Genomic DNA, 57,325 nt, shown 5'->3' on the forward strand with positions numbered 1-57,325 from the left:
TTTAAATGAGAATAGGCTTATTAAACGAGCGTATTGTGCTGCTTAAAAACAGTGTTGAAATTGATGAGGTTGGTAACCATAAGATTAAGTGGAGTAAATATTACGAGTGTTACGCGACGGTAAGTGCTGAAAGCCCAATGGAGCAGACTTCGGCAGGAAACGTGTGGGATGAGTCAAAAATAGATTTTACTATCCGCTATTCGAAAGAAACAGCCGTAGTCTCATCTATTGGTTACAGGATTATTTTCCGTGATACGGTTTATGAGATTTTAGGTGTTGACCACATGAATTATAAGAAGAAAAGCCTGAAACTTCACTGTAAGAGGTGTAAAAAGTGAGCAAAGTAAGTATTGGCAGCCTCTCTAAAGAAGTTATTAGAGAGCTTAAAACTTACGCGAAAGTTACAACCGGGAAAGTAAAAGAAGCAGTAAAAAACGCTGGTAAAACAGCAAAAGAAGAAATTAACATGACAGCTCCTAAACGAACTGGAGCGTATGCGAAAAGTTGGGCTGTTAAAACATTAAACGAAACAGGCAGCAGACTAGTTCTCGTAGTGCATTCTAGAAACAAGTATCAGCTTACACACTTGTTAGAGTACGGTCATGCTAAACGAGGCGGAGGACGCGTGGAAGCTAGAGCACACATTGCTAAGGCTGAAAGTAAAGCAGTACGAAGTTTTGAAAAAGAAATAGAGGAGGCGGTTAAAAATGGGTAATCTTTTAAACATTATGAGGGAGATAGGTTTTCCTTTCGCCTATCACCATTTTGCTGAAGGAGAATCACCTAATCCACCTTTTCTCCTGTTTCTTACGCCTGCGAGCAGTAATTTCGCGGCAGACGGGAAAACGTATTTTAAAGCAAACGAAATTCATATTGAACTATACGCAGACTATAAGAACCCCGTACTGGAAGAACAAGTTGAGGCCGTGCTTGATAGGCACGGCATTTTTTATAACAAAACAGAAGCGTTCATAGAGTCGGAACAGCTTTATGAAACACTCTACATTTTTGAAATGGAGGTAACAATAAATGGGAAACAAGGTTAAATACAATCTGAAAAACGTGTACGCGGCAAAACTTAAAAAAGATTCGAGTGGTTTCTCCTACGATGAGCCTAAGCCGATTCCGGGGGCGGTGAGTATAAGCCTTGAGGCTGAGGGTGAATCCTCACCGTTTTACGCTGACGGGATTGTTTACTTCAGGTCGACTGCTAACAACGGTTACAGTGGCGACTTGGAAATTGCTCTTATACCTGAATGGTTTAGGACGCAAATACTACGAGAAGAACTAGATAAAAACGGTGTGCTGGTTGAAAACGCGAAGATTAGTGAAACAGAAAAATTCGCGCTCCTGTTTGAGTTTGATGGTGACGTGAACGCGATCAGACACGTTTTATATAACTGTTCAGCAACACGACCGTCTATCGAGTCAGAAACTAAGGAAGACACTATAGAACCGGGTACGGAAACTTTATCGCTTACGGCTGATCCTAGAGAAGATGGTTTGGTGAAATCTAGGAGTGGTGACACTACTTCAAAAGAAACCTATGAGAAATGGTATAAGAGCGTGTACGTTCCGCAAGTTAACACGGAAAACAAATAAGTTTTAAAGGAGTAAACGTGTTAGAAAAAACAGTAAAAGTAAATGGTAAAGACGTGAAGTTTCGTTCTTCAGCCACTATTCCAAGACTGTATCGTATTAAATTCAAGCGTGATATTTTCAAAGACCTGTCAAAATTAGAGCAGTCTTTCAAAATCAACGAGGGTGTTTTTGAAATAGCAGATCTTGAAATTTTTGAAAACGTAGCCTATATCATGGCTTATCACGCGGATAATAGTATTCCAGCAAGTATTGATGAGTGGCTTGACGAGTTTGAAATGTTTTCTATCTACGAGATTCTTCCTGAAATTCTAGAACTTTGGGGAGCAAACTTGGAAACTGAAGTAAAATCTAAAAAAAATTTAAAACAACAACACGGCAAATGACAACCGCGTTGTTTCTTCTTAGATGCACAGAAATCGGGATTAGTATTTGCGAACTGGATCTTTTAACCATCGGCATGGTTTTAGACATGTGGACGGAGAAAGCAAACGATAGTGTGAAATACGATAAGCTCGCAAGCCAAACAGAATTTGATAGGTTCTAAACGAGAACCAAACGTTCTTATACCTGACGTTAAAATATCTATTTTTTCACGCGTAAATTAAGAGAAAAAGGGAGGTGAAGTTATGGCAAACAGGATTAAAGGTATTACAGTTGAAATTGGTGGGGATACTACAGGCTTAGATAAGTCTTTACAACAGGTGAATTCGACTATTCGCTCAACCGAGCAGTCGCTTCGTGATGTTAATAGGCTTTTGAAACTTGATCCGACAAGCACGCAGCTTTTAAGCCAAAAGCAGGCTTTTTTGCAGAAAGAAATCCAAGAAACGTCTAATAAGCTTAACGTTTTGAAACAGGCGGATAAGCAGGCTAAAGTACAGTTGGAAAACGGGGAGCTTGGTAAAGACAAGTATGATGCGTTGCAGCGTGAGATTGTTGAAACAGAAAATAATCTTGATAGTTTAAAAGAAAAATTAAAACAGGTAGGTAGTGTTAGTTTAACCAAGCTTAGTAGCCAGTTTGATAGTACGAGCAAAAAGATAAAGAAACTAGGAGATGGTATGTCATCTCTTGGTCAAAGTTTAAGCACGAAAGTTACGCTGCCGATTGCTGCTATTGGTACTGCTGGTTTTACTGCTGCAGCAGACTTACAGGATGCTATGGGGGCTACAGAGCAGATTTACGGTAAGTCTGCTAACAAGATGCTTAAATGGTCAGGAAGTTTGAAATCCTATTATGGTATTGCTCAAGGTCAAGCTTTAGAGTATGCGAATACTATGGGCGCGATGTTGAAAAATATTGGTGGGAAAAGTGATGCTGAAGCAGCCGAGATGAGTCAGAAGCTGGTTGCTCTTGCAGGCGACTTGTCCGCTATGTTTGGTGGAACAACCGAGTCTGCTGTTCTTGCTTTAACAGGCGCGCTTAAAGGTAATAATGCGATGCTTGACAATTATGGTATGGGTGTTAACGAGGCGACTATTAAAGCTAAAGCTCTTGCCATGGGTTTGCATGATGGTAGAGGCGCGATGAGCTTGCAAGCGAAACAGGCTGCTACTTTGGCTCTTATTATGGAGCAGACTGCTGACGCTCAAGGGCAGGCTGGGCGTGAAGCTGCGGGCGCTTCGGGTTCTATGAAGATTCTAAAAACAGAGTTGCAGAATATTGCTGCGACTATTGGTAATGTTTTACTTCCCGTCATAACACCATTAATGCAGAAAATATCAGCATGGCTTTCTAAATTTAAACAGCTTTCTCCAGAAAGCCAAAAACTTATAGTTACACTTGGGCTGATTGCTGCGGCAGTCGGCCCTTTTTTAGTAGTTCTTGGAACGTGTATTTCTAAAATAGGTGTTGCTATACAAGGGTTTTCTAAACTAGCTTTGTTTATAGGTAAAATGTTCGCAAGTTTTACTTCCGGCTCTAGTATTCTTGAAGGGTTAGGCGCTGTTTTAGGTGGAGTATCTGCGCCAATACTCGCGGTTGTTGCGGTTATTGGTGTTCTGGTAGCAGCTTTTGTAACCTTATGGAACACTAACGAAGAGTTTAGAAACAGTGTTATTGCTGTTTGGGAGAAAATCAAGGAAACTTTCACCGGTTTTGTTAATGGTGTTAAAGAAAAACTGTCAAGACTTGGTATTGATTTTACGAGTATTGTTGAAGGGCTTAAAACAGTGTGGAATGGTTTGTGTGCTATTCTAGCTCCACTGTTTGAAGGCGCTTTAAATTTAAGTTTTACTAGTTTCAAAACCGTTCTTGATTTAATCACAGGCGTTTTAGACGTTTTTATAGGATTGTTTACCGGTAACTGGTCTCAGCTTTGCAATGGTGTAAAAGAAATTTTTACTGCTGTTTGGAACGCGGTTAAAAACACGTTCATAACAGTATTGAACACGTTAAAAAACGTTTTTAACGTGTTTTTGTCTTTCTTTGGCACTAGTTGGAACAAACTGTGGTCGAGTGTGAAAAACTTTTTCATGAACGTTTGGAATAGTATCGTATCGTTTTTCACTAACGTTTTAAACGGTATTAAAAACACTGCAACAAGTGTTTGGAATGGTATTAAAACCGCGATCATGAGCGTGGTAAACGGTATTAAAACAAGCATTTCAACAGTGTTTAATTCAGTAGCAAACATGGTTAAGTCTGTGTTTAACGGTATTAAAAACACGGTTGTGTCAATTTGGAATGGTATTAAAAACGCGATCATTACTCCGATAGAAGCGGCGAAAAACAAGGTTAAAGCAGTAATCGACGCTATAACAGGGTTTTTCTCCGGCATAAAACTTAGTCTTCCTCATATTAAACTGCCTCATTTTAGTATTAAAGGACAATTCTCTCTTACGCCACCGTCTGTACCGTATCTTGCTATCGACTGGTATAAGAAAGCAATGAACAAGCCAATGCTGTTAAACGGGGCGACTATTTTCGGTGAGAAAAACGGGCGTATGCTTGGCGGCGGAGAGAAAGGACCGGAAGTGATTATGGGGCTTGATACTTTGCAGAATATGAGCGCGGGAGCGAACACGCAAATGCTTAATGTTATGAACCAGATTCTAACGATTATGGACGCGTATTTCCCACAGTTTTCCAACCAGAGTATTGTGCTCGACACTGGCGAACTAGTGGGTGGTATCGCGCACAGGATGGACAGTGAGCTTTTTAAGCTTCAAACAAGAAAAACAAGGGGGTGGTAAAAGTGTATGGGATGCTAATAAACGGGTTGCATAGTTTTAACGATCTAGGGCTTGTTGCTACAAGCCGTCCACGCATTCAACTTCCAGAACCTAAATTAGAGTATTTGCAAATACCAGGCAGGCAGGAAAGTATTGATATTAGTGAAAGTCTTGCCGGTGAAGTGTTATACGAGATGCGTGAAGGCTGTTTCGAATTCATTGTTGCAAACAAAAACAAGTGGAGTGAAACATGCCATAGGGTTAAAACGTTAATCCACGGCAAGAGTGTGAAACTGTCTCTTGATGATGAACCATTGTTCTACTATCAGGGTCGAATGTGGGTTAGTGATTTTAAATCGGATAAAAACTATTCAACTCTCACACTCAACTATAAGCTGCAACCATATAAGTATAGTGTAGATGATTCGGATGGGGTTCACACAATATGGGGTATGCAAGTAGATGATAAGCGTGAAATAACACTCGCTCACGATTTTGACATGACACTGATTCCAGAATTTAACAACCTGTCGTCTAACAGTATGCTACTGGATTCTAATGGTAAAAACTATGAGATTAAAACAGGTTTTAACCGTTTCCCACAGCTTCGTTCAAAAATAAACATGAGTTTAACATTCGTTGGAAACGGGATGGTAAATATTTCCTATAAAAGGGGGTGGTTGTGAGTGTACAGGATCATGCTTGATAATAATACGATTTACTATCCAAATGATGACAAAGCGGTACTTGATGATATTACGTTAAACTTGGAGCTTAACACTGCAGGAACGTTAACGTTTACTTGCCCGAGTCAAAACCCTTGCTATGAGCTTATTAAAAACCGGAAATCAATAGTAAGCGTGTGGCGTGACGATGAGGAGATTTTCTTCGGCGAGGTTAGAGAACAAGTAAAAGACTTGTATGGTAGTAAGAAAGTAACTTGCGTAGGGTTGTTAACTTACTTAGCGGATAGTATTCAACCTCAGAAAGAATATCATGATCAGAGTTCCTACCAGCTTTTAGAAAAACTTTTACAAGCTCATAACAGTCAGGTAGATGATTATAAGAAAATAAGAATTGGTTTCGTCACAGTATCTGACTCGAATGATTCACTCTACAGGTTTACTAATTTTGAAACCACGCTTGAAGCGATTATGGGAAAAATGGTTGAAAAGCTTGGCGGATATTTGCGTCTTAGAAAAGAAGACGGGAAACTTTACTTAGACTACCTACGTTTAGAAGAAATAGGTAAAGCTACAAGCCAGCATATTAGTTTCGGCTTGAACCTGCTTGAATACGCGGAAAACCTTTCAGCAGAGGATGTTACTACAGCGGTTATTCCTCTCGGCAAAGAGTTGGAAAACGAGAATAGTGAAAACGAGGTTCTTAAAAAGCATGTTGATATTACTTCAATAAACAATGGGAAAAACTATATAGTATCTCGTGAAGCGCAAAAAACATTCGGCTGGGTTTGTAAAGTTGTTAATTTCAATAATGTGACAGTTCCAACTAATCTTATGCGCAAAGCTACTAAATGGTTACAGGATAACCAGTTTGAGCATGTAGAAATAAGCCTTAGCGCGGTTGACTTATCCGAGTTAGGTTTACATTATGCGACGATTAAGTGTGGGGATAGGGTTCGTTGTCTCGCTCCACAATTTGGCATGGACCGAGTGTTTCCTGTAGTAAAACAGACTATACCGATTCAAAAACCAGGCGAAATGAGAATCGTGCTTGCGAGCAGGATTTCTAAAGGGTATGTGCAAAACGTGTCGCATGCTGTTCAAACGTTAAAAGAAGAAACGGTTGAAGCTAGAAAAATTGATAACGAGCGTGTTAAAGCTGCGATCGATAATATTAAAGCGCAAATGGGTAATTCTCAAAGCGGCTATAAGATAAGCGAATACGATAGTAAAGGCATGTGGGTTCGTGACCTTTACATGGATACGCCTGATAAAAACACTGCTACGAAAGTGTTACAGGTTAACATGAATGGTATTGCTGGAAGCCATAACGGTTTTTCAGGGCCTTACAATACTGCGATGACTCTTGACGGCATGGTGTATGGTGACAGGATTATCGGGCATTCGATTGACGCGGAAAAACTTTCAGTTTCTTACACTTCCCAGGTAGAAAAGCAGATTAGTAAAGCAAAAAACGAGGCTATAAAAGACACTGGTAGGAGGCTTGAAAACTATTACACGATAAGTGAAATCAACACGAAACTGAATGTTACAGACGGTAAGATTGAGGCTGGTGTTGAAAGCGTTAACCATAGTCTTAAACAGAAAAACGGTAACTATTACGGCTCGTATACTCCAAGCCAGTTTAACGCTCCTATGAGCTTGTGGCTGACTGATAGTGAAAAAATGCAGCATGTTGGTGATTTTTTCTACGACACGTCAACCGGATACGCTTACAGGCTTATTGTTAAGCAGGAAAGTTTAGCCGTAAAATTTAATGAGAAGTCGCATACGGAATCAGCTTTTGACGATTTTGTAGACATTTTTTACAAGTATGAGGATAAAATTTACGCTATACCGGGTTTAACTGGTGAAAAAATTTCTGGCGCAACAGTGTTTATTCCATCAAGTGAGTTTTGGCTACATTTTAGAACTAACTGGTCTCCGTTTGACAATTATGGTTTTAAGATTGATAGCATTAAAAAAGAGTATTCAGGAGAAATTTCAGGATACGTGTCTAAACTGCCTGAAGATATTAACATTATTGAGGTTGAAGGTGAAAATTATCCTGAGTCTGAACACCCGTATAAAGGTGGAACAAGCAAACTATGGCATTACGTTTCCGCTGACAGTATAAGTAGTTTTAGAACGTTCGCTTGGATCAGAGTTAAAGATAAAGACATTGAGGCTGCTAAATCCACGGCTGATAAGGCTATTTCTAAACTAACCATAGTAGAAGATTCCATATCTTCAATGGTTAAAAAAGGTGATTTTGGTAGTTTCATGCAGCAAAACTATAACAGTTTCCTTCTCGGGTTTAACCATTCGAGTAAATACGTGCAAATAACACCCGGGCAGATAGAACTTTACGATGGTGAAGTTGATGAGGATCATAAAAGAGCTGTTTTTGATAAAAATGGGAACAACTTCTACCGTAACGGCGTGTATATTGGCTATGTTGGAACCGGCGAGTGGGAAGAAGATAATTCTCACAAGGGTCTAGTTTTTCATCTTACTAGCGACGGAAAGTATATGGCTTTCGCGCAGCGTAAATCAGCTGATGAAGAAACATACGCTACTATGCTGTGTTTTTCACGTTCGCAAAGCATTTATAAAGAGTATGGTATTCACGCTGGATGCAACTTTTACATGCATGGTAACAAGATTATAGATCCTGTTTGGGAAGACGGTGCAGGAGTAGACGCGGATATTAACTATGTGCAGATTATTGAAATGAACCAGGATGGGAAAGCTTCAAAATGGGGTTCTAACGCTCACATGGTGTTTAAAAACGGGATACTCATGAAAGTTAAATACTATTAAAAAGCGCGGGTGGAAGCGTTAAGTGAAAGTAGAGGAGAATTTGTTATGGAGAAACTAATTATTCACACAAACAAAATAGTGGCTAATAAAGGCACGCGCTTAAAAGACGTGACAGAAAGTATTACGACACCTGTAGTTGATAATACGAAAATTTTATGCGAAATCAGCCACAAGCTGGATATTATTCTAAAAAAGATTGGAGGAGAGTAGTGGTGAAACCGACGATTAGCTACGCGGTAGCTGTGCAAAAATATAAGGCTGAGTTAAACGAAAAAATAGTCGAGTTGAATAAGCAAATACCAATACCTACTTACATGATAGAAGGCATTGTTGCAAGCGTATTATCTGATATGCGTTCGGCAGTGATTGCGGAAAACTCGATGGAATATGAAGTGTATGTGAAACAGTTAGAAGACTATTTTAATTCTAGAGAACGCGAACTTAACGACGAGATTTTGAAAATAAAAGCCGAAAAAACTGAAAAAGATGAAACGGCTGGGAAAGTGTAAAAGGTGGAATGGTTGAGGAAGGTGAAAAAGATGGTAAGGAGTAGTCATGTGTTGAAAAATAATATCAGTTGAAATACTGAAATGCTGAAATGCTGGGCAGGTGTGGGTTAAACCATGCCTGCCATTTTTATTACTTTTTACTTTTTGTTTTTATAAGAGTACTGGCAAATGTTAGGAAAACTTGTAAGGAGAATTATGAGAGGATTTTGGAATATTGCTCAACTGGCTTTCACACTGGTAGGCGGCTGGCTGGGATACTTTTTAGGCGGGTGCGACGGGCTGATCCTCGCGCTCGTTTTATTTGTGGTAACGGATTATATTACAGGCGTGATGTGTGCGGTCACGGATAAGAAACTGTCTAGCAGCATTGGTTTTAAGGGCATTTTTAGAAAGGTGCTCATTTTTATGCTTGTTGGTATAGCAAACATTATAGATTTTCATGTTTTGAAGCAAGGAAGCGTGATTAGAACCGCGGTAATTTTCTTCTACCTATCTAACGAAGGATTATCTTTAACCGAAAACGCGGCTCACCTGGGGCTTCCCGTGCCTGAGAAATTAAAAAACGTTTTAGAACAATTACACGACAAGAACAGGAAGGACAATACTCATGAGTAAAAAAGGAATAGACGTATCAGAGTGGCAGGGTGACATTGATTTCAACGCGGTGAAAGCATCCGGTGTTGAGTTTGTGATCATTCGAGCAGGATACGGTATCGGATGCAAAGACAAGTGGTTTGAACAGAACTATCGTAAAGCAAAAACATGCGGTCTTGATGTTGGAGCCTACTGGTATTCGTACGCAAACTCTGGTTTTGAGGCGGCTGAGGAGGCTCAAAGCTGTGTGAACATGCTTTCAGGTAAGAGTTTTGAGTATCCTGTTTACTTTGATTTGGAAGAGAAAAGCCAGCTTAACCGTGGGCGAGTTTTCTGCGATTCGCTGATTACCGGTTTTTGCAGCAAACTGGAAGCTTGCGGGTATTATGCAGGCTTTTACACTTCGCTTTCAACCGCTAATAATCTTGTGTCATCTCATGTTAGAGACCGTTACGCTTTGTGGATCGCACAGTGGAACACGCACTGCAGTTATCAAGGCTCGTATGGTCTTTGGCAATACTCGTCAAGTGGCAGTGTGCCTGGAGTAGCCGGCAGAGTTGACATGGATTATGCTTACGTGGATTATCCGAGCATTATTAAAAACGTTGGATTAAACGGGTGTAAAAACGGCGGCTCTCATCAAGCTGCGCGCACCTCGAGTATTGATGATGTGGTGCGAGAAGTTATTAACGGCGCTTGGGGTAACGGCAGCACGCGTAAACAGCGTTTAACTTCTGCCGGATACGATTATGCGAGTGTGCAAAATAAGGTTAATGAGCTGCTTGGTGTTAAAGCCTGTAGAAAGTCGGTTGATGAGCTTGCGCGTGAAGTAATCCGAGGTGCGTGGGGTAACGGTAGCACGCGTAAACAGCGTTTAACTTCTGCTGGATACGATTATGATACGGTACAAAAACGAGTAAACGAACTCTTGTAAAACAGTTTGAAACATGTAAAGCCCGAGGCTTGTTCCTACATTGGAGCAATCCTCGGGCTTTTTTTATTTTTTTTTTAAGGTTAAATTGTCAAGTCAAGAGGTTAAAAAACACTGTTTTTTCTTTGCCTGTGATGTAAGGAGGCACAGGCAAATGAATGTGGAAGAAAAAAGTAAGATTGGAAAACTAAGAAACATGGGGTTTGGCTATACGAAAATAGCTAAACAGTTAAATCTTTCAGTTGATACGGTTAAAAGCTACTGTAAGCGCAACAATCTTGGCGGCGTAAATGTTGGCAATAGTGTTCAATTATGTGATTTATGCGCTAAGCCTGTTAAACAGAATGCTGGTCGTAAAGTTAAACGTTTCTGCTCTGACGCGTGTAGAAACACGTGGTGGAGTAAGCATACACAGTTGGTAAAAAGACAGGCAAACTATGAGTGTGCTTGTCTTAACTGCAAAAATTCTTTTATCTCTTACGGTAATAAAACTCGAAAATACTGCTGCCACGCCTGCTATATAGAGCATCGTTTTGGAGGTGAGCATCATGCAAATAAGTAATGATGCTCACGGGCTAAAGGATGTTAAAGCTAGAGATTGGACGAAAGAGAGTATGCAGGCGGATTTTCGTTTTGAAATAGCCGAAAAACTTACCGCTTCACTCTTTAAAAAAGGGCTTATCAGCGAGCAAGAAAAAGAAAAAATAAGCCGTCTTAACAGGGAAAAATTTCACCCGTTTTACAAGGAATTATTGGGTTAAAAGCTTGATAAATACTGCTTTTAGAGTGATGAATAGTATTAGCTGAAAGTGAGGGGAAATAGTGAAAGAAATAATAAAAATAGACTCTACAATACGAAAAACTGGTTTTGAGAAAAAGACGCGGGTTGCAGCGTATGCGAGAGTTTCTAGTGATAGTGATGAGCAGCTTCTCAGTCTAGAAGTGCAAAAGGAGCATTACGAAAACTATATTAAGTCTAATCCCTGCTGGGAGTATGCGGGGCTTTACTTTGACGAGGGTATTAGCGGCACGAAAATCGGTAAGCGTGAAAGTCTTAAACAACTGCTTAAAGACTGTCAGAGCGGTCAGATAGACAGGATTGTTACAAAGTCTATTAGTAGGCTTGCAAGAAACACGGTTGACTGTCTTGAAATAGTTAGAAAACTTACCGGTCTCGGTATTTATTTGTATTTTGAGAAAGAAAACATTGATACCGAGCATATGAGTTCGGAGCTCATGCTTTCTATCCTGAGTTCCATTGCGCAAAGCGAGTCAAGATCCATCTCGGAAAACAGCATGTGGTCAATTCAAAAAAGGTTCGAAAACGGAAGCTTCGTCATTTCCTGCCCTGCGTATGGGTATAAAAACGAGAATAAGAAAATGATTATAGTTCCCGAGCAAGCCAGGGTAGTAAAAGAAATTTTCAACATGGCTCTTTCCGGCATGGGTGGAGAAGCAATAGCACGAGTATTGACCGATAAAAAGATTCCAACTAAAAAGGGCGGAAGTTGGACTTCAAGTACCGTGAATGCTATTTTGACTAATAAAACATACACAGGTGATGTCATATTTCAGAAAACATACACGGATGATAGTTTTAACCGCCATAAAAACTGTGGCGAGAAAAAACAGTATGTTATTGAAAACCATCATGAGGCTATCATCAGTCATGAAACTTTTAATCTTGTAAAAGAGATTATCGCGTGGAGAAGAAGTGAAAAGAACATAGTATGTGGTAGTGGTAAGTACAATAAGCTTTATGCGTTTTCAGGTAAAATTCGTTGTGGTGAGTGTGGAAGCAAGTGTAAAAGACGAATAATTTATCAACATAATAAGGCGTATGGCATATGGGTTTGTATAACGCATCTTGAAGATATTCATGCTTGTTCACAAAAGTCTGTTATGGAAAGTTATCTTAAAATTTCTTTCCTGCAAATGTTAAACAAGTTAAAAGCAGGATACGTTCAAATGTTGACTCCTCTCGTAGAAAGTTTGAGAGGTGTGAATAATAAAGACGGTTTGAACAAAGTTATCGAACTCGAAGAAAAAATAGCTAAATTGCAAGAACAAGAGCAAGTACTCAGTAAGCTTTTCGCCGGTGGCTACATTGAGATGGATTCCTACTATCTGGAAAGCAATCAGCTTAAAACGGGAATAGATACTTGTCTTAAGGAAAAACTTCAGCTTTCCAACAGCTTAAACGGTAACTTAACGCACTTAAACGAGGCGCAAAAACTTCAACGGTTCGTAAGCGTCACAGAAGTATTTAGCGAGTTTAAGGACGAGGATTTTCTGGATTTTGTAGACGGCATAGTGGTAAAAAGCAGAACAAGATTTCTTTTTATTTTGAAATGCGGATTGGAATTAGAAGAAGAGGTGAAAGAAACATGACACATATCCCATATGGTTACCGAATAGTAGACGGTAAAGCGGTTATAGATGAAGTAAAAGCTCAAGAAGTAAGAGAGTTTTTTCGTTTCTATCTTGAATTTAAAAATATTTCTCAAGCTGCTAAAAAATCAGGTATAAAAAGGGATTGGCCAGTCACGGGCAAAATTCTTAGCAAGAAATTGTATTTAGGAACAGAGTTTTATCCTCAGATTATCGATGAGGATATGTTTAGACAAGTACAACAAATAAGGCATGAGAATGCTATCAGGAATCATCGTTATAAAGAGCCTAAGCCAATAAAGGAAATTCGGCTTATTACAAGCTACCAGTTAGAAAAGGTAGAAAAGAAATACGATGATCCTTATCGTCAAGCAGTATACGCGTACAGTCAAATCAGGGAGGTTTAAAATGAGTGCCAACGTTATAATCATTCCACCAAGAAAAATAGCGGGGAATACGGTAGATAAGCATGAAGATAAGCCGAGGTTAAGAGTAGTAGCGTATTGTCGTGTTAGTACTGACAGTGAAGAACAGGCAACAAGTTATGACACGCAAGTTCAGCATTATACGGATTATATTTCAAGAAATCCTCTCTGGGAGTTTGCTGGCATTTACGCTGATGACGGTATTTCAGGAACTAGCACGAAAAAACGTGTCGGTTTCAACGACATGATCCACGATTGCATGAGTGGCAAAGTAGACATGGTTATCACTAAGTCGATTAGCCGTTTTGCGAGAAACACTATCGACTGTTTAAAGTTTGTTAGACAGTTGAAAGACAAAAACATTCCGATCATTTTTGAAAAAGAAAACATCAACACCATGGAAGCAAGCGGAGAACTATTGCTTACTATCATGGCTTCTTTAGCTCAACAGGAATCCGCGTCGCTTTCTCAGAATGTGAAGCTTGGACTTAAGTTTCGCTACCAGGAAGGCAAAGTGCAAATCAACCATAACTGGTTTTTAGGATACACAAAAGACGATGAAGGGAATCTCGTAATTCTTGAAAAGGAAGCAAAAGTCGTAAGAAGGATTTATAGAGAATATTTAGAAGGAGCAAGCCTTAGAGATATAGTGGAGGGCCTTGAAAAAGACGGCATTAAAAACGGTGCCGGGCATTTAAAATGGAATTTATCTAATATTAAAGGCATCTTGCAAAACGAAAAATATATTGGTGATGCTCTTTTACAAAAAACCATCACGACAGATTTTATCAACCATGTTCGTATAAAAAATGATGGAACAGAACCACAGTATTATGTAAAAGATAGCCACACGCCTATTATTCCAAGAGATATTTTCTTTAAAGTTCAAGAAGAAATGGTAAGACGAGCCAACATGTTTAGCGGTGAGGAGAACAAAAAAAGAAGAGTTTATTCCAGCAAGTACGCTTTATCCAGCCTGTGTGTTTGTTCTAAATGCGGGGATGTTTACAGAAGAATTGCTTGGAACAATCGAGGAGTGCATTCTGTTGTTTGGCGTTGTTGTACCAGATGGGAAAATGGTCCTAGTGCTTGTGACGCTCTGACAGTACAAGAGAACGAACTGCAGTCTGCCATAGTGAAAGCCATAAACAAGGTGTTTAGTATATCGGATGAAGTGTTGGATACGTTGAAGAATAATATTAGAGAAATTATCGCTGGCAATAACTTAAGTGAGCTTGAAACGGTTGATAAAAAAATCGCAGACAAACAAGCGATACTGCTAACCTTGCTTAAAGCTAAAAAAGACTACACGAAAATAGCTGATGAGATTGATGAACTTAAGGTTAAGAAACAGCAGCTTCTTATAGAAAAAGCAGGTCAAGAAGATGCTAAAAGACGAATCAGAGAAATGGAAGATTTTCTGAAAAGTGAGTGTCATGATATTAGTGAGTATGACGAGAAGCTGGTAAGAAAGTACATCAAGAAAATAAAAGTTTACGAGGACAGGTTCAGCGTAACTTTTAAATCAGAGATTAGTGTGAATATTGAAAGGGCATCGTAAAAGCCAAAAGAATGTGAGCATTTGAAATGTTACAAAAGTCAGCCTAGGGGGAATCCTCTCTAGGCTGTTTTTATGCTAAACTCAAGCTATTAAGCAAACGTAAACCTTTTAACGATAGCCTTTTCCTATCGTTAAAAAGTGCACCCACTATCCATAGTGTGCACTCAAAAAAGTGTAGCTATACTTGGAGTTCTCTCAATCCACGTCGAGACTGTCGTATTGATGTCAAAGGCTGATTAGGTGGGTGCAAATTTGCCTTTGTGTAGCAAGGCTTAGCGAGGTCTATCGTTAAAAGGTTTAATGCGTGGCGGCTTTAAGCTGGGTTCTTGTGGTTTTTGAGTGTGATTTTGCTGTATGAGGGAAGATATCGACGCTATGGGGTCGAGTGCACAGGATGTTAACGTTAAAAGGTGCACACACTTTGCACCCACCCTGTGAAGTGGGAAAATATAGCTAAAAAGGTAAAATGAGGCCTGGATTATTAGTATGTGTACGAGGAGGTGCTTAAGGAATGGATAATAAGAAGTTTATCGCAGAGACGAAAGATGTTCGTTTAACGGTGAAACGTGCTGATACTTTTGGCGTGAGCTTTGTTAACTGTGAACAAGATATATTGAGGGTTGAGGAAGCGCAAAATGTTATAAGGCTTATTCAAACTAAAAAAGTCTCAGCTTCGAATTGGTTGAGGTGGTTTACTCAGGGTATGCCTGAAATTGTTGTGAGTTTGCCACATGATGTGGAAGTTTGTGAGGTTGAATCTGATTCTAATCAAGTGCTCATCACGGATATTGAGATTGGTAAGCTTTATGTAGAAGTGGGCAATGGCAAGGTAGAAGTTGTTAATTTGAAGGCGGATGATGTCTTTCTTAAATGTTATAATGGGTTGGCTTCAGCAACAAACGTAGAAGTAACTCATGTTTGTACGCTTGATACGTTAAATGGCATGAGTATTTTAGAAGGAACAATCACCAAGGATGCAATCCTTGAAGTAGATTGTGAGAATGGTGTCACCGAGGTTTCAGATAAGAAGAAGGTAAATTGTAAAAACGATGGATTTGCGCATTACATGGTGCACTGTCTTAATGGGAAAGCTATTGCGAAGTAGCAGACATATAGATCAAAAAAGAAGCAATAAAACTTGATATAAGTTGGAATTAGAGCGTATATAGACATACCGATAAAGGAGGAAGCCGTATATGCTCTATGTAAAATTTGATGATTTCGAAGATGTTAGCGTCATGGGAAATGAGAAAGATCATGGAATGTTTATTCCGATTAAGGATGGGAATGTGTATGCTGAGTGCGAACGGTGCGGTGTAGTTGAAAGGATCACCTCACCATGCGAATTCATTGCTAGCACATTTAGGTCAAGAGTGAACTTCAATGAAGGTTATGAACTTTGCGAGAAGTGCTTGCAAGAGGTTGAGTTTGTTACTGTCGCTTTGAGAACTGGAAAATTACCTAATCGAGAATTGAAATGACTGAAAAGCAAAGCAGTGATAACCGTAGTAATACATGAAAAACTAAACGTTAAAAGGTGCACACACTTTGCACCCGGGCGGTAAATGATAATTTAGGGAGGCGTTTTATGTCAGTAATTAAAATTGAAAACCTCACTTTCTCATATTATGGATATGTAAAACCCATATTTAAAAATGTATCGTTTTCCTTTGATACAAACTGGAAAACGGGATTGATAGGAAGAAATGGAATCGGTAAATCAACTCTATTTAAGTTACTTTTAAATCAAGAAACTTATCAAGGTAAAATAAGCAAGGATGTTGAATTTATTAAATTTCCACCAAATATAAGCGATACTTCAAAATTAGGAATTGAGTTATATAAAGAACTAATATCAGATGATGAAGAATGGAAGTTATTTAGAGAACTCAGTTTGCTAAATGTAGATGAGAACCTTGTTTACAGAGAGTTTGAAACGCTTTCTAAAGGGGAACAAACAAAAATCCTTTTAGCTATTTTGTTTACAAGAGAAGATGGCTTTTTACTTATTGATGAACCAACAAACCATTTAGATATGGACGGAAGAAAAATTGTAAGTGAATATCTGAAAAGTAAAAAAGGATTTTTGCTTATATCTCATGATAGAGATTTTTTAGATGGTTGTATCAATCATGTTATTTCTATTAACAGGAATTCTATTGATGTCCAATCGGGAAATTTTACATCATGGTATGAAAACAAAGTGATGAAAGACCAATTTGAAATTAGTCAAAATGAGAGATTAAGAAAAGATATTAAACGATTAAAAGAGTCTGCAAGACAAAGTCAAATTTGGTCTGATAAAATTGAAAATACTAAAAATGGTGTAAAAGTATCAGGTGTAAAACCAGACAAAGGACATATAGGTCATCAATCAGCCAAGATGATGAAAAAATCTAAGAATTTGGAGAATAGACAAAACAAGGCAATAGAAGAAAAACAGAGTTTACTAAAAGATATCGAAATAAAGGAAAGCCTATTACTGCATCCGTTACATCATCATAAAAATCCTCTAATATCGGTTAGCAATTTATCATCATGCTATGGAGAGAGACAGATATTAAGCAATGTAAGTTTCGAGATAAAGCAAGGCGACATAGTGGCTATATATGGGGGTAATGGTAGCGGAAAATCAACCTTGATTAAAATTTTATTAGGTATAAATCACGAGTATACAGGTGAGATAAAATTAGCAGGTAATTTAAAAATCTCGTATATTCCTCAAGACACATCTAATTTAACAGGTAGCCTAAATGAATATATTCACAAGCAAGATGTTGATGAAACATTGTGTAAAACAATTTTAAGAAAATTAGATTTTTCAAGAGAATTATTTGAAATGGATATGAAGAATTATAGTGATGGACAAAAAAAGAAAGTTTTAATTGCTGTAAGTTTCTCAAAGCCAGCTCATATATTTGTTTGGGACGAACCACTGAATTATATAGATGTAATATCAAGAATACAGATTGAGGAAATTATAAAAGAAGCAAAGCCTACACTCATATTTGTGGAACACGATAAGCGATTTGTAGAAGATATCGCCAATAAAATAATACAATTTTAAGTAAAATCCAAATCCCAGTTTGTAGTGCCTTAGACTTTTATCATCATACGACATTCCCCTTGCCAGCTTCTTTCCTGCAACGAACGTTAAGGCTCTTTTTTGATGCATGGTTATCATCAGGGTAGTCTTGATACATGTGAGATTGTCGTATTGATGTCACGGGCTTAATAGGTGGGTGCAAGTTTGCCCTTGTATAGCAGGGGTTTGCGAGGGCTATTGTTAAAAGGTTTAATGCGAAGCGGCTTTAAGCTTACTTCTCGCGGTTTTTGAGTGCGATTTTTCTGTATGAGGGAAGATATCAACGCTCTGGGGTCGAGTGCACAGGGTGTTAACGTTAAAAAGTGCACACACTTTGCACCCACCATGTGAAGTGAGGATATACAGTATAGTTTGCGTAATTATTTATCACGCAAAAAACATGATAATAAAATTTATACAAGCAAAAAGAGATGTTACTCAAATGGCATAATTGTAAAAAGTTACTTTATAACATTCTCCTATATCGTGGGGCTTAAATCTAAGCCCCACTTTTTATATTAAAAACTATTTTTTCAAATAAATAAAAGTCAAAGACTTTACATATTTAACGCTTATTCTTAGCTAAAATACCTGTTTTTAATATCATTTGTAAGCATACGCTGAACAAAAAAATACAAAACAATATATTGCATATAAAAGGTGAAATACTGCGCGCAATTATTGCGCCTAAGTTTACAGTAAATGTCGCAAAAATACCGATAATAATTCCTTCAGTAAAATGAGTATAATGGTAACGAGCATTAGCAATACTACCACTTATAACTGTAGGAAGCGTGGCAAGCAAAGCAGTTCCTCTTGCCATAAGGTCTCCCATGCCGAGCAAAAGTTGCACGCATGGCACTATAATTCCTCCGCCACCAACGCCTAAAATACCTGAAAAAATACCAGAAACAACGCCTATAAATATAAGACATATAGCTTTTAAAAAACTAACATTAAAATCTACATTTCTTAACGGAATCCAAACTTGACTAGAACATATAACTAGTAATACAAAAAGTGTAAAACACCAAGGAAATATTTTTTTAGGCAAAATATGTGAAAAATATACCCCAATTTGTGATCCGAAAACTGAACCTATTATTAGAAAAAATGCTGATAAAAATGACACTTTGCCGTTTAAACCGTAAACAATGCTTCCACAAAGTGACGTTATAATTATGGCAACAAGAGAAGTAGCAGTAGCATGACGCTGATCAAATTTCATAAAAACAGTTAATGCAGGAACTATCACCATTCCTCCACCTACACCGAACAATCCTGATAAGAAACCTGCTAATAGTCCAATGAAAACGATTAAAACAATATTATGGAAGTTATATTTGATTTTAAAAATATTTCTCAACATATATCTTTTCTTCACAAAATACCTCCTCGTACTTTATTCACTGCTTTTACTATATTATATGAAAAATAGAATATTTCTATACTAGTTCAATTGTAATTTATGTATTTATTTATCTAATTAACGTAAGTAATGGATAATAAGAAGTTTATCGCAGAGACGAAAGATGTTCGTTTAACGGTGAGACGTGCTGATACCTTTGGTGTGAGCTTTGTTAACTGTGAACAAGATATATTGAGGGTTGAGGAAGCGCAAAATGTTATAAGGCTTATTCAAACTAAAAAAGTCTCAGCTTCGAATTGGCTGAGGTGGCTTACTCAGGGTATGCCTGAAATTGTTGTGAGTTTGCCACATGATGTGGAAGTTTGTGAGGTTGAATCTGATTCTAATCAAGTGCTCATCGCAGATATTGAGATTGGTAAGCTTTATGTAGAAGTGAACAATGGCTTTGTATCCACTGGAGAAAGATAAAATTCATATTTAATGAAATTGACAATCAGGCCTTATGGAGGGTTTTATGGCTGAGATTTGGGATGCGTATGATAAAGAATTTAATAAATTAAAGAATATTACATTAGTGAGAGGAGAACCAATTCCTGACGGCATGTATCATTTGGTGGGCGAAGTAATTGTTAAACATATAGATGGTACTTACCTTATTATGCAAAGAGATTTTGAAAAGAAATTCGGTGGAATGTGGGAGTTGACAGCAGGTGGTTCTGCATTGCAATATGAAACACCATTAGAATGTGCAGTAAGAGAATTAAAAGAAGAAACAGGTATTGAAGCTTCAAAAATTATGGAGATCGGAAGATTTGTGCAGGATGTTTACCACTCTCTTTATGTTGAATATCTATGCGTAACCGATTGTAAGAAAAATGCAATTGCTCTTCAAAAAGGAGAAACGGTTAATTATAAGTGGGTAGATAAAAAGAGCCTTTTGGAAATGAGCCAAGACGAGTTAGTATCATCAAGGGCAATCAAACTTATTAAAACAGTAGATATATAAATTCAAGTTTTGCTGTTTGAGGGAAGATATCAACGCTCTAGGGTCGAGTGCACAGGATGTTAACGTACTTCGCTTGCGTTGAAAGCACACTGTGCTTTCAACTTTGAGCAAGCTCAGCGAATCGAAGTGCATTCGCGAATTATGTCTTAATCGCTCATGCAAGTCGATTCGCCATTTTGCACCCACCCTGTGAAGTGGTAAAATATAGCTCAAAAGGTAAAATGAGGCCTGATTATTAGTATGTGCACGAGGAGGTATTTAAGGAATGGACAAGCTCGTTCGTTTTTGCCGTGAAGTAGCGACATTCGGCTTGACGGTTGCCTTAATCGCGATGCTGGTTGCCTTAATATGGGATGGCACACTTGCTATTAGAATTGGTTTCACCTCTTTTGTTATTGGTGTCACAGTGATTTCGCTTAAGACTGTCCTTCGAAAGACTGATTGAATTTTGTTTGGTTCAAGTCAATAGTTGAATATCTCACGTTGGGTGACTATTACTGATTTCTGTCAGTAATAGTCATTTCTTTTTATGAATCTTAAAGTCAGGCTCAATGTCCGTCCTGTTTAGCCGGTGATTAGGGGTAATCGTTAAAAGATTAACAACTGTATCAATGAAAATGCACGGAAATTGCAGAACAAGGATGAGTATGAGAAAAAATATACGAGTCTAGTGAACAGGTTCAATACTGTAGAATCAAGGCTTAAGGGAGTAAAAGCTCGCATTGTTGAAAAGCAAATGAGGCATGATGGAGTTGAATATTTTATCGAGGACTTGAAAAAGCAGGACTTGTTAACGGTTTTCGATGAAAACGTCTGGCTTAGCATGGTTGACCATCTAACTGTGCATCAATATGGAAAGGTTGAGTTTACTTTCCTTGATGGGAGCAAAACGGAACTAAAGTGTTAAGCTTACAGGAAAAGTGTAAGGTAAAATAAAAGTATATCAGCAAGTCGCTGACGTGTTTTTTGCTGTTAAAAGAGTTACGGGTTGAGTATCAATGGAGAGAAGAGGGTGCGTCTGTCTAAAAAATGTCCGCACCCCCTTGTCTAAAAAATTTAACATTTTGAAAGGAGAAATAATGGAAACAAAGGAGTGTTCAGTAAGGGATTAAAAGAAAACCAACTGAAAGCCTTTAAGCGGGAACATAAGAAATAAAACGACCATACAAGAGTAGAGATACTCTGTGTGGCCGTTTTCTTATACTCAGATACCGAAATAGTATTTGAGATTTTTAGAACAAACCTTGTATTTGAGCTTGTATTAACACTGCAGTAACGCTGGCACCTGTATTAATTAAAAAGTCTTTTAGTCCAACCAATGCTGATTTTAAAATATGCGGTTTCTTCTCTTCTTCAATTTTTAATTTGATGTCAGCTAATAATTCTGTTGCGGTTTCTATATCCTCTTTTGATAAATCAGATTCACTAATACTTTTTTCAACGGCATCAACTACATCCTTAACTTTATCATAGGAAAATGTAACTGTATTCTCACTTCCAGACACTATCTGTACATTATCGGATGGCGAATTGATCACACTTGTATTCCCGTAATAATTATTCACGGTTTGCGGCATGTTCACTGCGGATTCTTTTTCAGTCTCAGAGAAAACCATATTTTCCCCTACAATACCTTCCGATTCTAATTTCAATGTCCATTCTAAAATAGTATTTTTGACTTTTTCTTCAATGTCTTTAACTGCAGTTGTAGGTACATGTAATGCATAATCCATTGGAAGTAGCGAATCAGCCATTTTATCAAACAATGCAAGTTGTTCGCCTGAAAAATCTAAAGTTAATACATTTCCTGAGGACTGACATAAAGAAATGATTTCAGAAATTGAATTTACTAACTTTCTTTCACAAATCTTTTTTTCGTATTCATTATCCTGTATTGAGGTTGGAATCCAACCGCGATAAGGATTGAAAGTTTTTAAACTTCCACGAACCTTTCTATACTCAGGGCAAGATTCTGGGTCAGGATAACCATTTAATTCGTGTTGAATCCATTGATCAAAATCAGCAAGCTTTAATTTTGATGCAATCAAATGTGCTTTGCGTAATATATTAACAACATCGCAATTTGATGACACAATTTCATTCTGTAATTCTAAAACAATACTTCCCATGTTATTCACCATCCTTCTTTCTACCATATAGGGCACTATTCTCAGCAAACATCATAGTTCTTCACATAGAAGCAATAAGGAAAAGGAATAATCTAACTTTCTGAAGTTGTTTCAGAATGCTCCTCAAAATTTTCTACCTGCTCCATCACCTTTGTGAACACTTCAGGACTATACTGTGGCGGATAGCCGTTCTTAACCAAACAAATCTTTATCTTCAATTTTAACTGATTACGCACATTCTGATTGTTGAGCCAGTCCACAAATGAAGACTCGGTATCTATTATTTCCTTAACTTTTTTAGCAAGTGTCTTGCATTTATCGTTTATCACAACACCGTTAACTTCTTTGTCAATGCCATATTCAAACTTATACTGGTCACGAAGAGCAATCAAAATATCATAGAATGCCTTTTCTTCAAAGGTTAATCCTATTTTACGGAAACTCTCACGATTTTCGTTCATCTGACGAAGTATCACTAAAGCTTGTTCAGTTGCAGCCTTAATAATATCTTCTGAGGCAGCTTCCTGTGTTGCCCCGGCTTCTTCAGCAGTAAGGTGCTTACGTCTTTCATGGTACTCATCAATAGTCTTTTCAATCATTTCTTGGAAAGATTTCGCTGCTAATTGGTTAACCCTGCCATATTCCTTTATTTGCTTACGGAGCATTTTGATAAGTAATTCTAACTTTGTAGCAGGCATTTCTACATCTGATAATTTTTCAAAGTATTCAGGAGAGAAGATATCTTCTTCCTCGCCACTTTCAAGAACACTTTCTACCTTATTGTATTTTAATGCCTCTTCAACCATCTTTGATACCACAAGATTCATAGTTTCAGCATCAACATCGCTGGTTCCACTCATTTTACGAACGAAGCCTGCTATAGCCATAAAGCACTGTGCAAGCGCAGATTCTTCTTCGCCCAGATTTCCAGAAGGTTGGCAAATATCAAAAGCACTTCTCATTCTCTTAACAGACTTTAAGAAATATGTCTTAAATGAGACCTGATTAGTTTTTCCGTTTCCTTCTGTCTGCAAGACCTGTGCTGATGTAAAGACATACTCAGCCGCTTTGGAAAGTAATTTATATCTTTCAACAGGGTCACATTTCGTATTAAGGAATGGAGCTAAGTCATAATCTGTAAACAGTGCTTTAAGTATTTCAATCTCCTCCCTGAATGCAGAGGTAGCCTGCTCAACGTCATCCGATGTGGGAGCAACTGATGTATCACCACCGTAAACCTTCATGGCCTCACGCATATTATCGCGAATGCCAATATAGTCGATAACCATACCATATTCTTTGCCGGGATATTTTCTGTTTACACGACTGATAGTTTGAATCAGCAAGTGCTTCTTCAAAGGCTTATCGTTATATAAATATGTAAGTGACGGAACATCAAATCCCGTAATCCACATATCAACTACGATAACAATATGGAAATTAGACTTTTCCTGTTTAAAGGCTGCATCCAGTTCTTCGCAACGTTTATCATTTTTAACTCCACCAAGATAGTTATACATCTCAGCTTCATCATTACTTCCAACACTCGATACCATAGCCATAAATGGCATAGGCTTTAATTCTTTAAGTTCTTCATCTGTTGCAGTAACTCCGTCAGGAGTTTTCTTTTCTTCAAACCATTCCGGATATTTATCCTTGAATTTCAAAAGAAGTGAATATGCAATTTTTCTGCTAGAGCAGACAATCATTGCTTTCTGAATTCTATCTGGGTCACTATCACAAGATGAAATATAATGGTCATGAATATCTATAGCAAGCCTCTCCAAGCGAGAAGGCTCGCCAAGGATAACTTCCATAGAACTCATTGCACGTTTACTGGCTTCAATATCATCATACGTTGCACCATCATCGGCACACTTTTTATAGTAATTTTCAATTTCTTTAGCTTTGGTCTTATCAAGTAACACCTTGGCAATACGAGGATGATACTTAATAGAAACAGTTAGTCCATCTGCGACCGCCTGATCCATAGTGTATCTATCAATTTCCTGACCAAAGGTCTGATATGTTTCGGCAATAGGAGTTCCTGTGAAACCTACAAACGTAGCATGTTGAGGCGGTAAGTTTGCTAGTCAAGGAGTAAAACGACGAAGATTAGCATTTACTTCCGCCCATGCGATAGCTGTCCGTGATTGACAAGTGCTAGCACGCAGACAGAACGGAGATAGCGAACCGCTGAGTGTGTCGCTCTGCTCGTAAAAGCTTAGAAACCTTTGAACGAAAGGGATAATGAAAGCCTTGATTGCAAGGCTTTTTGCTTTATGGTGGGTAAGTATCAGAGTGAGAAAATTTTTGGAATGAGTAGAAGTGATAGCTAGAAATTATCAGTTTCTATTTCCATTTACCCTGTGGGTACGTGTTTGTTTCCATTGACAAGGAGTTTGTGGGAATAGAAATGTACCCACCTTGTTTGAATCAAGTGAAGTGTAGTTGAAGGAAATCTGTTGAAAGCAATACTTCATTTTACCGAATAAGTAATAATTTAGGCAACTTCAAATCGATTAAAAAAAAAACTATTTTAAAGGTTAAGAGTAGACAAAAATTGTCCACTCTTTTTTGCAAACTCAATTTATCAATAAATGAAATGAGGGAATGTAAAATGAAATATTTTGAGGTTGAGTTAGAAAATCCTGATGAATTTTTAAAACTACAAACAGAAGATTTTGTGAAAGCTAATCGCTTGCTACTAAGGAAGATAATCCAGAGCGTTACAGTCTATGAAGAAAACTTCGTCATATCCTTTAAATCTGGCATCGAATTGGAAGTATGAGTCTCATTCCATAACTTTTATATTGAACATATCATCTTGTTGTGTTATACTACAAATTGATATAAACAAAGATGTAGGAGGAACCGAAACTATGACAGCCTCAATGCGTTTAAGATAAGCTGGCAATAAAAAAAGCAGAATCTATACCCGATGATAGGCTTTTTTGTTGTGCTTATTTATACGATATTGAGCATTCATTAGTTACGGTGAGGATATTGGTTATTTAACTATACCTTTATTTAACTATGTCTTTAATATGAATGTTTCCAAATTGTATGTATGCAGACCAAAAGCCACATTGTGGGGTTTGGCCTGCATTTTTTATTGCCTAGAATGCTATTCAAAATAGAAATTCAAGCAAAATAATATGCAGGAGATAATATAAATGGAAAAATACAACAATTGGAAACGAAAATTTTATGCAATATGGGCAGGGCAAGCAGTATCATTAATCACTAGTGCCATCCTGCAAATGGCGATTATTTTTTACCTTACAGAAAAAACAGGATCTGCGATGGTCTTGTCTATGGCTTCATTAGTAGGTTTTTTACCCTATGCGATTTTGGGACCTGCCATTGGTGTGCTAGTGGATCGTCATGATAGGAAGAAGATAATGATTGGTGCCGATTTAATTATCGCAGCAGCTGGTGCAGTGCTTGCTATTGTTGCATTCTGTATGGAGCTACCTGTCTGGATGATTATGATAGTATTGTTTATCCGTAGCATTGGAACAGCTTTTCATACCCCAGCACTCAATGCGGTTACACCACTTTTAGTACCAGAAGAACAGCTAACGAAATGCGCAGGCTATAGTCAGTCTTTGCAGTCTATAAGCTATATTGTTAGTCCGGCAGTTGCAGCACTCTTATACTCCGTTTGGGATTTAAATGCTATTATTGCCATCGACGTATTGGGTGCTGTAATTGCATCTATTACGGTAGCAATTGTACGTATACCTAAGCTGGGTAATCAAGTGCAAAGTTTAGAACCAAATTTCATAAGGGAGATGAAAGAAGGAGTTGTGGTTCTGAGACAAAACAAAGGATTGTTTGCCTTATTACTCTTAGGAACACTATATACTTTTGTTTATATGCCAATCAATGCACTATTTCCTTTAATAAGCATGGAACACTTTAATGGAACGCCTGTGCATATTTCTATTACGGAAATTTCCTTTGCATTTGGGATGCTAGCAGGAGGCTTATTATTAGGAAGATTAGGGGGCTTCGAAAAGCATGTATTACTAATAACAAGTTCATTTTTTATAATGGGGACCAGTTTAGCCGTTTCGGGAATACTTCCTCCAAATGGATTTGTAATATTCGTAGTTTGCTGTGCAATAATGGGGCTTTCGGTGCCATTTTATAGCGGTGTGCAAACAGCTCTTTTTCAGGAGAAAATTAAGCCTGAATATTTAGGACGTGTATTTTCTTTGATCGGAAGTATCATGTCACTTGCTATGCCAATTGGGTTAATTCTTTCTGGATTCTTTGCTGATAAAATCGGTGTAAATCATTGGTTTTTACTATCAGGTATTTTAATTATTGGCATTGCTATAGTTTGCCAAATGATAACTGAGGTTAGAAAATTAGATTTAAAATAAACAATATTGGAGGAATATTTATGTATCTTATTTTCATGTAACTCTTCCTGCTAAAATCGCAGGGTTTTCCCTGCATACAAGCAAATGAAAGCATGCGATTATAGACAGGAGGAAATGTTATGGAATTAATATTAAAAGCAAAAGACATTCGTGTGGAATTCAAAGGACGCGATGTTTTAGATATAAATGAATTAGAAGTATATGATTATGACCGTATTGGTTTAGTAGGAGCAAATGGTGCTGGAAAAAGCACTTTACTCAGGGTACTTTTAGGAGAATTAACTCCCCCAGGATGTAAAATGAATCGTCTGGGTGAACTTGCCTATATTCCCCAGTTGGACGAAGTAACTCTGCAGGAGGAAAAAGATTTTGCACTTGTAGGCAAGCTAGGTGTTGAGCAATTAAATATACAGACTATGAGCGGTGGTGAAGAAACAAGGCTTAAAATAGCACAGGCCTTATCGGCACAGGTTCATGGTATTTTAGCGGATGAACCTACGAGCCATTTAGACCGTGAAGGAATTGATTTTCTAATAGGACAGCTAAAATATTTTACAGGTGCACTGTTAGTTATTAGCCATGACCGCTATTTTCTTGATGAAATAGTAGATAAAATATGGGAACTGAAAGATGGCAAAATCACTGAGTATTGGGGAAACTATTCTGATTATCTTCGTCAGAAAGAGGAAGAACGTAAGAGCCAAGCTGCAGAATACGAACAATTTATTGCGGAACGTGCCCGATTGGAAAGGGCTGCGGAGGAAAAGCGAAAACAGGCTCGTAAAATAGAACAGAAGGCAAAAGGTTCTTCAAAGAAAAAAAGTACTGAAGACGGAGGGCGTTTAGCTCATCAAAAATCAATAGGAAGTAAGGAAAAAAAGATGTATAATGCTGCTAAAACCCTAGAGCACAGGATTGCGGCCTTAGGAAAAGTAGAAGCTCCGGAAGGCATTCGCAGAATTCGTTTCAGGCAAAGTAAAGCATTGGAGCTCCATAATCCATACCCTATAGTCGGTGCAGAAATTAATAAAGTATTTGGGGATAAGGCTCTGTTTGAAAATGCATCTTTTCAAATTCCGTTAGGAGCAAAAGTGGCGTTAACTGGTGGTAATGGAATCGGAAAAACAACTTTAATCCAAATGATCTTAAACCATGAAGAAGGAATTTCTATTTCGCCTAAGGCAAAAATAGGTTACTTTGCACAGAATGGTTACAAGTACAACAGTAATCAGAATGTTATGGAGTTTATGCAGAAGGATTGTGACTACAATATATCAGAAATTCGTTCAGTGCTAGCATCTATGGGGTTCAAACAGAACGATATTGGAAAAAGTTTATCTGTTTTAAGCGGTGGAGAAATTATAAAATTGTTGCTTGCTAAAATGCTCATGGGTAGATATAACATCCTAATAATGGATGAACCCAGTAACTTCCTTGACATACCAAGTTTAGAGGCTTTGGAAATACTAATGAAGGAGTACACCGGAACTATCGTGTTTATCACCCACGATAAACGATTACTCGAAAATGTAGCAGATGTAGTTTATGAAATTAGAGATAAGAAAATAAATCTGAAACATTAAATTTAAGGTAGTCGCTGGTCAGTATAGTCTGTTCTGGTTGGCGACTCCATTGTTAAAGAGTATAAAGACTTTAGATTTTATGAATATTAAAAATAGGAACAGTCAATTGAACTGCTCCTATTTTTCTGCTAAATATATTGTAGTTTTCTTATATGTATAATGATAGATTAGCGGATTCTCATCTACGGTACTTACTTCAAATATGAAGAAGTGATCGCGGTTACCTGCATATTTGTTTTCTAACGCTTTTAGTGCGAGTAGGTTATCTCCATGTATGAGCATGTTTTCTGTATTAGGATCATTTTTGCAGTTTGATTTTTCTTTATCCTCAACTAGAATCCTAGGCTCTATTTTGATTTCTTTATCCTTACCAAGCCACGTAAGTTCCAGTTTTTGATTATTAGCCATTACTTTTCATCCTCCGCTATAAATTCCAAAATATCGTTGGGCGTGCAGTGTAAAGCTGTGCAGATACCTTCCACTTTTTCCAGTGATATATATTGCCCAGTGCGTAGTTTCGTAATAATGTTGGCGGAAATATTGCTCATTCTCATTAAGTCCTGATTGGAAATATCTTCTTCAATCATGCGATGTAATAGTTTTTTATAACTAACAGCCATAATTCCCTCCTTATTTTAATAGTTAAATATTATCACGATTCTGTGAGTATATCAACGATATAAAGAGCTAGCCACTCCGGAATATAGCAGATTAAAAAAGTCTCCTTTGCTATTCATTCAAGGCAAATGCCTAATGAATGCTTAGGAGATTTTTATTGTCAAAAATTTTTTCTAAAACCGTCAGATTACACCCTCTTTCATGGCTACCAAGTAGAAGACCAAAAAAACTTTTTAAGACAGGTTAAAAAGTCGGCTTTTTCTTTTGCCTGTGATGTAGAAGGGATAAGCCTTCTAGAAAAGGAGGATCAAATATGGATCTAGAGAAACTGCCAAAAGCACTAAAGAACAAGAATATCTTTTGTTCATGGAAGTACGAGCAGCAAGAAAACGGTAGGCTCACTAAGCCGCCTTATAACCCCATAACGGGAAAGAAAGCAGCTACAGACAACTTAAGCGATTTCACCTCGCTTGATGATGCCATGAAAGTAAAAGACCAATACGACGGAATTGGTATAAAGCTTGTTGATAACCTCTTAGGCATCGATTTAGACCACTGCATCGATAATGGCATCATTAAAGACTGGGCAAAAGAGATTATTGCCCATTTCAAGCACGCTTATATCGAATACAGCCCAAGTAAGCATGGCTTTCATATCTTGCTTCTGTTTAACGGCGCATACGATAAAAAGTCTTATTACATCAAGCATGGGGATATTGAGGTTTACAGCGCTCTAGCTACGAATCGCTATCTAACAGTTACGGGCGACGTGTATCAGGAAGGCGAGCTTTTAGAAGACGATGAAGCCATCATGTGGCTTTTAGACACGTACATGAAGCGAAACATAAACACTCATGAAAAAGAAAATAACGCGTGTACAAGGTCATATTTAAGCGATACATCTGTTATTGAAAAAGCTGGCAACGCCATAAATGGAGCTAAATTTACAGCACTTTGGCATGGTGACATTTCGGCTTACCCTTCTCATAGCGAAGCAGATGCCGCGCTTGTGTCTATTCTTGCCTTTTACTGTGGCGGTAACAAGGAGCAAATAGACCGACTTTTTCGTAAGTCTGCTTTATTCCGTCCTAAGTGGGATGAACACCGTGGCGCGGATACTTATGGCAACACAACCATTCAGAAAGCTGTTTCTAAATGTCATACCTTCTATGAGCCTTTCCATAATGCAAGTGCTGAGGAAGACTTTGATGATCTCTTATCTAAATTACAGGAACTAAAGCCTGATGAAAATATACGATATCGCAACGGTGATTTAGGTAATGGCAGATTGTTTGCTGATATTTTCCAAAACATTCTGCACTATGTACCGGAGCGCAAAATGTGGTTCATCTTCGATGGTGTACGTTGGACTTGCGATATTGGAACGCTTAAAACGATGGAACTATGCAAGGATTTAGCTCTTTCTCTTATACGTTATGCTGGTGTCATTAAAGACGAGAGAACCCGTTCCATGCTTGTTGAGTATTGGAACAAATGGAGCAGCCGTCGTAACCGTGAGATTTATATCAAGGAAGCTCAAAGCGTTTACCCCATTTCGATGGAAGCGTTCGATAAGAACATTTATCTATTTAACTGCCAAAACGGAACTTTAGACCTTCAGCACGGTGTATTTCGCAAGCACTTAGCAACAGATCTTATTACCAAAGTATCACCTGTGTTTTATGACCCGAAGGCAAGAAGTGAACGTTTTCGCCAGTTTGTCGATGAAATTATGAGCGGAGATTGTGAGAAAGCCTTGTATCTTCAAAAGTCATTAGGCTATGCGTTAAGCGGTGATACACGCTATGAGTGCATGTTCTTTCTTTTTGGAGAAAGCACAAGAAACGGTAAAGGCACACTCATGGAAAGCGTTCTGTCTGTGATGGGCGATTACGGAAAAGCGGTACGCGCGGAAACCATTGCTCTAAAGAAGAACCCTAATAGCTCACAGCCGACCGAGGATGTAGCACGCCTTGCCGGTGTTCGCTTTGCCAATATATCTGAGCCGAGCCGAGGACTATTCCTTAATTCAGCCCAAGTTAAATACATGACGGGAAGTGATACCTTAAACGCTCGATTCCTGCATGAGAACAGTTTTGACTTTAAACCACAGTTCAAACTGTACGTGAACACCAATTATCTGCCCGTCATCAGCGATATGACAGTGTTTAGTAGCGACCGCATGCAGATTATTCCCTTTAACAGGCATTTTGAAGCGTGGGAACAGGATAAAACCTTAAAGGCGGAGTTTTCTAAAAAAGAGGTGCAAAGTGCCATTTTAAACTGGCTTCTTGAAGGCTTTACCCACCTCCGAGATGAAGGCTTTAAGCCGCCTAATAGCGTTCTTGATGCCATTTTTAGTTATGCCCACGACAGTGACAAGATGGCACAGTTTGCTGAAGATGTACTCGTTAAAGACCAGAGCTCTGAGATTCGAACGGCAGTTGTATACGACCACTACAAGAAGTGGTGCATTGATAACGGCTGTTTTTCTGAGAACAGCAGAAACTTCAATCAGGAATTAAGAAAATTTGCCGAGGTTGTAAGAAAGCGTCCCAAGACAGGCGGAGAAAAAACCACGCTTCTTAAAGGCTACAGGCTTAAAAGTGAGTTTAGCGATTTTTTAAGTGGCAACTAGTGGCAGTTAATAACCTATATCCCCATATAACCCTATAAGGCAATAACGAAATTTAACTGCCACATCATGCCACGTTTAAGGAGGTGGTGCCTATGATTGCGTAATTCGTATCGCAAACCTGTGTTGAACATGAAGAAGAAATACTATCATGCACAAATCAAAATACTGAAATGATTTCAGCTTTTTGACAACATTGAAGAAAGAAAACCTGCCTAGGTACTGTGCTGTTAGAAATTTATTCGCATACTACTTTCTGAACCTAACCCCCTAGGGGGGGGGTCAAATCTCTAAAGAGTACCCCTTCGGGAACGGGCGCAGGGTCTTGCGTGCAAAAACAGCGAATTCAAAAGGGTAAATGGGCAAAATCAAGCAAATTACTGCAGTAATTGCAGAAAACAGTAATGAAAGGAACTAACAATTATGATTAACAGAGATATTGAAAAAGAAATGAAACTAGCAAGTCAGGACTACCACAACACGTTTTGGAACGTACTGCGCGACGCAAATGGTAATGCGAACAATATTGCAGGAAAACTGCGCCACATTCATACAGGTGCCTATGATTTGCCGACTTCTTCTCTAGCAAAACTCGAAGCAAAACTTGCAAACAAAAGTAATCTTAGAAAACTGTGTACAGTGGTAAAAGCACACTCGCAATCAAGCAAATTGTTCATCTATGAAGGTACACCGTTCACTAAATGGATGAAAGATTATGATGCGAATATCATTACGCATATGCCTATTAAAGATGGCTTTAAGCGTATTGATGTAACGGATTATACCCTAGTTAACCTTATTCGTTTGGGTACGGATTTTACAGCTGATCTTGACTTTGATATCGAAGAGTTCATCACAAGCGAACTGACAAAGCAATTTACATTGAGTGAGTCGGAAGCTTTTATAAATGGCGATGGGATAACTAAGCCGACAGGAATTTTATCAGATACATCAGGTGCTGAGGTTGCTGTGCAAGCAAAAGAGATTTCCGCAGATACCATCAAACATTTATTCTTCTCGCTAGATAGTAAGTATCGAGAAAATGCCACGTGGCTTATGAATGATGAAACTGCTCTTTATCTTCAAACCTTAAAGGACACTACCGGAGCATACATCCTACCTGATTTTGATGGCAACTTAATGGGCAGACCTGTGGTCATTGACAATGCCATGCCTTCTTCGCAAAAGGGAGCAAAAGTTATCGCCTTTGGTGATTTTTCCAACTATTGGATTATCGAACGCCATAACCCAACCATCAAGGTTCTAAACGAAATATTTTCTCTTATAGACCAGATAGGTTACCTCTCTTTTGAGTATTTGGATGGGAAACTGGTACATCCTGAAGCAATTAAAGTATTGCAACTTTCTTAAACAAGGAGGTCAAAATGCATGGATGAACAAATTAAGGATACACCGGTAAAAACCGAAGTGTTAAGAATCGGAAATACTGAATTTACGGTTAACTCTCTTGAAAGCAAGAGTGCTCAGAAAGGTGTCAAAGACCTAATCAAACACCTTATTTTAAGCAATTTAAACCATGTAATAGAAGCTAAATAACTTGATAAATTCTGAGTTATACGGGAATATATACTGACCGCTTGAAGGCTGTCGGAAAGGAGGAAAAACAGATGAATAAACTAAATAGACAGCCTTCTTATACTCTAGATAATGTAGGCAAGATAACGGCACTTTACTGCCGTTTATCCAAAGACGATGAATTACAAGGTGACAGCAATTCCATTATCAATCAAAAGAGCATGCTGAAAAAGTATGCCGAGGATAATCATTTCAACAATCTTATGTTCTTTGTAGACGATGGCTACTCGGGTACTAATTTCCAGCGACCTGATTGGCTTAAATTAACTGCTCTCATTGACGAAGGAAAGATTGGAACCATTATCGTCAAGGACATGTCACGCTTGGGTAGAGATTATCTGCAAGTTGGTATGTATACAGAGATGGTATTCCCTAACGCTGATATTCGCTTTATTGCAATAAATAACGGCGTAGATAGCAATAATCAGTCAGACAACGACATGACACCTTTCATCAACATCTTCAATGAGTTTTATGCTAAAGACACAAGCAGAAAAATAAAAGCTGTGTTTAAAGCAAAAGGACAAAGTGGGAAGCCGCTCTGCATCAATCCTCCTTACGGATATCTTAAGGATCCTGAAGATAAAAATCATTGGATTGTAGATGAAGAAGCTGCCAGTGTAGTGCGTGAAATCTTTAGACTCTGCGTTAATGGGTATGGGCCTAGCCAGATTGCCAATGAGCTAATCAAAAGGAATATTCCAACACCTTCTGAGCATTTTTTCTCTCTTGGTATTAAAATTCCTTCCGCGAAATCGGAGATTAAGGGAGTCTGGAATCAAAAAACTATCTCTAATATGCTTGAAAAGCAAGAATATCTTGGGCATACGGTCAATTTCAAAACAAGAAAGAAATCGTACAAGTGCAAGAAAACATTATTGAATCCCAAAGAAGACTGGCTAATTTTCAAAAACACACACGAAGCAATTATTGACCAGGAAACTTTTGATATTGTTCAACGTATAAGAGATGGTAGACGAGTGCGTACCAATCTTGGAGAGATGCCGGTGTTATCGGGAATGCTATTTTGTGCGGATTGTGGTAACAAGCTTTATCAGGTTCGAGGAAAAGGTTGGAGCCATGATAAAGAATACTTTGTCTGTGCTACATATCGTAAGCAAAAAGGCAAATGCTCATCACATCAAATTAGAAATATTCAGATCGAAGCAATACTGCTTCACGAGCTACGAATGATTACTTCATTTGCCAAACAGCACGAAGAAGAGTTCGTGGGACTTGTGATGAAGAAAAGCGAGAAAGAACTAACCCAAAAGTTAAAGTCCTCTAATAGGGAACTCGAGCAAGCAAAAGCAAGAATTAGCAAACTTGACACAATTGTTCAGCATCTCTATGAAGACAACTTAGACGGTAAAATTTCTGATGAACGATTTAAGAGCATGTCTGAGTCCTACGACAAGGAACAAGCTGAACTGAAAAGCAAGATTGAATCCCTTGAAGCCTTTATTTCTAAAGCGCAAGAGGAATGTCTCAACGTGGATTCTTTCTTGAAATTAGTACGACAATACACAGATATACAAGAACTTAATGCAGAGATCATTCGAACCTTTGTAGATAAGATTTATGTTGAAAAATCTGAAAAGGTAGCAGGTACAAGAACCAAGAAACAAACCATATGGATACAGTGGAATTACATAGGTGCAGTTGATATTCCACTCCATAAGTAAAATCGGCGTAGCCGGTAGTAATACCGATTACGCCGATAATTTTTTAGGAATTAAATCCCTAAGTGAATGCCCCTAATAGTATCCGCTTTATTAGTTTTTGTTTCTACATCCATTGACTACTTAGTTGTTTTGACTATTTTATTCGCTAGTCAAGGAAAGAAAGGTTTGAAATCAATTTATTTAGGGCAGTATTTAGGTACAGGACTGCTTGTACTGGCTAGTCTTATTGCCGCTTACTTTTTAAATTTTATTCCACAAGATTGGATTATCGGACTCCTTGGTCTAATTCCGCTAGGTCTTGGTATAAGAGCAATTTTTGTGGATGAAGATATTGATGAAGAAGATATCGAGGGGAAAATTACCGGAAATGGATCAAAAATCTTAGCATTTACAAGTTTAACAGTGGCAATGGGTGGAGATAATTTAGGAATTTATATCCCTTATTTTACAGGAAAGAGTTTGATTGAGATTAGTATAAGTTTAGTAATATTTGCCTTAGGGATTTTGATTCTATGCAAATTATCTCAAAATCTCGCCTCAATTTCTGCTATCGGAGAGACTGTGGAAAAGTACGAAAAAGTAATTGTACCTGTCGTGTTTATTGGACTCGGTCTCTATATATTGATTGAAAATGGAACTATTAATTATTTCATAGGTCAAGTCCTAAAAGTGGTGTAAATTCATTTCCTTCCCTTTATCTGCTATTTTTATGTTCAAACTCAAACGAGAAAAATAAGTGGTGCTTCCCACCGTCACGGCGCTTCACCGTGCTATAAGATGCAGGAGGCTGATTAGCCGGGTGCATTTTAGTCCTTGTATAGCAGGGGTTTGCGATGGCTATCGTTAAAAGGTTTAATGCGAAGTGGCTTTAAGCTGGGTTTTCGCGATTTTTGAATGCGATTTTGCTGTCGAGTAGTTGTGCGCTCTAGTTGCTTATGTTTTGGGGAACAAAATGGTATAAAAATTGTAAAAAAGTTCCCTACATTATTTGATTTCTCACGGTAACGGTTTGCTGGTTATTCCAGGAAATAAGGTTTCTGAGTTTAAGAAGTTGCTTGTTGGGTATTACGAAGGTGAAGATTTGCAGGCTGTGACTGATGTGTTTGCTTGCGTTAGTGAGGATGATTGGAAAGCACGGTGTGTAAAATACATGTCATCAAATCATAAAGGGCAAAATATTTAGTGTACGGAGCAATTCTTTTGCTGCGTGTTTTTTACTCGTAAAAGATAAGTTGACCATTTTGGGCGTAATTTTAAAGTTGAACTTGAAATTTACGCCCAAAATGTATACCCTATTATGAAAAGGGAGTCTTTTATGATAAAAAGAAAAGTTGCTGAAAAGTTGGTGCAAGTTTCCAAGCAAGTGCCTGTAGTTACTGTAATCGGGCCGAGACAATCTGGTAAAACTACCCTAGTAAAGGAGTGTTTTCCAGAATACAATTACGTCAATTTAGAAGATCCTTTTACTAGAGCGTTAGCTACAGAAGATTACCGAGGATTTTTTGCAAGCTACAAAGAACCTCTTATTATAGATGAAGTTCAGCGAGTGCCTGAGCTTCTTTCAGCAGTGCAAGTTATGGTTGACGAGGACAGAGAGAGAAATGGACGATTTATACTAACTGGAAGTCATCAATCAACCCTGCAAAAAGAAATTTCTCAATCTTTAGCAGGTAGAACGAGCATAGTAACGCTTCTCCCATTAAGCATGGATGAACTTGCCGAAGATGGACGTCTAGGTAAATTATCTGCCGATAAGTTATTAATTCAGGGTTTTATGCCTGAATTATATAGGGAAAATTCAAGAGAAAGCAGTGTGTATTATCGCGATTACTTGAATACCTATGTGGAAAAAGATTTACGCGAAATGTTGGAAGTTAAGAATTTGGATAAGTTTCTACGATTCTTAACCTTGCTTGCAGGCAGAGTTGGGCAAGTTGTAAATTTGTCTTCTATGTCTGGAGATGTTGGCGTTTCATCTGCAACTTTGTCGCAATGGCTGTCAGTACTTGAGGCATCTTATATAGTGTATAAGTTACAGCCATATTTTTCTAACATTTCAAAGCGGCATACCAAATCGCCAAAAATCTATTTTACAGAAATTGGATTGGCTTCATACTTATTGGGAATTGAAACAGAAAATCAAGCGAATAGAGATCCGTTACGTGGAAATCTTTTTGAAAATCTAATCGTTTCGGAAGTCCTAAAATCTCGATTGAATGAGAATAAAACTCCTCAGCTGTTTTACATGAGAACAGAAAAAGGTATAGAGGTGGATTTGATTATAAAGAAAGAAAATGCTTTATATCCGATCGAAATAAAAACATCAATGACACCTAATAGATCGTTTTCTAAGAATTTGCTATCTTTTGTAGATGCGGAAGAAAATGCAAAGAATCCTAAAATTATTTATACAGGACAGTCATACCCACAATTTAATGGCGTTGAGTATGTTAACTTCAAGGACATGAAAAATTACCAGATGTTCTAGATGACGCTGGTATAAATGCTTATGCATTGTCAAGCGAAATAAACAGACGGTCGTTACTATGGGATTGAAATCTCTACGAACTGAGTCATCTGTGCTGTGTGGCTTTACTGGTGTATTAGTAGGACGCTTGGCGGATTTTAGTTCCGATGTTTGGCGGCGTTCGTTAAGATGATTGGAAAGCGCTGTGCAAAAATGAGAGAAAACAAATTGGCGGTCGGTTGCGCTCATTTGTCGGCAGAAATTGCGCTTTCAACGGAAATTGCCAATCGCACTTGCTACTACGCAACTGCTGTTTCATCTATAATTTCACCATAATCATGATGAATTCGAGTTTGAAATGGAGATGTTTTTATGATTTTAGCAGATAAAATATTGGAACTGCGTAAACAAAACGGTTGGCCGTTGGCTGCATTGACTTACGGAGTAATAGAAGTAGTGCTCAAAGTGTGGAGGCTTGGAAAGAAATAAGTGACTTTCAGCGTCGATTTTGTGGCGAATAACAGGTGTTATCCAGACGAAATATGGTATGCTTGCGCTTATATTACCCCCCCCCAAGGAGTGAAAGTATGATTAAAAATGTCGTACATATAGGCTTTAACGTCGTGGGTGTGGACATTTTTTAGACAGCCACACCCAGCCTTCTTCTGTTCTCGATAAGATTTATTCCTCCAAGTTATCAAGTCTCTTATTTGATGGCTGGTGAAGAGACTCGTAGTAGGGAATTTGGTGTTTATCGATTGGTTAAGGATAATTATCCTAAATATGTTTTATTGATGGATACAATGAATTTTTCGCAAGAAGGTATTATACACAAATATTTACCAGATTTTCTAAAGGAGTAAACTATGGAACATAATTGCGGATTTATTAACGATAAAAAAGCATTTAGATATAGAGCAGCAGCCATCATAGTCGAAGAAGGTTGTGTGCTATTTGCAAGAAATGATGAGGACGACTATTACTACTCAGTTGGCGGAGCGGTTCACATGGGCGAGACATCAGAAGAAGCCGTCAAGAGAGAAGTATTTGAAGAGACAGGTCTTAATTATGAAGTAGATCACCTTGCCGTCATACACGAGAACTTCTTCATCGGCAGCTCTGGCTTAAAAGGAGTAGACTTCCATGAGCTGACATTCTACTACATGATGAAACCCATGGGCAAAAGAGATTTTACGAGCCAAAGCACTACAGAGTCAGGTGCTAAAGAGACAATGCATTGGTTACCTATAGATGAGCTTGATAAGTGCAAGGCTTACCCGACATTTATGAAAGAATATCTTAAATCGGAGCATAGTGGAATAGAGCATATAATTTCAGATGAAAGATATTAATGAATCCAGCTATTATGGCAAGAGATCGTTACATAAACATTATTTCTTAGAAGATTATGACAATAATAATGTGTTTGATATTGAAGAATATATAAAGAGAAAAGGCAAGGTTAAGCTTAATAGAAGGTCAAACACTCACTTTGGTGTGAATTCATTTCCTTCCCTTTGTCTGCTATTTTTATGTTCAAACTCAAACGAGAAAATAAGCGGGGCTTCTCACCATCACGGCGCTTCACCGTGCTATAAGATGCAGGAGGCTGATTAGGTGGGTGCATTTTAGTCCTTGTGTAGCAGGGGTTTGCGAGGGCTATCGTTAAAAGGTTTAATGCGAAGCGGTTTTAAGCTGGGTTTTCGCGGTTTTTGAGCGCGGCTTACTATTTTCAGTCGAGTGATTATTAATTTGATTGCTTGTGTTTTTGGGGAACAAATCGGTGTAGAAATTGTAAAAAAGTTCCCTACATTATTTGATTTCTCACGGTAATGGCTTGTTGCTTATTTCAGAAAATAAGGTTCCTGAGTTTAAGAAGTTGCTTGTTGAATATTATAAAGGTGAATATTTGCAGGTAATTGCTTCGTTTATGAGGGAATATCGTTGGAAGTATTAAACGTGCATGACGATATTAATTCTTCTGGTTCTTCTGTTTCGTGAATCTTACTGTTTATGAAAAGTATAGTTTGCTAGTAAATGAAGAGATTAGTGTCGATAATCTAGACAAATTAATACGAAAAAGTAATATATTTATTAAGATTATTACAGTAATCAGAGTGAATTGTAGATCTTGTTTGCTTAATAATCTGTTTTATAATCATTTAATCCAAAGTTGTGTTAATGAAAAGGAAGGTAATGGTGTTATGAGAAGTAAAACTATTTTTTGTAAAAACATTTTTCAAAGTTGTCTTGTTATGCTTCTGCTGCTAGGTTCTCTCTTTTCTCTTGCGGGATGTGCCGACGATGATGAGAAGGCGGCGCTTGCGTCGTATCATTGGGAAACAGTGGCGGTGTCTCAAGAAGAGTTTCGTATACCAGAAAACTATATGAATAAGGATGAGTTGTATCTCTTTGTGTCACGAGATATTCTGGATTCTCATTATGATTTGTCTAAAGTCACTCTTGGAGATAAGCCCGTCAAATTAGTTGACTCACAGTTTAATTTGCCTAGTTCAGGACTTAAAGCTTTATTTTTAGTTGGGAAATTTGATTTAAAAGACAAGTCAAGTTCTGATGTTCTTAAAGTACCAGGGATTAATAAAACAGGTAATGTTGCTATAGGCTATAAGAAGAAATAGTAGTATTTTGCACTAAATTATTAGTGAGAATGTTGAAAGCGTATATATCAGTCGAGACATCCTATTCATGTAAATTGTATTGCAATATGCGATACAGTATTTATGGTGTGTTTATGGAGATTGGTTGATATGGCAGTTACTAAAACAGCGAATGTGAATGTGAGAATACAAGAAAATATTAAGCAGCAGGCGGAGCAGATTCTGGAAACTATTGGAATTACTAGGGCTACTGCTATTGACATGTTTTATCGTCAAATCATTCTTAATAACGGTATTCCGTTTTCGCTTACTATTCCAAAGTCGCTTCCAGCACAAGATGATATGGATGAGAAAACGTTTAACGCGTTGATGGATAAAGGCTATGATCAGGCGGTTCAAGGTGATAGTTATTCGATAGATGATGTTTTTGAAGAGCTTGAACGATGATAGGAACAGAAAAATGTCAGATTCATCGATGAAAGAGAAGGAAAAGCAGGAACATACTCCCAGAGAGGAGAAAAATCCACTATATTGTGAATCACATGAGCAAATATGTGAGAACCTTAACAGTGCAAATAAGGAATTGCCAAAGTATAAGGTTTTGCGGCTGAGTGCGGAAATCTTTTCCATCTTAATGATTATTGGAACTGCTTTTATGGCGTCCAATAAGCTACAGCTTTTTGGATGGATCACTTATTGTTTTGCAATTCTGTTTCTTGTTGGAGTTTCTATTATTTGGGTTATTTGTGTTATTTGGCAGCGCAATATACACAGTCGTTTTCGGAGTGCGAATGTAGAGCGTAACAAATCTTTTCTTAGCTATGGTAAGCAACAGGGGAAGAGTAGAATCTCACTGGTTCTTTATTACTTTTTTGTGTTAAGTGGTATTCTAACTGCATTCTTTGGAATAACTGCGGTACGTCTTCCAAATCAGTGGCTTTTGCAGACTTGGGCGTATGTTATATGCGCGGCAATGCCAGTTGTTTGGATTATTACGATTGCTCTTGTATGTGTCTTCTATAATCTCTATCTTATTTCGCGTGTACGGAAGATAGGTATAAGAATTGTACTTCGTTGTCTACATGTTCTGCTTTGTGTGCTGATTATCTTAGGTCTTGGATTTTTTGACGTTTTGTTTATTGTTGGTAGATATTCTGTGAAACAAAATGATAATGGTACATACACAGAGCACGTGGATGATATGTATGCTCCTTTTGAGTATTATCTTTATAAGTCTGAAGGCCCATTTTTCCTTAAGTATCTTCGACCAATGAAAGATTCAAGTGATACTGATCCAAAAATAAGTGAATCTGAGTGGTATAGCAGAATCGATCGCAATAACAGGAAAGATACAAGATTAAAAGATACAAGATTAAAGGCTGAAGAGCCAGAGAAAAATTCCGATTTGCATGATGACACTGAGCGTGATTTAGAATCAAAGAGGGAAAGAAATGCAGCGCTTAAGATATTTGATAAGTATTTTGCGGCGAAAGGATTTACGTTTAAGGAGAGTTATACTGCGAAGGGGGATATGTATTTTGTTCTGAGTGAAAGCCGTTCGGACATTACTTATCTGCAGTATAACAGGGACTCTCAGGATGGAAAATGTGGTCTTTATATTCTGTTTAAGGCTTCAAAATCTTCAAATGGAAGCTGGTCGCCGAGTGATGCTCATATGCAGAACACTTATACTTATGAATATAGCACTGGACTAATTGCAAAGAGCAGTAGGGCATATTGGTAGTAGGGCAGAGTGGTAGTAGGCAGAATTGTTGGATGCCAGAATCGAAGAGTATCTGAAGATTGCCAGATAGTGATTGTCAGATAGTGATTGTCAGATAGTAGAATCCATATTTGCGTGCTCTAGTTGCTTATGTTTTAGGGAACAAATCGGTGTAAAAATTTTAAAAAAGTCCCCTACATTATTTGATTTCTTATGCTGTTACAGTTGGTAACTATAGTGTTTCACCTTGTTTCTTTTTCCGCTGTAAATTATTTGTTAGTTTGTAATTAGGCGGTATCTAAATCAAATATTTCAATACTAATTTGGTTTCCGTCAAGTAATTTCATGATGTGTAATAACTGATTTGAAAGGAGTTGTGTTATGAGTAGTGTTATATCTTTGGGAGAAAAAATTAGAAAGGCTCGTCTGGAAGCTGGGTTGACGCAGGAGGAGCTTTCGGAATTATTGATGGTATCTCGTGCTGCTGTAGCAAAATGGGAAACGAATCGGGGTTTGCCAGATATAGAGAATCTGAAATTTATTGCATCTGCTCTAAGCGTGAGTGTTGATTATCTTTTGGATGAGAACAATAGCGTTGATTTTTCTATTACTAAGAAACCTATTAATCTCAATAAATATGGTTTCGACGGTAGGTTGAGCGGTTTTAAGAAGCTGAAAATTAAAGAGCAGATTGTATTAGATGAATATCATGACTCAGAAATCAATATGCTAACTGTTGTTAAGACTTATAACAGTTCATCTGAGAAAATGGTGGATAATTTTGTTGGATGGTTTTCTACTCTCCTTGGAGGATTGCCATTGTTTGGCATATATGATTTCAGTAAAGCTGTTTCTACTCTTGGGGCTGATCAGTATTATTTGGTGGATAAAAAAGATAAGCAGTATTTCGTGCTTATAACTGATGAGTATATTATTAGCAGAATTATGGGGGTGGCGTTTAATAGTAAAAAGTTCCGTATTGGAGATAAAGAATTTATGAAAGTTGGTTTGCTTCGTAATAAGTAGTAAATGGGTGGAAAGAAAAATTTTATGTATTCAAAAAGCCTGCACTTATTGGAAAAATAAAAAAATTTTTCTTTAATAAAGCTTGTATGTGTGGTTTTTTTTTTAATAGTAATACTATTAAAGCTAAACAGCCTGGTATGGATTCTAATTTTAATAGAATTGTATTCTTATTAGAATTGCATATTAAAAATAAGGAGAACTTATGAAATTAATTAGACCAGATAGTAAATATATTCAAGGTTATATAGAAGCAAATGAAGAAGATGAAATTTTTAGGCCGAATGCAGAAAGACGTTTTATACACCCTGAGACAATTATAGAGAGTTCTTATAACTATGAACATGGTATAAATTTACCTGAAAATTATGTTAAAGCTACTACATTTTGGCTGATAGATAATGAAAAATTTATTGGTGAAATTAATATTAGGCATGAATTAAATTCTTTTTTAATTAACTATGGTGGTCACATAGGGTACGAGATTAGACAGTCTGAATGTATGAAGGGCTATGGAACGAAAATGCTTTCTATGGCACTTACATATTGTAAAGAGACTTTGAATCTACATAAAATTTTGATTACATGCGATGATGACAATATTGGCTCGATACGAGTTATAGAAAATAATGGTGGAATTTTAGAAAACAAAGTGAAAAATAGCTTATCAAGAGGAAATGTTACGACAAGAAGGTATTGGATTAATATATAGGAGAAGATGATGAGTGAGATGAAGGTAAGGCCAGTGCTTTTTAAGCATGCTTTTTGGGGTCATGTGATTACAGAAACTGTTGCTGGCGTTTGCACTCTTATTATTGCGTTGCTTGTACAGCAGTTCGTAGGCCACCGCGTACTAGGTTGGGAAACTGTGGTCATACTCGCGTTGAGTGTTGTGGTGTTTTCGCTGCTAAGTGCAGCGTATCTTCAGTGGAATAGGCATCGTAGACCAGATGACGGGTCTGGTGATTTGCTTATTGGAATCATCGATTTTGTGCTCAGGCTTCTGGTGACTTCTGGTATTGCTTTATTGCTTGTTTCCGATATCACGCTGCTAAGCATTATTATTGGTGCAGCGATTACTAGTGTGTTGCTGTTTGTTTTTGAAAAGCCTTGGCAACGCGGGATGACGGATGCGCAATTACAGGAAGCTTCACAGAAAGCTGTTGAGCTTGGCGTTCAAATGCTTGAAGAAGAGCGCGTAAAGCGCGCGAGGTGAGCAACATGATTGCATTACAGCATGCGAGCACAGGTAAAACAGGCGTTCCTAGAGGTGTGTCTCTAACATTCTCCTCGTTAATCGTTGCGAATATGCTGATGGAAGCAGTATACGATGTCGTCATATTTGTGCTTGCATTGATGTTGCAATGGTGGATGCTTTGTACTATCGCTGGCTGGTGCACGCTACTCGTCATGTTCTTGGGCAATATGCTATTTTCTTGCGCGGCAGCTGCGGTTATGGTTCTGATGGGCGCATTGAAGACTGATCAACAGAAATGCCCAACAAAAAGTTGGTCTTTTTTGACTATTTCTGTATTGCTTAGACTGCTTATCTTCGGTGTTCTCGCTTGGCTTCTTACACCGAGTTTGGCATGGGTGAGCGTAGTCGTTGGTATTGTGCTTACCGATATTATTTTCGTTATCAAGCAGCACACTAAAAGGTGAATTTTTAATTTGTTTCGTTTATAATAGAAACAAATGTAAAAATGATAAATTTATCGACTATAATCGAAAAAGACTTGCAGCTGAGAATTTGGTGTTTATCTATGCACCCAAGGTGGTTTATGTAAAAGTAACCATAAAAGTAATTACAATAGAAGTCCAAAAAAGTCCTAGTTTTTGCTGCAAGAATCCCCGTGAAAGGGATAGCATAACCCTATTTCTATTTGTTACAAGTAAAACTTAGAACACCTTATACATTTTATGTGTTATCAAAAATAACAACAACAATTGTATGGCAAAAAATTATTGGATAGAATGAGTATTAAACCTATTTGGTGTGCGACTCCGTGGAGTGAGTGAGGAGGATATTCTTATGTACAAGGTTCTTATGTTCGTGCTGAAGTTGGTTATGTTTACAGCTGTGAATTTTATGTTCCTTTACTTGTCGATGGTGGTATACGGCCATGATTTTGGTGTGATGTTCAAAACGTATGGAAATGCGCTCGGTCCGCTTATGTTTATGCTTGCTTTGATGACAACGATGTCGTTGCCTAATGAAGGAACTATTTTTGAGGGTAAGCGGCAAAAAAGTGTGTCTAAAAACCCGAGTTATCGTTGAAATACCAAGGAAAACTCGCTGTAGTTAAGCTGAAAAAGCTTAACATTTAGTATTACTTGACATTGAAAACAAAAGGGGCTTAGGACAATTTTTAGACATTTTGTGCAACCATAGCACGATGTTCCATAATTGTCTTTTAAGCCCCATTTTAATTCTGTGATTGTTGTAAAAATCAATATAAGTATGAATAGCTTGACGTAATTCTTCTGTACTATCCCAGCTGCTGCGACTTAGATAACAAATTGCGAGAAAGTTATGCAATGAGAACGTTATTTGCAATTTTTATATTGCGAGCATGCTGTTAGCGATTAAGCCCTCACTTTGGTGTAAATTCATTTCCTTCCCTTTATCCGATATTTTTACGTTCAAACTCAAACGAGAAAAATAAGTGGTGCTTCCCACCATCACGGCGCTTGATCGTACTATATGATGCAGTAATGCGAACATAAAAATCGTGTATGACAGTCAAAAAATCCCATTCATGTAAATTGTGTTGCAATATGCGATACAGTATTTTATGGTATGTGTATGGATGTTGATTGATATGGCATTCGTGAACTTAACGTTGTACATCAGTCTTGCAACAACGCTTTCTTAAGGTCTTCCATAGAGGAATACGATGGTACGTTAGGGTCTCTGGAAATTCTTCTAGCTTCTTGCATGGCCGCTAATGTTTCGGTATTAAACTTTGGGATTTCTACTTTAAAAGGAAGTCCTCCATGCAAAACGCATTGGCGTAAGAAGATGTTTACGGCACTTGACATATCGATGCCGAGTTTGCTAAACAGTTCATTTGCTTCTGTTTTGACATTACTATCAATACGAATTTGAGTAGGACTTGTTGTCATAGTATTAGCTCATTTTAAGACGATTATGATACGATTGGTATACGTTGTCAAGCGATAAATAGGCAATCACAAGCGTCGAGACTATAGTATTGATGTCAAGGGCAGATTAGGTGGGTGCATTTTTTAGGCTTTGTGCTTTTTGTTTCTTCTTCGTAAAAACTCTTTAACAATGATTGGAATTATAGTTGGGATACATTCAAGAGTAATAAAAAATGTAATGTACGTGCAAGTCCAGCTACTACCCAATTGCCGAGGAGACTCTTGTAATATCAATAAATCAATAGCAGGGGCGATAAGCGCGATAGCGATGGTTTTACAAACTCCTAAGTTTTCGAGTGTTTTTTGATTGACAACAATCGAGTAAAGAAGAATTTTTGTTAAACCAAGTGCATGAGCTATAACAATGAGTAAAAAGGGTGAGTCATAAACAATTTCCCAATCGAGTGATTTAAGAGAATTGATAATAAGTCCTAAAAGAGGGAGTAATAATGAAAAAAGGAATAATCGTATAGCTTGATATACAGATTTCTTCATAACTAACCTCCTTAAATTTATATAGTCAAGTGGATGCCTACTGTCATAGACAGACTATTTTTCACTCATTTTACGTTAATTTATCTTACTTAGAAAGTTGGGATAATCATATCCGATTAAAATCTAGCGGTCATGGGCAGACAGGACTTAAAGAACTGGATAAATACGGCATTGATTATCATATCGTGAAAACATATCCCAATGGGGTGAGGGTTGGATATGTGCCGAATTATAAGGCATCGAAAAAGAAGAATGGTGTTAATCAAGCGTGGTTTTCGGCTAGCTGGACAAGTAAGGGCATGGTCTTTTTGTTACAGCATCTAGGTTTTCGCAGAAAGCTAAGGATTATGCTGACAATCATCATATTATTTGGTTGATGGTGTGAAGCTTGCAAATCTTATGATTAAGCATAATTTTTGTGTTTCAACAAGAAAAACGTTTGAAATTAAAACGATTGATACTGATGCTTTGCTTGAATATCAAAATGAGTAGTGTTTTGTGTAAATTTTGTGACTTGATTTTATTATGTTTTAAGTTTATTAGCTGGTTTCTTACGGTTTTTGAATGCGATTTGGCTTTTAATATTACGGATAAGTGTAATTTTCTAATGCTAATGTTAATGCAGTGACATTGCAATGCCAATGCAATGTTGTATAATCATTGTAAGAAATAAGGGGTTATTATATGGCGAAAACAGCTAACTTGTATACTCGTATTGATCCGGAGTTAAAAGAGCAGGCAGAGTATATATTGAATTCTTTGGGTCTTCCCCCTTCGAGTGCTATTACCATGTTTTATAAGCAGGTTGTTTTACAGCAGGGGCTTCCTTTTGATGTGAAATTGGGTTATAGAGAGCCGCGTGATGTGAGTTCTATGACTCAAGGTGAGTTGAATGATGAGTTGGAAAAGGGGTATGAGTCGGTTTTATCTGGTGATGTGAAGCCTGCGGATAAGGTTTTTGCGTCCTTGCATAGGGCATAGGGTTCGTGTCGTGTGATAATTTTCTTATTTTTTATTTTGTTTTTGAAGAAAAGCATGAAGTTGTGGTTTCTCGTGTGCTTTATTGGAAAAGAGATATTGAGAAAGTTATAAATGGCAATTAAACCTTTTAACGATAGCCCTTCCTATCGTTAAAGCGTGAACTCACTTTGCCACACATCTGTTTATGTATGGAATAAAATCCTGTAGATTATCGGATGATTTTTAGTTACAATTATTTTGTAGATTGCATATATGCATTCTTTGCCCATAATTTACATCCCGTCAGTTTTATTAAACTCAAAGATGATTTGTGCTACGAGATGAATAAATATTAGGCAGATGATGGTGAAGAACAGGGTAAAGATTGAACATGAGAATCGTAGCTGCAATTAGGTAAAGATTAAGTTGTAGAGGAGGTATAAATGAAGCATATCAAGCATTATGCTTTTTTGACTGTGTTAGTTTGCCTTATGTCACTTATTTCAGGTTGTAAGAATCAAAATAGTTTTAGCGATAATAATAGAGAGCAAAAAACAGAAAATCAAAAGTCTGCAAGGAATGAAAAGCACTCAGAAAATAATGAAGATGTTGACTGGAAAGAGGTAACTGAAAATGGTGTTGATGAAACTTTGCTTATAAAAAACATAGATAAAAAGGTTCTCACGTATGTGGCTAAACAATTACAAAACCTATGCGACGAAATTGGTGAAAAGGGGCGCAAAGTTAAATACTATTGGCTGACAGGGCAATGGTATAACGATGTAATATATTCTAAACAATATAATGGTGTCTTGTTGTTAGGCAAAAAAGCAATGAAACCATTGTTCCTAATAATATATAAAAGCAAACAGGCTGGAATGTATGAATGGGTTTGTAGTAAAGCGTTAGATAAAATATCTGGTTTTGATTTCTCGGGATTAAATAATGGTGCAGGATGGAGTAATTCTAGAGAATTTTTAAAGGCATTTACAGATAAAATTATTGAACAAAAAATTAGCAAACAAAAAAATTAGCAACTCTCTGTTTACAATTGTCTTGGATGCTTACTAGGCAAGGTGAAACTGAGTATTATCAAGTCTATTATTTGTGATTGTTACTGGAGAAACTCGTAGTAGTTTTAGGATAGTTTCTCACGGTTTTAGATGCAATTTTTGCTTTTTTTTTAAACAAGAGTATTGTGTTATTAAATTTGTCAAATAAGCTATTGGATTTGTGTAGTTTGTAGTGAATTATTTAAGTTTGGTAGCAATTTGAGAGTAGTTATGTAAGTTTGCATGTAAGTATTCATGTGAGTTTGCATTATTTTGAAAGAGTTTTAGGGGAGAGCTGGTTGCTGTGAAGTCAATTTTTAGCAAGAATAATATTTTTATTCGTATGAGATCTATTAGTCCAGCATTGCGCTGGGCGCTTGTTGGCTTCTGTTTTTCTATGCTTGGCAATCAGGCGTATGAAGGCTCGGTTTTGCCTTCGATTATTATTGTGGGCTTGCCGGCTTGGGTGATTGGTTTTCGTAAGACTTTTATGACGGTTGCCGATTTTCTTTCGCCATGCTCTGGTTGGATTGTTGATAAGCTTGGCGGTTTTCGCGCTCTTGCTATGACTGAAGGCGTAGAAGGTGTGCTCAGTTTGCTGCCGCTTCTTATGTTTGGCTCTTCTGCGTGGAAGTGGTCGCTTGTGGCTCTTTCTTGCGCATTGTTGATTACTGGTCAAGTGATTGATATTGCTAGCGAAGTTTTTGAGGTTGATGCTGCCGGCGGCGATGACGGCATGATTGTAAACTACAGTGGCATTGTGAGCGTTTTGGCGAGTGTTACAGGAACCTTGCTCGGCTCTCCGCTTGGATCTTGGATTGCAAGCTGGTCGATTCCTGCGGTTTTGGTTTTCTCATCCGTGACTTCTTTTGCGGCTTGCGCTACGCGATTTATTATGAAACAAGACATTGCGCAAGCGTCTTGCGAAGTAGAGGAAGCGTCGCAAGATGTAGAGAATGAATCGCAAGCGATTAGTGAAGAAGGAGAAGTATCGCAAGTATCGCAAGAAAATGACGTTGATTCCAAATCTACATCCAATAAATCTGCAGCTAAGCAATCTGCGAATCCATTAATCAAGAGTAAAATCATGCTTCTTGCTGGATCTCTTTTGGTTGCTTTTATTCCTGCATGCTCTGTTTCCTATATTCTTCTCGGTCTTGGTAAGCAATATGGTTCTAACTCTTTAACAGTATTGTATATTTTCACTGGTGTAGGAAGCGTGCTCGCGTCCGTTTTGTATGCGCATTCGTCTCAAAAACTCGGTTTAAGAAAAGTTGCGATTTTAGGTATTGCTGTGAGCTTAGCTGCTTATTGCTTTATGTTTATTAATCTTTTGCCAATGATGTGCTTCGCATTCTTACTTGAAGCGATTGGCGGAATGCTACTAGTAGAGCCGATTATTGTTGCGCGTCAGATTCTGTTTAAAGGAAGTGCGCTCGCTAAGTTTTCTGGTTGGGCGCGTCTCGCGTTTGCGATTGGTGCTACTACTGGATCTTGGATTGGATTTGCATTCTCGTCTACGTTCCAATGGCAGCTTTTGCCTATACTCGCGCTGATTTTCACAGCAGGATTGCTTGTTGTTTTGCCGCAGTTGCCAAACACGAGCTACGCAGATTAGACGATTTGCATATATATGCACACTTATGTATAATCTGTAAAAAATAAAAAATAAAAAATCTTGCGAGTATGAATACAAATAAAAGAGTATAAAATATTCTGCACAAACCAAATTACAGGAGACTCTCATGCACAAGATTATTCAAAAGTGGAATAGCATTGACCTTATTCTGCGTATTGTTATTGGTCTTTTTCTAGGCGCTGCACTTGGTCTTTTTGTGCCAGCTCACGTTTATGTGCTAGATCTTATGGGAAAGCTGTTTGTAAGCGCACTTAAATCTGTTGCTCCGATTTTGGTATTCTGCCTGGTGATTGGTGCGCTTGCAAAAGCAAAAAGTGTTGGAAACATGAAGCTTGTAATCGTGTTGTATGCACTTTCTACGTTTATTGCAAGCCTTATAGCTGTATGTGCAGCCATGATTTTCCCTGTTGACTTCACTTTTGCTCATGTTGCAGCAGCGTCTTCGCCATCTCCTCAAGGAATCGGCGAAGTTCTTAATTCTCTTGTGCTAAATATTGTTGTAAACCCTGTAGATGCTCTTGCTAAGGGAAACTTTATTGGTATTTTATTCTGGGCAATCGCGTTTGGTGTAGCACTTCGCTTGGCTGAGCCTTCCACTAAAGCATTCTTTGACAACGTTTCGTCTGCTATTGGAAAAATTGTTCACTGGATTATTAACGCAGCACCTTTTGGCATTATGGGTCTTGTTTATACAACAGTGGCAAGCAATGGTCTTCGTATTTTTAGTGAATACGGTTCCGTTATTGCCTTGTTAGTATGCACTATGGCTGTTGTTGCTTTGATTGTAAATCCTATTTTGGTTTTTGTGCTTACTGGAAAGAATCCGTATCCTCTTGTATTGAGAACATTGCGCGATTCTGGAGTTACAGCGTTCTTTATGCGTTCTTCTGCTGCAAATATTCCTGTAAACATGAATTTGTGCGAAAAACTCGGTTTTAATAAAGACAATTACTCGGTTTCTATACCACTTGGATCAACCATTAACATGAGTGGTGCTGCTATAACGATTTCGATTATGGCTTTGTGCGCTGCTCACACGCTCGGGATTTACGTTGATATTCCAACAGCTGTGATTTTGTCTGCGCTCTCTGCAGTTAGCGCTGCAGGCGCATCTGGAGTGGCTGGTGGCTCGCTTTTGCTTATACCTCTTGCGTGCTCGTCGTTTGGTATTTCAAACGATATTGCTATGCAAGTAGTTGCTATTGGCCTTATTATTGGCGTGATTCAAGATTCGTGCGAAACTGCGCTTAACTCTTCAACAGATGTTCTCTTTACGGCAGTTGGCGAATATCGCATGTGGCAGCGTGCAGGTCTTAAGTTTAAGATGGGCAAGGATCACGAGCCAGTGCAACTTAAAAAGTAGCTGTTGTAGCTGTTGTAGCGGTTGCATCTGTTATTAAGTATTATTATTAGTGCGCGTTCTTACGTTCTTACGTTTTAAATCGCGCACTTTTGCTATGTTTTGCGAGGTGTTATTGTAAATGAATCTAGCAGATGTTCAAATAAAAGAGTACGAAAAATATAATAGCAAAGATATTTTAAGACTATATGATTCTGTTGGTTGGTCTTCGTATACAGATGATTTAGTTGCTTTAGAAAATGGTTTTAACAATTCACTCAAGGTTTTAGCTGCGTATAAAAATGACGAGCTGGTTGGAATTGTTAGAGCTGTTGGTGATGGATATACGGTTGTTCTTATTCAGGATATTCTTGTTTTGCCAGAGTATCAAAGGCAGGGGATAGGGTCTGCTTTGTTAAAGGCGATTGTGGATTGTTATCCTAATGTTCGTCAAATTCAATTAACCACGGATTGTACTGAAAAAACTATTGCTTTTTATAAATCTGCTGGTTTTATTGAGTTATCAGAAATCGAGTGCTGCGGTTTTATAAAAGACAGAGCATTATAGTGTATTAGGCTTTAGGGAAGTGGTAGGTTGTGTTTGCAGGAATGCTGCGGTTAATCCAAGCATTTGCTGCGATTATACTTCCGCTTCCTATTGTGGTTTCTCCGCCTAAGATTGTTGCGTTTGCGTAAATTACAACATTATTTCCAATATTTGGATGCCGCTTTCCGCCTTTTACAGGATTCCCATCCTCATCTAGCGCAAAACTTTTTGCACCCAGCGTTACGCCTTGGTAAAGCTTAACATGCTCGCCGATTACAGTTGTTTCGCCGATTACAATGCCAGTTCCGTGATCAATGCAAAAATATGCGCCAATTTTTGCTCCTGGATGAATGTCAATTCCAGTTTTTCTGTGCGCGTATTCGCTCATAAGTCTAGGAATTAGCGGTACGTTAAGTTCGTAGAGTGCGTGAGCTGTGCGGTGAATAAGCATTGCATAAAAACCAGGGTATGCGAGCGTTACTTCTACTTTGCTTGTGCAAGCAGGATCGCCTTCATACATGGCTTTAATATCTGTTAAAAGTAACTTTTTAATTGTAGGAAGAGTATTTATAAATTGATTGCAAGTTTCTCGAATTTCAGCTGCGTTGCTTGTGTAGGCTTGAAGTTCGTGGAATATAATGCGTTCTATAGTGTCTAATGCGTTTGAGGTAACGGTATTCAAACTAGTATTGAGTTGCGTAGTATCGTTGCTTAAATTGCGCACATGCAACTCAGGCAAAAGTAGAGCCTGAGTCGCATGTATTAGCGCAATAATATTTCGGTAATTAGGTATGAATGTAGCTTGCCTTATGTCTGAATCGTTAATTGAGTTGAGTTTGCTTATAAGGTCAAGGTGATCATTCATACATTTCTCCTATTATTCTCTTGCTTGTTTTATTCGAGTGTTCGAAAGTGCGCTTGTAAATCTACTAAAAACGCACTTTCAAAACATCATTTATTATTATCATTATTGCATAGCATTATTCTGCAAACAAAGGCGTTGACAAGTAGCGATCTCCGGAATCTGGAAGTATTGCAACAATGGTTTTGCCAGAGTTTTCTTCTCTTTTTGCTTCTTGAATTGCTGTCCAAACTGCTGCTCCGGAAGAAATACCTACGAGCACACCTTCTTTTTTGCTTATAAGCTTGCCGTTTTCGATTGCGTCTTCATTCGTTACGTGAACAATGCGATCATAAATATTCTGGTTGAGGACGTCCGGCACGAATCCTGCGCCGATTCCTTGAATCTTGTGTGCTCCTGGCTTGCCGCCTGCGAGCACAGGGGAGTCTGCTGGTTCTACTGCGATTACTTCAAGCTGAGGATTTTTCTCTTTTAAGTATGTGCCAGTACCGGTGATTGTGCCGCCTGTTCCAACGCCAGCAATGAGAATATCCACGTTTCCGTCAGTATCTTGCCAAATTTCTGGACCGGTTGTTTTGTAGTGCGCGTGCACATTTGCTTGATTAGTAAACTGTCCTGGAATCCACGCGTTTGGCGTGTTTTCAACGATTTCCTTTGCTTTGGCAATTGCGCCTTTCATTCCATCTTTAGCTGGGGTGAGCACGAGTTCGGAGCCGTATGCTTTCATAAGTTTTCGGCGTTCAATAGACATGCTTTCTGGCATAACTATAATGCTTTTGTATCCTTTTGTTTGAGCAATCATTGAAAGACCGATGCCAGTATTTCCAGAGGTTGGCTCAACGATTACTGAGCCTGGTTTAAGCTTGCCTGCGTTTTCTGCTTCTTCGATCATCTGCTTTGCAATGCGGTCTTTTACGGAGCCTGCTGGGTTGAAGTATTCGAGTTTTACAAGGATTTTTGCTGCTAGATTGTACTCTTTTTCAATGTGAGTAAGCTCCAGAAGTGGAGTGTGGCCTACGAGTTCTTGCACGGACTTGTAGATGTTAGACATAATATTTCCCCTTACTTGTTTGTTTTGTTTTATTTGTTTTGTTTTTGTTTTGTTTAATTTGATTTGTTTTTAATTGTTAAAAACAATTTTTATTAGTAAAGCGACTACCGTTTTATTAGTTGTTTCTAGAGATGCCATTTATCTGTTTAATATTTAATCCGTATTAGATTGTTATCTTTTTAAGATTTTATATTCGAATTTTGGCATAAAAAAAAAGAAACAGCGCGCTGTTTCTTGAATCGTAATTTGCTGTGTTTTAACGTAAATGCTTTTAACACAGGCTAGATGTTATGCATACTTAGTGCTTGCAAACATCATTTCGATTAAGAAATGCGCAACAGCATACGTTACAACAACAATTTGTCATCATATTTGTATGATACATGTGCACTCCTTTACTCGTCGAAATGGTGATAAGTGAAGACTATAGCGAATGGATTTGTGTTTGTCAAACTTTGATTTGTACTACTTTTTCTGCGTGAGTGTCTCTGCTTGGCACTAGTGGCCATTAGGTGCAAAATTGCAGAGATTGGCTACTTTGAGGCGGTAAAGAAAATTGCCGTAAATGGCAAAATCTTCACTGGTATTTATTGGATGCGTATCTCGATAGTAGGTATATACCAAAATAACAGGCTAGTATTCCAACAACTTTAATTACAGTATGTCAACCCAGTTTTGTCTAGCATGAAGTATTCTATGCACCATAACTGTTTTATTTTCTTCGCAAATTTTATAGAAGATTACATATTTTTTAACGAAACATCTTCTAAAGTTTTTGCTACTTAAGTAATCATCGTTCACCAGTCTGTATCGATAAGGCATTGTTGATAGGCTCGAAACAGTGGATTCTACATTATCGAGGAATTCGGATGCTGTAATTGGCGAGTCTAAGTTGTGCGCAATGTAATGAACTATGTTTTGCAAATCTTTGTGATAACTTTGCGAAACGATTATTGTGTATTTTTGGTTATTTTGCGCCATTGTTGAGTTCTTCTCTTAAGTTTTGCATTGATTCTTCAAAAGATAATGTGCGATTATTGTTAAAATCAGACTCGCTTTGATCAAGTAAGCTGTATAGTTCATATTTGCTCATGAACTTGTTGAATAAGTCAATGCTCATTACTGCTAAGTCTCCGCGACCGTTTTTTGTAATGAAAACTGGCTCTTTTGTTTCGTGGCAGAATGTTGATATCTCGTTGTAGTTATTGCGTAAATCTGTGCTTGACTTAATAGTTGGCATCGTGCGAGTCCTTTGAGATGATTGTTATTTTATTACTTTGGCGTTTGGCTATTTTATTATTTTTTTTTGAATTCACTTATCTAGTTTTGCTCTATGTACATAAATAAATTATTAAATTAGTTTAATGTACTCTAAAGATATTATATTATTATTTCTTTAGATTATTGACTTTATAGTTTCGATTTTCATGATTTTAGTAGCCATTAAGTGCGAATTTGCAGTGATTGGCTACTTTCTCAGCGATACGATCTGCTTTTGTCGTGCTGCATTTTAAGAAATTTCTCTGTTACTTGCAGTGCTTTTTATTTTAAAATTTAGCAAAATAAATTTTATGCATAATCTGTTTTTATTTAATGATTTTGTATAATTTAGATTGTATAGAGTTAGAGAAAAGGCATGTATGGAACAGTTTAATCAGTATGACTCGAATGACCAGAGTAACTATGATTCAAGTAATCAAAATAACTATTACTCTAGTAGTCAGAATCACTCAACCCAAAACAACACTAATGTAAATTCAAATGGTGCAGGAGCATATTCCGACAATCATGTAAAACAGTACGCTCCATATAATGCAATGAACGCGAACAGTTACAATTTTGTACACAGCAATCCGCAAAACAAGAAGCAATTGCAAAAGCGGCAGGAATTGATTAATGGCTTGATTATTCTTGGCATTGTTTGTGTTGTGGCGGTAGTTGGATTTACTAAGTTTAAGGGGCCGTGCGAGTTTATCGGTGGTGTTGTGACCAGAGTTAGTTGGTTGTTCCAAGGACGCGATAAAGACGGTGTTTTGGGAGATTATGCCGTATGGTCGCGCAAAGAGCTAGAAGGTAATGGGTTGCATGCTTACAATCCTGTAACCGATAAAGATAAGTTCGATAAGAATGGCTTTGAACGTAATCTTAATATGTCGGAAGACTATCTGAGTGCCAGTCAAATTGTAGTAGAAACCAGTGCTGAGAAGGGTCAACTCGGTCCAATCTTAAAGAATGATGTGGTTAATAATGACTTTGACGAAGCTATCATGGATAAGTTATATAAAAGCTATTGTAAAGTAGTTGATCCTGACTTGAGCTACGATAGAGGGGAAAACTTTTTTGACGATAGTAAAAATAAATCAGCTTCTACTGATCAACTAATGTTTCTAAAGCGTGTCCAGGACTATATTCCTATGGGCTACTATGCTTTGTGTGATGATGAAGAGAATCCAAGAAATTCAGGATTAGTGTTAATTGGTACTCGCCAGAATGTACTGCGACAGGATGGCAGTTCAGTTTATGTTGATAAAGATGGTAATCCGGTGACTTTGAGCGAATCGGCACATCGCGATAGTTTAATCAGTGTTGCGTGGTACATGCTGTATAAGCAAGGATTTGCTAGAGTTCAAGTTACTCCGGGCGGTGTGGTTGGTATAGGCGCCGGTTTGCATAGCACTGAACTGCAAGATTATGATACATTTACCGAGGTAGTTGTGCCGTCGAAGACCGACCCCAATAAGTTTGATTTATACATAGACGCTATCTATATGCCAAATGGCAAGAAATATCTTGGTGATGATGGAGATTTTAATGAGGAAAAGGGCAATAGGATGATAGGTGAATTGCCAATTGAGCAAGTTAATATTTTGCGTAATAAAAACAAACATTTGATGCCATTCAGAATTGTAGCGCACAATGTTGAACGCCCGCTTGCTGTTGCGAAAGGCCAGGATAGTAGCGAGATAGACGAAATAGTCAAGAACTTTAAAATTAAGTAGTACCTTCTGTCTAGAGAATTATCGCTTGTGTGTGATTTCTGTTGCATTCCTAAGCGTTGTTTTTTGTGCTTTTAACGCGAGCGAGGTATGCCTTCGTTTCTACTAGCGAATGCAGTGCTGACTGTTGGGTTTGTGTATTTGTGTCGGTGAAGAAAATTGCTGTAAATGGCAAAAATCTTCATTTTGATTGGCTACTTTGGGATTTTTGTGCGATAATGCGCATACTGGTATATAGGATTGAATGGCTTGTAGAATTAGTTGATTGTATGACGGAGCTGATTGTATGGCAGAATATGATTTACCGATTTTAGAGTATGATTCCGATAAAAGCGCAGTTTTAATGCCAAATCACGATAATATTTCTGTTCAGCTTCCATCTAAAGCGGTTTTTGCTTTCTTAGGCGATGAAATCGATCAGTATGCTTTAAGTAGAAAAGCTACGATTGTAGCAAATTTTGAATCTGCAACTAAAAAATATCCGATATATGTTTTGGAAGAAAAAGTAGGAGATGTAGTAAGAGAAAATACAAACAGTGAAGTAGAAGAAGAAACGCAAAAAATCTGTTTAGTACAGGCTCCAGTTGGCGCTCCTG

General features: G+C 37.8%; 63 protein-coding genes and 2 pseudogenes (2 of these 65 only partly in view). 53 read left to right on the forward strand and 12 right to left on the reverse strand.

Annotated elements, in window-relative coordinates; translation table 11 throughout:
• The 21 genes from HXT33_RS02270 to HXT33_RS02370 all read left to right on the forward strand — a co-directional run.
• Window positions 1–5, forward strand: the 3' portion of a protein-coding gene (locus HXT33_RS02270; RefSeq protein ID WP_033888736.1) for a head-tail connector protein. 274 nt of this gene lie to the left of the window's left edge; 5 of the gene's 279 nt are visible here — the last part of the coding sequence; its start codon lies beyond the left edge, outside the window; the stop codon is at window positions 3–5.
• Window positions 6–338, forward strand: a complete 333-nt coding sequence (locus HXT33_RS02275; RefSeq protein WP_421787408.1) for a phage head closure protein — start codon at window positions 6–8, stop codon at window positions 336–338. It begins immediately after the preceding gene.
• Window positions 335–715: an HK97 gp10 family phage protein gene (locus HXT33_RS02280; RefSeq protein ID WP_421787410.1), complete on the forward strand. Its 381-nt coding sequence runs from the start codon at window positions 335–337 to the stop codon at window positions 713–715. Before HXT33_RS02275 ends, HXT33_RS02280 begins: the two co-directional genes overlap by 4 nt.
• Window positions 708–1,046, forward strand: coding sequence for a hypothetical protein (locus HXT33_RS02285; RefSeq protein WP_119522973.1), 339 nt, complete (start codon window positions 708–710; stop codon window positions 1,044–1,046). The genes HXT33_RS02280 and HXT33_RS02285 overlap by 8 nt, the downstream gene beginning before the upstream one ends.
• Window positions 1,030–1,602, forward strand: a complete 573-nt coding sequence (locus HXT33_RS02290) for a major tail protein (RefSeq protein ID WP_421787412.1) — start codon at window positions 1,030–1,032, stop codon at window positions 1,600–1,602. The genes HXT33_RS02285 and HXT33_RS02290 overlap by 17 nt, the downstream gene beginning before the upstream one ends.
• 17 nt (window positions 1,603–1,619) lie before the next feature.
• Entirely contained in the window at window positions 1,620–1,985 is a 366-nt protein-coding gene (locus tag HXT33_RS02295; RefSeq protein WP_014554474.1) for a hypothetical protein, read from the forward strand.
• A gap of 243 nt (window positions 1,986–2,228) precedes the next feature.
• The gene (locus tag HXT33_RS02300) at window positions 2,229–4,796 is read left to right on the forward strand and encodes a hypothetical protein (RefSeq protein WP_421787414.1); all 2,568 of its coding nucleotides are present in this window, start codon (window positions 2,229–2,231) and stop codon (window positions 4,794–4,796) included.
• An 11-nt stretch (window positions 4,797–4,807) separates the two neighbouring features.
• Window positions 4,808–5,461, forward strand: coding sequence for a hypothetical protein (locus HXT33_RS02305; RefSeq protein ID WP_421787416.1), 654 nt, complete (start codon window positions 4,808–4,810; stop codon window positions 5,459–5,461).
• Between the two features lie 12 nt (window positions 5,462–5,473).
• Complete coding sequence (locus HXT33_RS02310; RefSeq protein ID WP_421787647.1) at window positions 5,474–8,281, forward strand: phage tail spike protein; 2,808 nt, start codon at window positions 5,474–5,476, stop codon at window positions 8,279–8,281.
• A 45-nt stretch (window positions 8,282–8,326) separates the two neighbouring features.
• Entirely contained in the window at window positions 8,327–8,491 is a 165-nt protein-coding gene (locus HXT33_RS02315; protein WP_019260890.1) for a hypothetical protein, read from the forward strand.
• A 2-nt stretch (window positions 8,492–8,493) separates the two neighbouring features.
• Window positions 8,494–8,790, forward strand: a complete 297-nt coding sequence (locus HXT33_RS02320; protein WP_421787418.1) for a toxin — start codon at window positions 8,494–8,496, stop codon at window positions 8,788–8,790.
• Between the two features lie 195 nt (window positions 8,791–8,985).
• Window positions 8,986–9,405 carry a phage holin family protein gene (locus HXT33_RS02325; protein WP_421787420.1) on the forward strand — a complete coding sequence of 140 codons (420 nt, stop codon included), beginning with the start codon at window positions 8,986–8,988 and terminating at the stop codon, window positions 9,403–9,405.
• Window positions 9,398–10,318: a GH25 family lysozyme gene (locus HXT33_RS02330; protein WP_421787422.1), complete on the forward strand. Its 921-nt coding sequence runs from the start codon at window positions 9,398–9,400 to the stop codon at window positions 10,316–10,318. Before HXT33_RS02325 ends, HXT33_RS02330 begins: the two co-directional genes overlap by 8 nt.
• A gap of 151 nt (window positions 10,319–10,469) precedes the next feature.
• On the forward strand, window positions 10,470–10,877 hold the full coding sequence (locus HXT33_RS02335) for a hypothetical protein (protein ID WP_020760683.1): 408 nt from the start codon (window positions 10,470–10,472) through the stop codon (window positions 10,875–10,877).
• Window positions 10,864–11,076 carry an SHOCT domain-containing protein gene (locus HXT33_RS02340; protein WP_421787424.1) on the forward strand — a complete coding sequence of 71 codons (213 nt, stop codon included), beginning with the start codon at window positions 10,864–10,866 and terminating at the stop codon, window positions 11,074–11,076. Before HXT33_RS02335 ends, HXT33_RS02340 begins: the two co-directional genes overlap by 14 nt.
• A gap of 61 nt (window positions 11,077–11,137) precedes the next feature.
• Window positions 11,138–12,706 carry a recombinase family protein gene (locus HXT33_RS02345; RefSeq protein ID WP_421787426.1) on the forward strand — a complete coding sequence of 523 codons (1,569 nt, stop codon included), beginning with the start codon at window positions 11,138–11,140 and terminating at the stop codon, window positions 12,704–12,706.
• The gene (locus HXT33_RS02350) at window positions 12,703–13,113 is read left to right on the forward strand and encodes a DNA recombinase (protein ID WP_421787428.1); all 411 of its coding nucleotides are present in this window, start codon (window positions 12,703–12,705) and stop codon (window positions 13,111–13,113) included. The genes HXT33_RS02345 and HXT33_RS02350 overlap by 4 nt, the downstream gene beginning before the upstream one ends.
• A 1-nt stretch (window position 13,114) precedes the next feature.
• Entirely contained in the window at window positions 13,115–14,692 is a 1,578-nt protein-coding gene (locus tag HXT33_RS02355) for a recombinase family protein (protein ID WP_421787430.1), read from the forward strand.
• A 511-nt stretch (window positions 14,693–15,203) separates the two neighbouring features.
• Window positions 15,204–15,797: a hypothetical protein gene (locus tag HXT33_RS02360; RefSeq protein WP_421787432.1), complete on the forward strand. Its 594-nt coding sequence runs from the start codon at window positions 15,204–15,206 to the stop codon at window positions 15,795–15,797.
• 91 nt (window positions 15,798–15,888) lie between these two features.
• Entirely contained in the window at window positions 15,889–16,173 is a 285-nt protein-coding gene (locus tag HXT33_RS02365) for a hypothetical protein (RefSeq protein ID WP_004114737.1), read from the forward strand.
• 107 nt (window positions 16,174–16,280) lie between these two features.
• Window positions 16,281–17,759, forward strand: a complete 1,479-nt coding sequence (locus HXT33_RS02370; RefSeq protein WP_246904755.1) for an Lsa family ABC-F type ribosomal protection protein — start codon at window positions 16,281–16,283, stop codon at window positions 17,757–17,759.
• 583 nt (window positions 17,760–18,342) lie between these two features.
• Here the strand turns inward: HXT33_RS02370 and HXT33_RS02375 are convergent.
• Window positions 18,343–19,146, reverse strand: a complete 804-nt coding sequence (locus tag HXT33_RS02375; protein WP_004136325.1) for a sulfite exporter TauE/SafE family protein — start codon at window positions 19,144–19,146, stop codon at window positions 18,343–18,345.
• Window positions 19,147–19,275: 129 nt separating this feature from the next.
• On the opposite strand from HXT33_RS02375, the gene HXT33_RS02380 reads away from it, so the two are divergent.
• The 4 genes from HXT33_RS02380 to HXT33_RS02395 all read left to right on the forward strand — a co-directional run bounded on the left by HXT33_RS02380 (window position 19,276) and on the right by HXT33_RS02395 (window position 21,059).
• Window positions 19,276–19,614, forward strand: a complete 339-nt coding sequence (locus tag HXT33_RS02380) for a hypothetical protein (protein WP_004136326.1) — start codon at window positions 19,276–19,278, stop codon at window positions 19,612–19,614.
• A gap of 46 nt (window positions 19,615–19,660) precedes the next feature.
• Window positions 19,661–20,152: an NUDIX hydrolase gene (locus HXT33_RS02385; protein WP_004136327.1), complete on the forward strand. Its 492-nt coding sequence runs from the start codon at window positions 19,661–19,663 to the stop codon at window positions 20,150–20,152.
• Window positions 20,153–20,417: 265 nt separating this feature from the next.
• On the forward strand, window positions 20,418–20,597 hold the full coding sequence (locus HXT33_RS02390; protein WP_009994761.1) for a hypothetical protein: 180 nt from the start codon (window positions 20,418–20,420) through the stop codon (window positions 20,595–20,597).
• Window positions 20,598–20,780: 183 nt separating this feature from the next.
• On the forward strand, window positions 20,781–21,059 hold the full coding sequence (locus tag HXT33_RS02395) for a hypothetical protein (protein ID WP_116793898.1): 279 nt from the start codon (window positions 20,781–20,783) through the stop codon (window positions 21,057–21,059).
• A gap of 325 nt (window positions 21,060–21,384) precedes the next feature.
• On the opposite strand, the gene HXT33_RS02400 is transcribed toward HXT33_RS02395, so the two are convergent.
• Window positions 21,385–22,281, reverse strand: coding sequence for a hypothetical protein (locus HXT33_RS02400; protein WP_004122116.1), 897 nt, complete (start codon window positions 22,279–22,281; stop codon window positions 21,385–21,387).
• Between the two features lie 92 nt (window positions 22,282–22,373).
• Entirely contained in the window at window positions 22,374–24,320 is a 1,947-nt protein-coding gene (locus HXT33_RS02405; RefSeq protein ID WP_225791482.1) for a type I restriction enzyme endonuclease domain-containing protein, read from the reverse strand.
• A 581-nt stretch (window positions 24,321–24,901) separates the two neighbouring features.
• Between HXT33_RS02405 and HXT33_RS02410 the strand changes: the two genes are divergently transcribed.
• The 3 genes from HXT33_RS02410 (at window position 24,902) to msr(D) (ending at window position 28,258) form a co-directional block, all read left to right on the forward strand.
• Window positions 24,902–25,072 carry a hypothetical protein gene (locus HXT33_RS02410; RefSeq protein ID WP_000873143.1) on the forward strand — a complete coding sequence of 57 codons (171 nt, stop codon included), beginning with the start codon at window positions 24,902–24,904 and terminating at the stop codon, window positions 25,070–25,072.
• A gap of 385 nt (window positions 25,073–25,457) precedes the next feature.
• Window positions 25,458–26,675 (forward strand): macrolide efflux MFS transporter Mef(A), encoded by a 1,218-nt coding sequence (mef(A), locus tag HXT33_RS02415; RefSeq protein WP_000417519.1) that lies wholly within the window; start codon window positions 25,458–25,460, stop codon window positions 26,673–26,675.
• Between the two features lie 119 nt (window positions 26,676–26,794).
• The gene (gene msr(D) / locus HXT33_RS02420) at window positions 26,795–28,258 is read left to right on the forward strand and encodes an ABC-F type ribosomal protection protein Msr(D) (protein WP_000420313.1); all 1,464 of its coding nucleotides are present in this window, start codon (window positions 26,795–26,797) and stop codon (window positions 28,256–28,258) included.
• A gap of 117 nt (window positions 28,259–28,375) precedes the next feature.
• On the opposite strand, the gene HXT33_RS02425 is transcribed toward msr(D), so the two are convergent.
• Both HXT33_RS02425 and HXT33_RS02430 read right to left on the reverse strand, forming a co-directional pair.
• On the reverse strand, window positions 28,376–28,666 hold the full coding sequence (locus HXT33_RS02425) for a DUF5960 family protein (RefSeq protein WP_004121959.1): 291 nt from the start codon (window positions 28,664–28,666) through the stop codon (window positions 28,376–28,378).
• Entirely contained in the window at window positions 28,666–28,878 is a 213-nt protein-coding gene (locus HXT33_RS02430; protein ID WP_004121956.1) for a helix-turn-helix domain-containing protein, read from the reverse strand. Before HXT33_RS02430 ends, HXT33_RS02425 begins: the two co-directional genes overlap by 1 nt.
• A 311-nt stretch (window positions 28,879–29,189) precedes the next feature.
• On the opposite strand from HXT33_RS02430, the gene HXT33_RS02435 reads away from it, so the two are divergent.
• The 18 genes and pseudogenes from HXT33_RS02435 to HXT33_RS02520 all read left to right on the forward strand — a co-directional run bounded on the left by HXT33_RS02435 (window position 29,190) and on the right by HXT33_RS02520 (window position 44,901).
• Window positions 29,190–31,514 carry a phage/plasmid primase, P4 family gene (locus tag HXT33_RS02435; protein WP_004121944.1) on the forward strand — a complete coding sequence of 775 codons (2,325 nt, stop codon included), beginning with the start codon at window positions 29,190–29,192 and terminating at the stop codon, window positions 31,512–31,514.
• A gap of 420 nt (window positions 31,515–31,934) precedes the next feature.
• Window positions 31,935–32,882 carry a phage major capsid protein gene (locus HXT33_RS02440; protein ID WP_004121942.1) on the forward strand — a complete coding sequence of 316 codons (948 nt, stop codon included), beginning with the start codon at window positions 31,935–31,937 and terminating at the stop codon, window positions 32,880–32,882.
• A gap of 18 nt (window positions 32,883–32,900) precedes the next feature.
• Window positions 32,901–33,068 carry a hypothetical protein gene (locus HXT33_RS02445; protein WP_004121940.1) on the forward strand — a complete coding sequence of 56 codons (168 nt, stop codon included), beginning with the start codon at window positions 32,901–32,903 and terminating at the stop codon, window positions 33,066–33,068.
• Between the two features lie 71 nt (window positions 33,069–33,139).
• A complete protein-coding gene (locus HXT33_RS02450) occupies window positions 33,140–34,792 on the forward strand; it encodes a recombinase family protein (RefSeq protein WP_050567752.1) in 1,653 nt (550 codons plus the stop codon).
• A gap of 66 nt (window positions 34,793–34,858) precedes the next feature.
• Window positions 34,859–35,470 carry a CadD family cadmium resistance transporter gene (locus HXT33_RS02455; protein ID WP_421787434.1) on the forward strand — a complete coding sequence of 204 codons (612 nt, stop codon included), beginning with the start codon at window positions 34,859–34,861 and terminating at the stop codon, window positions 35,468–35,470.
• Window positions 35,471–35,780: 310 nt separating this feature from the next.
• Window positions 35,781–35,975 (forward strand): hypothetical protein, encoded by a 195-nt coding sequence (locus tag HXT33_RS02460; protein WP_004136333.1) that lies wholly within the window; start codon window positions 35,781–35,783, stop codon window positions 35,973–35,975.
• A gap of 132 nt (window positions 35,976–36,107) precedes the next feature.
• Window positions 36,108–37,280 carry an ATP-binding protein gene (locus HXT33_RS02465; RefSeq protein ID WP_004136335.1) on the forward strand — a complete coding sequence of 391 codons (1,173 nt, stop codon included), beginning with the start codon at window positions 36,108–36,110 and terminating at the stop codon, window positions 37,278–37,280.
• A 692-nt stretch (window positions 37,281–37,972) separates the two neighbouring features.
• Window positions 37,973–38,122: a hypothetical protein gene (locus tag HXT33_RS02470; protein WP_004134760.1), complete on the forward strand. Its 150-nt coding sequence runs from the start codon at window positions 37,973–37,975 to the stop codon at window positions 38,120–38,122.
• A 3-nt stretch (window positions 38,123–38,125) separates the two neighbouring features.
• Window positions 38,126–38,611: an NUDIX hydrolase gene (locus HXT33_RS02475; protein WP_421775753.1), complete on the forward strand. Its 486-nt coding sequence runs from the start codon at window positions 38,126–38,128 to the stop codon at window positions 38,609–38,611.
• A gap of 31 nt (window positions 38,612–38,642) precedes the next feature.
• Window positions 38,643–38,741, forward strand: a pseudogene (locus tag HXT33_RS02480) (conjugal transfer protein TraG); the annotation flags it as partial.
• A gap of 334 nt (window positions 38,742–39,075) precedes the next feature.
• The gene (locus HXT33_RS02485; protein ID WP_004136349.1) at window positions 39,076–39,216 is read left to right on the forward strand and encodes a hypothetical protein; all 141 of its coding nucleotides are present in this window, start codon (window positions 39,076–39,078) and stop codon (window positions 39,214–39,216) included.
• Window positions 39,217–39,463: 247 nt separating this feature from the next.
• Window positions 39,464–39,898 carry a hypothetical protein gene (locus tag HXT33_RS02490; RefSeq protein WP_004136351.1) on the forward strand — a complete coding sequence of 145 codons (435 nt, stop codon included), beginning with the start codon at window positions 39,464–39,466 and terminating at the stop codon, window positions 39,896–39,898.
• Window positions 39,899–40,027: 129 nt separating this feature from the next.
• Complete coding sequence (locus HXT33_RS02495; RefSeq protein WP_004136353.1) at window positions 40,028–40,324, forward strand: type II toxin-antitoxin system RelB/DinJ family antitoxin; 297 nt, start codon at window positions 40,028–40,030, stop codon at window positions 40,322–40,324.
• A gap of 13 nt (window positions 40,325–40,337) precedes the next feature.
• On the forward strand, window positions 40,338–41,621 hold the full coding sequence (locus HXT33_RS02500; protein WP_032841621.1) for a hypothetical protein: 1,284 nt from the start codon (window positions 40,338–40,340) through the stop codon (window positions 41,619–41,621).
• A 360-nt stretch (window positions 41,622–41,981) separates the two neighbouring features.
• Entirely contained in the window at window positions 41,982–42,626 is a 645-nt protein-coding gene (locus tag HXT33_RS02505) for a helix-turn-helix transcriptional regulator (protein ID WP_004136357.1), read from the forward strand.
• 202 nt (window positions 42,627–42,828) lie between these two features.
• Window positions 42,829–43,335, forward strand: a complete 507-nt coding sequence (locus HXT33_RS02510; RefSeq protein ID WP_004136359.1) for a GNAT family N-acetyltransferase — start codon at window positions 42,829–42,831, stop codon at window positions 43,333–43,335.
• Between the two features lie 9 nt (window positions 43,336–43,344).
• Window positions 43,345–44,285: pseudogene (locus tag HXT33_RS02515) on the forward strand (hypothetical protein).
• 370 nt (window positions 44,286–44,655) lie between these two features.
• Window positions 44,656–44,901, forward strand: a complete 246-nt coding sequence (locus HXT33_RS02520; RefSeq protein WP_116793902.1) for a hypothetical protein — start codon at window positions 44,656–44,658, stop codon at window positions 44,899–44,901.
• A 39-nt stretch (window positions 44,902–44,940) separates the two neighbouring features.
• Here the strand turns inward: HXT33_RS02520 and HXT33_RS02525 are convergent, their stop codons facing one another.
• The 3 genes from HXT33_RS02525 to HXT33_RS02535 all read right to left on the reverse strand — a co-directional run bounded on the left by HXT33_RS02525 (window position 44,941) and on the right by HXT33_RS02535 (window position 46,283).
• Entirely contained in the window at window positions 44,941–45,180 is a 240-nt protein-coding gene (locus HXT33_RS02525; RefSeq protein WP_410314686.1) for an IS3 family transposase, read from the reverse strand.
• A gap of 293 nt (window positions 45,181–45,473) precedes the next feature.
• Window positions 45,474–45,749 carry a type II toxin-antitoxin system RelB/DinJ family antitoxin gene (locus HXT33_RS02530; RefSeq protein ID WP_116793903.1) on the reverse strand — a complete coding sequence of 92 codons (276 nt, stop codon included), beginning with the start codon at window positions 45,747–45,749 and terminating at the stop codon, window positions 45,474–45,476.
• Between the two features lie 123 nt (window positions 45,750–45,872).
• Complete coding sequence (locus HXT33_RS02535; protein ID WP_004136366.1) at window positions 45,873–46,283, reverse strand: hypothetical protein; 411 nt, start codon at window positions 46,281–46,283, stop codon at window positions 45,873–45,875.
• Window positions 46,284–46,967: 684 nt separating this feature from the next.
• On the opposite strand from HXT33_RS02535, the gene HXT33_RS02540 reads away from it, so the two are divergent.
• The 5 genes from HXT33_RS02540 (at window position 46,968) to HXT33_RS02560 (ending at window position 51,841) form a co-directional block, all read left to right on the forward strand.
• Entirely contained in the window at window positions 46,968–47,264 is a 297-nt protein-coding gene (locus HXT33_RS02540) for a type II toxin-antitoxin system RelB/DinJ family antitoxin (RefSeq protein WP_016636925.1), read from the forward strand.
• A gap of 422 nt (window positions 47,265–47,686) precedes the next feature.
• Entirely contained in the window at window positions 47,687–48,277 is a 591-nt protein-coding gene (locus HXT33_RS02545; RefSeq protein ID WP_116793904.1) for a hypothetical protein, read from the forward strand.
• A gap of 322 nt (window positions 48,278–48,599) precedes the next feature.
• Window positions 48,600–49,913 carry an MFS transporter gene (locus HXT33_RS02550; protein ID WP_421787440.1) on the forward strand — a complete coding sequence of 438 codons (1,314 nt, stop codon included), beginning with the start codon at window positions 48,600–48,602 and terminating at the stop codon, window positions 49,911–49,913.
• Window positions 49,914–50,040: 127 nt separating this feature from the next.
• Window positions 50,041–51,297, forward strand: coding sequence for a serine/threonine transporter SstT (gene sstT, locus HXT33_RS02555; protein ID WP_004136379.1), 1,257 nt, complete (start codon window positions 50,041–50,043; stop codon window positions 51,295–51,297).
• Between the two features lie 118 nt (window positions 51,298–51,415).
• Complete coding sequence (locus tag HXT33_RS02560; RefSeq protein ID WP_004136380.1) at window positions 51,416–51,841, forward strand: GNAT family N-acetyltransferase; 426 nt, start codon at window positions 51,416–51,418, stop codon at window positions 51,839–51,841.
• Window positions 51,842–51,845: 4 nt separating this feature from the next.
• On the opposite strand, the gene epsC is transcribed toward HXT33_RS02560, so the two are convergent.
• The 4 genes from epsC to HXT33_RS02580 form a co-directional block, all read right to left on the reverse strand.
• The gene (gene epsC / locus HXT33_RS02565; protein ID WP_004136383.1) at window positions 51,846–52,685 is read right to left on the reverse strand and encodes a serine O-acetyltransferase EpsC; all 840 of its coding nucleotides are present in this window, start codon (window positions 52,683–52,685) and stop codon (window positions 51,846–51,848) included.
• Window positions 52,686–52,800: 115 nt separating this feature from the next.
• Entirely contained in the window at window positions 52,801–53,733 is a 933-nt protein-coding gene (gene cysK / locus HXT33_RS02570) for a cysteine synthase A (RefSeq protein ID WP_004136385.1), read from the reverse strand.
• A 654-nt stretch (window positions 53,734–54,387) separates the two neighbouring features.
• On the reverse strand, window positions 54,388–54,714 hold the full coding sequence (locus HXT33_RS02575; RefSeq protein WP_004136387.1) for a type II toxin-antitoxin system RelE/ParE family toxin: 327 nt from the start codon (window positions 54,712–54,714) through the stop codon (window positions 54,388–54,390).
• Window positions 54,701–54,973 (reverse strand): type II toxin-antitoxin system Phd/YefM family antitoxin, encoded by a 273-nt coding sequence (locus HXT33_RS02580; RefSeq protein WP_004136389.1) that lies wholly within the window; start codon window positions 54,971–54,973, stop codon window positions 54,701–54,703. Before HXT33_RS02580 ends, HXT33_RS02575 begins: the two co-directional genes overlap by 14 nt.
• Before the next feature lie 400 nt (window positions 54,974–55,373).
• On the opposite strand from HXT33_RS02580, the gene HXT33_RS02585 reads away from it, so the two are divergent.
• Window positions 55,374–56,732: a hypothetical protein gene (locus HXT33_RS02585; RefSeq protein WP_421787443.1), complete on the forward strand. Its 1,359-nt coding sequence runs from the start codon at window positions 55,374–55,376 to the stop codon at window positions 56,730–56,732.
• A 283-nt stretch (window positions 56,733–57,015) separates the two neighbouring features.
• Window positions 57,016–57,325, forward strand: partial view of a nucleoside phosphorylase gene (locus tag HXT33_RS02590; RefSeq protein WP_421787445.1) — the start only. It continues 500 nt past the right edge of the window; the window shows 310 of its 810 coding nt (coding positions 1–310); it begins with the start codon at window positions 57,016–57,018; the stop codon falls past the right edge of the window.

Origin of the sequence: Gardnerella sp. DNF00753 (assembly GCF_049244275.1) — a bacterium.
Taxonomy (GTDB): domain Bacteria; phylum Actinomycetota; class Actinomycetes; order Actinomycetales; family Bifidobacteriaceae; genus Bifidobacterium; species Bifidobacterium greenwoodii.

Bases quoted from the DNA above. Each gene is read 5' to 3' on its own strand.
- HXT33_RS02275 (WP_421787408.1), top strand. From the start codon at position 6: ATGAGAATAGGCTTATTAAACGAGCGTATTGTGCTGCTTAAAAACAGT.
- HXT33_RS02285 (WP_119522973.1), top strand. From the start codon at position 708: ATGGGTAATCTTTTAAACATTATGAGGGAGATAGGTTTTCCTTTCGCC.
- HXT33_RS02290 (WP_421787412.1), top strand. From the start codon at position 1,030: ATGGGAAACAAGGTTAAATACAATCTGAAAAACGTGTACGCGGCAAAA.
- HXT33_RS02300 (WP_421787414.1), top strand. From the start codon at position 2,229: ATGGCAAACAGGATTAAAGGTATTACAGTTGAAATTGGTGGGGATACT.
- HXT33_RS02305 (WP_421787416.1), top strand. From the start codon at position 4,808: ATGCTAATAAACGGGTTGCATAGTTTTAACGATCTAGGGCTTGTTGCT.
- HXT33_RS02310 (WP_421787647.1), top strand. From the start codon at position 5,474: ATGCTTGATAATAATACGATTTACTATCCAAATGATGACAAAGCGGTA.
- HXT33_RS02315 (WP_019260890.1), top strand. From the start codon at position 8,327: ATGGAGAAACTAATTATTCACACAAACAAAATAGTGGCTAATAAAGGC.
- HXT33_RS02325 (WP_421787420.1), top strand. From the start codon at position 8,986: ATGAGAGGATTTTGGAATATTGCTCAACTGGCTTTCACACTGGTAGGC.
- HXT33_RS02330 (WP_421787422.1), top strand. From the start codon at position 9,398: ATGAGTAAAAAAGGAATAGACGTATCAGAGTGGCAGGGTGACATTGAT.
- HXT33_RS02335 (WP_020760683.1), top strand. From the start codon at position 10,470: ATGAATGTGGAAGAAAAAAGTAAGATTGGAAAACTAAGAAACATGGGG.
- HXT33_RS02340 (WP_421787424.1), top strand. From the start codon at position 10,864: ATGCAAATAAGTAATGATGCTCACGGGCTAAAGGATGTTAAAGCTAGA.
- HXT33_RS02350 (WP_421787428.1), top strand. From the start codon at position 12,703: ATGACACATATCCCATATGGTTACCGAATAGTAGACGGTAAAGCGGTT.
- HXT33_RS02355 (WP_421787430.1), top strand. From the start codon at position 13,115: ATGAGTGCCAACGTTATAATCATTCCACCAAGAAAAATAGCGGGGAAT.
- HXT33_RS02360 (WP_421787432.1), top strand. From the start codon at position 15,204: ATGGATAATAAGAAGTTTATCGCAGAGACGAAAGATGTTCGTTTAACG.
- HXT33_RS02365 (WP_004114737.1), top strand. From the start codon at position 15,889: ATGCTCTATGTAAAATTTGATGATTTCGAAGATGTTAGCGTCATGGGA.
- HXT33_RS02370 (WP_246904755.1), top strand. From the start codon at position 16,281: ATGTCAGTAATTAAAATTGAAAACCTCACTTTCTCATATTATGGATAT.
- HXT33_RS02375 (WP_004136325.1), bottom strand. From the start codon at position 19,146: ATGTTGAGAAATATTTTTAAAATCAAATATAACTTCCATAATATTGTT.
- HXT33_RS02380 (WP_004136326.1), top strand. From the start codon at position 19,276: ATGGATAATAAGAAGTTTATCGCAGAGACGAAAGATGTTCGTTTAACG.
- HXT33_RS02385 (WP_004136327.1), top strand. From the start codon at position 19,661: ATGGCTGAGATTTGGGATGCGTATGATAAAGAATTTAATAAATTAAAG.
- HXT33_RS02390 (WP_009994761.1), top strand. From the start codon at position 20,418: ATGGACAAGCTCGTTCGTTTTTGCCGTGAAGTAGCGACATTCGGCTTG.
- HXT33_RS02400 (WP_004122116.1), bottom strand. From the start codon at position 22,281: ATGGGAAGTATTGTTTTAGAATTACAGAATGAAATTGTGTCATCAAAT.
- HXT33_RS02410 (WP_000873143.1), top strand. From the start codon at position 24,902: ATGAAATATTTTGAGGTTGAGTTAGAAAATCCTGATGAATTTTTAAAA.
- HXT33_RS02425 (WP_004121959.1), bottom strand. From the start codon at position 28,666: ATGGCTAATAATCAAAAACTGGAACTTACGTGGCTTGGTAAGGATAAA.
- HXT33_RS02430 (WP_004121956.1), bottom strand. From the start codon at position 28,878: ATGGCTGTTAGTTATAAAAAACTATTACATCGCATGATTGAAGAAGAT.
- HXT33_RS02435 (WP_004121944.1), top strand. From the start codon at position 29,190: ATGGATCTAGAGAAACTGCCAAAAGCACTAAAGAACAAGAATATCTTT.
- HXT33_RS02440 (WP_004121942.1), top strand. From the start codon at position 31,935: ATGATTAACAGAGATATTGAAAAAGAAATGAAACTAGCAAGTCAGGAC.
- HXT33_RS02445 (WP_004121940.1), top strand. From the start codon at position 32,901: ATGGATGAACAAATTAAGGATACACCGGTAAAAACCGAAGTGTTAAGA.
- HXT33_RS02450 (WP_050567752.1), top strand. From the start codon at position 33,140: ATGAATAAACTAAATAGACAGCCTTCTTATACTCTAGATAATGTAGGC.
- HXT33_RS02455 (WP_421787434.1), top strand. From the start codon at position 34,859: ATGCCCCTAATAGTATCCGCTTTATTAGTTTTTGTTTCTACATCCATT.
- HXT33_RS02465 (WP_004136335.1), top strand. From the start codon at position 36,108: ATGATAAAAAGAAAAGTTGCTGAAAAGTTGGTGCAAGTTTCCAAGCAA.
- HXT33_RS02470 (WP_004134760.1), top strand. From the start codon at position 37,973: ATGGCTGGTGAAGAGACTCGTAGTAGGGAATTTGGTGTTTATCGATTG.
- HXT33_RS02475 (WP_421775753.1), top strand. From the start codon at position 38,126: ATGGAACATAATTGCGGATTTATTAACGATAAAAAAGCATTTAGATAT.
- HXT33_RS02490 (WP_004136351.1), top strand. From the start codon at position 39,464: ATGAGAAGTAAAACTATTTTTTGTAAAAACATTTTTCAAAGTTGTCTT.
- HXT33_RS02495 (WP_004136353.1), top strand. From the start codon at position 40,028: ATGGCAGTTACTAAAACAGCGAATGTGAATGTGAGAATACAAGAAAAT.
- HXT33_RS02500 (WP_032841621.1), top strand. From the start codon at position 40,338: ATGTCAGATTCATCGATGAAAGAGAAGGAAAAGCAGGAACATACTCCC.
- HXT33_RS02505 (WP_004136357.1), top strand. From the start codon at position 41,982: ATGAGTAGTGTTATATCTTTGGGAGAAAAAATTAGAAAGGCTCGTCTG.
- HXT33_RS02510 (WP_004136359.1), top strand. From the start codon at position 42,829: ATGAAATTAATTAGACCAGATAGTAAATATATTCAAGGTTATATAGAA.
- HXT33_RS02520 (WP_116793902.1), top strand. From the start codon at position 44,656: ATGTACAAGGTTCTTATGTTCGTGCTGAAGTTGGTTATGTTTACAGCT.
- HXT33_RS02530 (WP_116793903.1), bottom strand. From the start codon at position 45,749: ATGACAACAAGTCCTACTCAAATTCGTATTGATAGTAATGTCAAAACA.
- HXT33_RS02535 (WP_004136366.1), bottom strand. From the start codon at position 46,283: ATGAAGAAATCTGTATATCAAGCTATACGATTATTCCTTTTTTCATTA.
- HXT33_RS02540 (WP_016636925.1), top strand. From the start codon at position 46,968: ATGGCGAAAACAGCTAACTTGTATACTCGTATTGATCCGGAGTTAAAA.
- HXT33_RS02545 (WP_116793904.1), top strand. From the start codon at position 47,687: ATGAAGCATATCAAGCATTATGCTTTTTTGACTGTGTTAGTTTGCCTT.
- sstT (WP_004136379.1), top strand. From the start codon at position 50,041: ATGCACAAGATTATTCAAAAGTGGAATAGCATTGACCTTATTCTGCGT.
- HXT33_RS02560 (WP_004136380.1), top strand. From the start codon at position 51,416: ATGAATCTAGCAGATGTTCAAATAAAAGAGTACGAAAAATATAATAGC.
- epsC (WP_004136383.1), bottom strand. From the start codon at position 52,685: ATGAATGATCACCTTGACCTTATAAGCAAACTCAACTCAATTAACGAT.
- cysK (WP_004136385.1), bottom strand. From the start codon at position 53,733: ATGTCTAACATCTACAAGTCCGTGCAAGAACTCGTAGGCCACACTCCA.
- HXT33_RS02575 (WP_004136387.1), bottom strand. From the start codon at position 54,714: ATGGCGCAAAATAACCAAAAATACACAATAATCGTTTCGCAAAGTTAT.
- HXT33_RS02580 (WP_004136389.1), bottom strand. From the start codon at position 54,973: ATGCCAACTATTAAGTCAAGCACAGATTTACGCAATAACTACAACGAG.
- HXT33_RS02585 (WP_421787443.1), top strand. From the start codon at position 55,374: ATGGAACAGTTTAATCAGTATGACTCGAATGACCAGAGTAACTATGAT.